We start from the raw sequence: 57671 nt of genomic DNA, 5'->3' as shown, positions 1-57671 counted from the left end.
TGGGCATGATCTCGTACGTCTGGCCCGCCCTCTTCGTCTGGCTGGGGGTGTCCGCCGCCGCCTCGACGGCGGTGCTCGCCGCCCGGGCGGTGCGCACCGTGCGGGACCGGTGCGTTACCCCGGAGGTAATGGGGGGCATCCCGGGGTCTCGATCAAGCACTCGCTCTCCCCATGGACAGGGAGCCACAGCGTTCGCCGAAGTCCGCCTGCGTCCGCTGGGTGTCGCCGCGCGTGGCTCCCAGTCTGGCTCCCCGAGCCGACAGGGAGCCACTCCTCGCCCTCAGGCGCACCACGCCCTCCGCCCGCCGGGGGGAGGGAACCGCCGGAGCACGACAGAGCACGCGGCTCCACCGGTCCGCCCACCCGGTCACTCAAAGTCGCAGCTCAGGACCAACTTCCTTCCAGTGACGCCCCATTGTCAGTGCTCCGTGACAGCCTGTCCTGCAATGAACGGCACTATCGGGAGGAATTCCGACTTGCAGACTGAGAAGGCGCTCAAGAACTGGCTCACGCCTGAGCAGTACGCCGCTGCGGTGGCGCCGGAGTCGGAGGTTCTGGCCTTGGCCGGCGCAGGCTCCGGAAAGTCCCGTGCGCTCGCGGGGAGGGTTGCACATCGCATCGCCACCGGATCTGCCCCTGAGTCGATCGTCGCGTTCACTTTCACGGAGAAGGCGGGAGAGCAGATCAAGACGCGCGTCGCGGCTGCTCTCCAGGAGTGTGGTCTGGACCCTCTCCTGGTCGGTGGCATGTACATCGGGACCATCCACGCATGGTGTCGCCGTGTTCTCGGCGACATGGACGCCCGGTACCGCCAGTTCGACGTCCTCGATGAGATGCAGTTCCGGATCTACCTGATCTCGCGGTACCCCAAGCTGGCGATCCACGCGGTACGCGACGCCCATCCCACGGCCAAGGGCACCCGCCGCGGATACTTCGAGGCGCTCAAGCAGATCAGCCGCGCGTGGCAGATGATGAACGACGAGCTGCTGGACCCGCAGCAGGTCGCCGGCGAGGATCCCGAACTCGCGGCCGTCCTGGAACGTCTACGGTCCAACATGGAGAACGACCACTTCATCGACTTCTCGCTGATGCAGCGACTCGTCGTGGAGGCCCTCGAATCTGGTGACCAGGGGGCGGTCCAGGCACTCGCCCCGCTTCGCCACGTCCTTGTGGACGAATACCAGGACGTGAACGTGGTCCAGGAGCGACTCATCGCGCTCATGCACGAGAACTCCGAGACCCTGTTCGTCGTGGGCGACGACGACCAGGCAATCTATGGATGGCGCGGCGCCGACGTGACGAACATCTTGGAGTTCGACAAGCGCTACCCCAACGCCTCCGTGCACAAGCTGCTCACCAACTTCCGTTCCACGTCCGCGGTCGTCGAGACGGCGGGAGACTTCGTTGCGGCAGAGGTAGGCGCGATGCGCCTGCCGAAGGTACTTCGGGCACATGCCAATCACAGCCCGCGGGAGTTTGCCGTCCAACAGTTTCCCAGCAGGCCGGAAGAAGCAGCCTTCGTCGCCGACCGCATCGAGAGCCTTCTCGGGACGGAGTACGAGGAGCCCGACGGCACCCGCAGAGGGCTCACCCCTGCGGACTTCGCCATCCTCATGCGCTCGACAAACACCGAGGAGCAGGACGGGACGAAGCGACACACTGCCTTCGTCGACGCACTTGCCGCCCGGAACATCGTCTACGACCTGGACTCGGGTGCACAGCTCTTCGATCGTGCTCAGCCGGCCGCTCTCCGCAACGCTTTCGAGTTGATGCGAGACGGCACCCCGGACCGGAGCCAGGTCGACCACCTGTTCCACGCCGAGCTCTCGAAGGCATTCCCTCTGGCTCAGCTTGAGCGGGTGAGGCGCGTTTTCTCCGACTGGGGGCGGCGCATCCACATGCCCATCGCTCCGGGTGTGCCCCGTCAGCGTCTCTTTCCGCAGAAGCTCCTGCACGACCTGCTGGAATCCCTCAACGTTGCCGCCAGCGGCTTCGACGACGGTGTCATGACGGACCTGGGAACATTCAGCCGCATCATGCAGGACGTGGAGTCGGTCTACGTCTCCATCGACAGCAAGTCCCGCTTCGGGGAGCTCCTCAACTTCCTGCAGAACGTGGCCGGCACCGGCTACGACACCGACGGGCAGATGATGACCCGGCCCGATGCCGTGTCCGTATCCACCGTCCACAAGGCCAAGGGGCTGGAGTTCCCGGTGGTCTTCGTCGTCGACGTTGAGGCCAATCGTTTTCCCGGCCGGCGGCACCGCTACGACGGCTGGATCCCCTCGACTCTGATCCAGCAGGCGCTGGACAACGGCTCGTACCAGACCGGAACCGCAGGTGAGGCGCGGCTCTTCTACACCGCGATCACCCGCGCCGAACGCTTCCTCTACGTCACCGGTTCCGCGCAGCTTCCTGGCGGCAAGCGGGCGGCGCAGGTTTCCCCCTTCGCGGCCCGCCTGGCGCATGCAGAGATCCGGCGTGACCTTCTGGAGTCCGGTGCGCCCCCGCTCGTGGCACCTCCCGCCGCCCAGCCTCGAAGGCGTGGCGATGAGTCGGTGCTGCCGACGACGTACTCCCAGATCCATACCTTCATGCGCTGTCCCCACGCCTACAAGCTCAGCGTGGTCAACGGCTTCTCGCCGCACATTCCGGAGCTCTTCGGGTTCGGGCGGGCGGTACACGCCGCAGTGGGCAAGCTGCACCAGGCGTACACCAACAGCAGTGCGCCCACGCCCGAGGAGGCCAGGTCCATCGCGGAGGACCTCTTTCACCTCAAGCATGTCTCGCCGAGCTCGGACCCTGTCAACAGGCCGGGCGCCTACGAACGCGCTCTGCAGAAGTCTTCGGACATCGTGGCTGACTACGCCAAGGACTACACCGAGGACTTCGAGACGAAGCGGCAGGTCGAGCTCCCCTTCGAGATCCCCGTCACGGGGGCCGTGATCTCCGGTGCCATCGACCTCCTACTCAGTGTCGACGACACTGACAAGATCCAGGACGCCAAGGTCGTCGACTTCAAGACCATGCAGGGCGGTCCGGACGCATTGAACAACCCGGACCTTCACTGGGAAGACCTCTCCCTCCAGGTGCAGCTGTACGGTCGCGGAGCCGACCTGGTTCACGGAGCCAACGCCCGCACGGGCGCGGTTCACCTCCTTAAGGACAGCCAGAGGATCGACGTACCGGTCGACCAGGACGCTGTCGACGCGGCGGTCGCTAACGTGGAGTGGGCGGTCAACCGCATCACTGAAGGCGACTTTCCTCAGCGCGCATCCGAGAGGAAGTGCGACGGCTGCGACTTCGCCCAGCTGTGCGCCCAGAAGGTAGAGGCCTTCGCCACCACGGAAGTGCCGCCGGAGCTCCACCTGCCAGGCGACACCGGAGGGAAGGTCTTCCGACACATCGCCGCGTTTTCGCAGACTGGAGCCGGATGCTGATGGAGTAGCAAGGAGAAGCAGTACGGGGCGTCACCACCGAGGTAGCCCCACAGGCAGCTGCCTATGCACCACCGCGAGCCCCAACCGTGATCGGTTGGGGGCTCGCGGTGGTGGGCGCGGACCGTTTCGAACCGCCGGTATCTGCTTTGTAAGTTCGCCTGCCCCCTTCGCCAACCTCACAGCCACGCTGGCAGCCAAAAGGCCGTCCTGGGCGTCGAAGGGGGCACACAACTGTTCAGGTGACCCATGTTGGCGTCGAAGACTACCGTTGCCTCAGCAACAAGCTTCCTCGCCGAACGATGGGTCGACCTGCTGCCGCTCGCGTCGAGCTGCTCGCCCTGCCGGTTGGGAGCGGGATGAACTGGCAAGTCAGGGACCAGAGTCTGGCAGGGGTTCTACGATCGTGAGGAGACTTGACTCCACTAACAGGACAGGACAGCTGTGGCAAAGGATGAGACGTCTGATGCTGTCGTGAGTGACTGGTGGCTACCCGATGATTCCACCTCCACCACACCCGGCACCTACACTCTTCTTGAGACTGGAGACGCCAAAGCCATTCTTCATCGCCCTCTAGGCGATCAGCATCCATTGGGTTTCCGTCCATCGATGCACCCTCTGGTGCATGGGAACGCCTTTGGTAAGTCTGTAACCCTCGTTGATGCGCGCCCAGGACGGTCCAGGACCAAGATGAGCGGCCAGGCGGAAATAGAGCTTCGTCCTCGTATGGCTATCGAAGGACTACTACTGTTCGAGGATGAACTTAAGGTGACGGAAGCCCGGGTTCAGATTCAAAATCAAGATGAGTGGCTGACTCCGCGATCTTTCCATGTCGCAAGGGATGCCCAGGGGTTGCCAAAGAATATTTCCATCTACCGGCTTGCTGAGCGTGTCGCATTGACCGGAGACGCATTGATTTCACTTGGCGATTTTTCTGTAACAAGGGGCGGGCTTTCCGATTTTTCGATAATTGCGCGCAGCGGGTTCCATCTCTACTTCGAGGAGCCGATATCGATCGACAAGCTCTTCGATGTGCACCTTCGCGGGTTGCAGGTTCTCATGACGCTGGTGACCGGCTCTAGGTGCGGCATCGAGAGCCTGCGGTTTACCAATGATAAGTGGAAAATAGATGGAGTCATCCCCCGATCGCCACGCTGGGTAGATGTCCGGGTGCGAGCTCCAGAATTGAAATCAACAAAGATTAATCCGGCAAAAATGCTCTTCCCGGCTTCGTCCCTGCGGTGGGAAGAGCAAGCACCTATGATCATGGATCTTTCGACTGAATGGGTCTACGCTATTGAACAGTGGGCACTCCTCCTTGACGGCAGATTCGTTTGGCCAGTTGCGCGATTCGCTACTGCCGCTTCCGCGGTTGAAGCCCTGGATCGGACGCTTAATCCTGATGAGCAATATGAGCCCGACCATGCACTAATTGAGAGGGTTTCGGAAGCCCTGAAAAAGTCATCGATCCCCGGGCGGGATCGAGTGAAGGTGAAGAGCGCCCTCAAGCGGCCGAGGGAGACATCGCTGGAACAGCGAATCAAGCGATTGGCGCTGTATGCGCCAGAGGCAATGAGGCAGATTGTCGATGAGCCTCAGTGGTACTCGCGGGTTGCTAGACTACGACACGTAGTGAGTCATGGATTGCAATCTTCAGAGGAATTCTCCAAGGATGTGCGCTCCGTTCAATGTGGTTCCGAGATCCTCATGCATCTACTTGAATGTGTCTTTCTTTCTCATCTCGGATTTGACGCTGAACAAATCGCCGAGATCAAAAGCGGCCATCCCGACACGACTTGGCGCAAGAGCGTGGTTCAGGAGTGCTTCAACCTTCTGCCAGAGGTGCCGGGTCAGGCCGCCGCGGCAAAGGAAGGCCCCTCTATGTCAACGGACGGTGAGCCACCCGTGGCACCTGCATGACGCCCCCTACGGTCGCACTACAACTCCGAGGTCGCCTCGTCTGGTGAGGTGGCGATGGCAAACGAGGGCTGCGGCTAGGCCCAGGAAGGCACTGTCGCGAGCATCGCTACGCTGATCACCAGTAAGTCACGGACCGGGGAGTGTGCATCAGGAATGGGACCCAAAACTCAGAGGGTCTATGAGACGATTCGATCCTGGATCGAATCGGGCCGATACGGCCCCGGCGACAAGTTGCCGTCCGAGCGGACGTTGAGTGCCGAGCTTGAGATCGGCCGCACCGCACTGCGTCAGGTTCTCGCGCGTCTGGTTAACGAGCGCCTCATTAAGGCCCATGATCGAAGCTCCTACAGGGTTCTCGGCAGCGAGAGTGCTCCGACACCAGCGGAAATGGAGCCCTGGAAAATCCACGGCTCCCGCCACGTCTACGAAAACCGTTGGGTCAATCTGGACCTAGTTGACGTAGAACCCCCCGGAGTGGAGCGCTTCGAGCATCATGTGGTGCGTCTGTTCCGCGTGGCCGTCACAGCCGTGCTCGACGAGCGGGACCGCGTGCTCATGCTGTGGCGGTACCGCTTCGTCCCTCAACAGTGGGGGTGGGAGCTGCCCGGAGGCATCGTGGATGCGGGCGAGGAGGCCGCTGCCACAGCCGCGCGCGAGACTGAGGAAGAGACGGGGTGGCGTCCCGGCCCCGTCGAACATGTCGTGAGCTACCAGCCAATGATCGGCATGGTCGACTCGCCGCACGATATCTTCGTGGCCCGTGGGGCCGAGAAGGTCGGTGAGCCCACGGACGCGGAGGAGGCCGGCGAGGTCGCCTGGATCCCCCTCAATGACATCCCGCGGCTCATGTCCGAGGGCAAGCTTATGGGGTCGGGCACGCTCGTGGCCCTGCTCCATATCCTGGCGTCTCGCACTAGAGGCGACCGGTAAGCAGTTCCACGCGACGGCGATACCGCACGGACCCCGTGCGGTTCGCCAGCAATCGAGCCTTTTGCAGGTGGGACCGCGCGTCGTCTAGCTCTCCCCGGGCCAGGTGTGCTTGCGTGAGATCGCAGTGCAGCCCGGATCTCGCGCGCACGAAGGACGCGTCCGCGCTGCCCAAGGAGGCGTACAGCTCATCCATCGCCGAGGCGTCTCCGAGCTTGGCAAGGACGTTCCCACGCCATCTCGCCAGGTGGTCCGTGTTGAGAAAGATGCTCAGCATGTCGGCATCACGCACCTCCCCGTCGTCGGGTAGCAGGGACATCGCTCGCTCAAGTGCCGCCTGTGCCTCCGACTCCTTTCCCGCCCCTGCCGCTGCGCACAGCTCGGCCTCAGCGGCCGCGAGCCACGCCCGAAGCCGCGGCGACTGGCGCTCGGGTTGGACACGCTGCGCGTCTCGCACCAGCTCGATCGCGAGCTGGGGTCGACCGGCGTCCGCGAGTACGTACGCCTGCTCCCCCATGGCGTGCGCAAGGTAGAGAGGGGATTCGGCGTCCTGGGCGGCTTTCTTGGCAAGCTCGTACCTCCGCCATGCCCTGTCCACGGCGCCGGCGTCCAGCGCCTGCCATGCCGCGAGGGTGGACGCTCCCGCGAGCGCTGTCGCGATGGGCCTCCGCATCCCTGGCAGTACCGCGAAGGTGAGCGCCTCCTCCATCGCCGCCAAGTGGCCGTTCATCTGGTCGACCAAGCCGGTCGCCCCCATCTGACGGTCCATCGTGCGGAGCAGCTCCGTCTGGGCCAGGAACGACGGGACCATGGACTCGCTCAGACTGCCCGCCGCATCGATCCGACTCAGCAAGTCCGCGTATCCGTCCGCTTGTTGCTCCTGCACCTCGGCCGCGCCGCGTAGTTCATCGTCCGTGACGCCCAGGAGCGGCCGGAGGATCGCGGCGTACCGGTCCGTGATGGGGCGCCGGCCGTTTTCCCACTCCGAGATGTAGGTCTTGAGGCTCGCCGCCGAGGCGATGTCGAGCAGCCGTTGCTCCGCGAACCGTCGCAACTCGTAGATCAATCGATCCTGTGACCACCCTCGCGCGGTCCTCACTGCCTTTAACCCCGTAGCCACGCTGCCTCCCGTAAAGCCCCAGGTGAAAGCTGGTTAACCCTCCTGAGGTTAACCCCAGTTGGCTACCGGGGCGCCCAACTTCGGCCGTTCTCTGGAGATGCACACCGACACGCAACCCGCAGGAGGGGTTGCATCTGGTGCGCACCAGATGTCAATCTGTTGGTGCGCACCAGATGGACCGCAAGGTCCGGCTCCGGTGTGCCCCAACTCAACAGCGTGATCCACCGCAGTACGACGGCCGCGACAGCTCCGGCCGGTGGCGAGTGGAGACCAGCCGACCGAGACCGGGCCCGCGTCACAACCGGGCCCCACACCCCATAGGGGGACACGCCATCGGCTCTAAGACCCGCGTGGCATCTGCCCTGATCACCCCCGAGAACCAGACCTCCTCGGGGCGAGGGGCACCTCGCGTATCGGAGGTCTGAGCAACACGTCCCATCCCACCGCCCGGGAGGGCGATGTGTACCAACGAATGCCACGGGCGCCGATCGTGCTGGACCGGCACGACGGTCACGCCCACCGCGTCACCTGACCTCCGCAGCCGCTCGGCTGCGGCCGGTTGCCTCCTCCGCCCGACCGGGTCCCACTGCGGGGCGCCGTACGGGCGGGGTTGAGGGGAGCCGGAGATTCCTGGTTCTGACGGCGAGAGGCCCCGGGTGGCTAGACCCGGGGCCTCGGTTCGGGCCGTCCCACCCGAGAGGAAGTACGACCCATGAACATGATCGTTGCTGGTCAGAGGATCGTTACGCAGACCGAGCTGATCGAGGCCGCGCTCGGCTTCGACGCCGAGCCGGTCGAGCCGCTGGAGTTCGACTCCGTCGCCGGCCAGGACGCGCTGCGCGACATCGTCGGCGTCCTGGAGGCGGAGGCCGCGACCGACCTCGACACCGAGGACATCGCGCACTACCGGGGCCTGCTCGGAGCCCGGGTTCTCTCCTTCCCCCGCCGCTCGGCCCTCGGCTTCGAGCGGAGCGCCGCGTGAACACCTTCGCCTACCGGCTCCTGCTGACCCTGTGCATCGCCGTCGAGGTCTGGGGCGCGGTCATCGACGTCCAGGACCTCACCCTCGTCGGAGCCATCGCCGCGCTCGGCGTGATCGGCGTCGACCGTCTCCTGCTGCGCGCCGACGAGGACGAGGAGTTCGCCGAGGCGGGTGAGGAGCGATGAAGACCCTCGCCCAGACCCTGCTGTTCGTGCTGACCGTCCTGGAGCTCGCGCTCGGCCTGCTGGCCGGGACGGTCGCGCTGCTGAGCCTGATCACCGAGACGATCGCCCGCGCGGTCGCCGGACTCGACGAGGCGTTCGCCCGCCGGTTCCGGCTGGACCGGGTCTCCCCGAAGCTCCGCCAGGAGCTCGCCGACGTCCTGTACGGAATCGCGACGCCCGCCGGAGGTACCCGATGAGCACGTACCGCGAGGAGAAGCGGCGCGACGAGCAGCTGCGCGCCGAGCAGGCCCGCGAGGACCGGCGCCTGGAGCTCCAGGCCCGGCAGGACCGCGAGGCCGCCCGGGCGGAGGAGAAGCGCAAGGACGCCGACGCGAAGCGCCGCCAGGAACAGGCCGACAAGAAGGCCCGCGCGGCCGAGCAGCAGGCGAAGAAGGCGGCCGCCGCCGCCAAGCGCGCGAAGGCGGTCCGCTGGCTCAAGACCAACCCCGCGACACTGTTCGTCGGCTTCGTGATGGTCGCCTCGATCGTGCCCGCGATCCTCTCCCAGATCGGCGCGCTGACCGGCGCCACGGTGAACGCGGGGATGGCCGGTCTGCTCGCCGCGATGCTGGAGGGCGGCGCCTGGGCGGTCACGTTCATGGGCAAGCAGGCCGAGGACGCGGGCCGCGAGCCGCGGAAGTACCGGATCGGCACCTGGGCCGTCGCCACCGTGGCGGCCGCGGTGAACTTCTGGCACGGCTGGGAGCAGTACGGCGAGCACCCGTGGGTCGCGTTCGTCCTCGGCGCGAGCTCGCTGTTCGCGATCTATATCTGGGACCTGAAGACCCACGGCTCCCATGGCAAGACCAAGGAGCAGAAGCAGGCGGAGAAGGCTCGTGCGAAGCACGTGGCTGCCCGCCGCAAGCATCACCCGGAGATCGTGGAGCAGGCGGTCAAGCTCCAGGCCGCCCTGCCGTACGGGGTCCTGGACGACGAGTCGGCGTTCGCCGCCGCGTGGCGGATCCGCACCGGCGCCGAGCCTGGTCTGTCGGCCGAGTTGTACGCCACCGCGACCAACGCCGTGCTGTCTCTCGGCGCGGCGTTCGAGCTCGGCGACAACGTACGCGACGAGCTGTTGGAGACCGGCTTCAAGGCCGCCCGGCTCAACCCGTTCGCCGAGTTGACCCAGGTGCCTGGATCCCAAGCGGGAATTGGGTCGAACACGGATGAACCGCCCGCCGAGAAGCCCCGCGAGAGCGGGCCCCGGGGACGGTCCGACGAGGAGCTGGACGCGCTCCTGCCGGACGCCCTGACGGCCGCCGCAGACCTCGTCGCCGAGGGCAAGCAGATCTCCGCGACCGGCCTGGCGAAGAAGCTCCAGATCCGCCGCGAGGACGCGCTCCGACTCCGTGACCGCGTCATCGAACAGCGCCGCCTGCACGTCGCCTGAACCACCCCATGTACGCGGGGCCCGGCCCTCGCCTGGCAGCACCGGCCGGGCCCCGCTACCTCACCAGGAGGCACCGCAAGCATGACCGAGAACCACGCCGAACCGCACACCCCCTCCACCCTGCCCACGTCGGCCGAGCCGACGATCGCGACCGTCACCTTCCTCCGCCCCACCGTCCCCGCTCCGGCCCCGGCGGACGACGACTGGTCGGACATGCCCGACGACAGCGACCCCGCCCCCGTTGTTCCGCCGATGCCGACCGTCGCGCCGGCCGTCGGCCCGGACGACCGGACGATCGTCCTCGACACCGCCCGCGTCATCCTGGAGAAGACCTCGACCCCGGTCGCCGGGACGGTCGTCGAGAAGACCGTCGACCTGGACGACTTCGACGACCGCCCGCTGATTCCCGCGTGGATGCACTCGGCCGAGGGCTGGGCCGCGTGGGCCGGGGTCTTCGCCCGGGCCCGCCGCCGGGACTTCCGGCGCTGGGTGCGCCGCCAGCCCACCCAGAAGGGTCACGTCCGCCAGTTCGGCCGCGGCGTCCGGCGCTCGCACGAGTGGGTCGTCGGCTTCGAGGGTGTCCGGGTGCAGTCCGCCGCCCACACCGCCCACGTCCTGACCCGCGAGGCCCGACTCGCCGCCCGCCACGCCCGCTTCACCCCGCGCATCCTCGGCTCCAAGAAGGAGCTGGCGATGAAGTCTGCGGAGAAGGCGACGAAGGCCGCCGAGGAAGCGGTGCTGCTGCACAAGAAGGCGAAGAAGGACCGCAACCGCGCCCGCAACCTCCGCGCCGGCGTCGTCTACGGGCCGCCGCTCACCGCGATCAGCAGCGGATACGCCATGGGTGGCGGTCTCGGCCTGGCCGCCGGTCTTCTGTCCACCTTCGCCGGTGGTGCATTCGTCGGGCGCAAGCCGTACGACGAGGAGGCCGACTGGACGAGCGACTGGCGTTCGCTCGGCGACGGTGACCGGATGACCGCCCCCATGCTCGACCAGTCCTTCCGCGCGGCGAAGGTCATCGGGGCCGAGGAGTCCCTCGGTGTCGTGCAGATGCCGATGCTCGACACCCGGGGCGCGTGGACGGCCGTGCTCGACCTGCCGCCCGGTGTCCCGGCGAAGAAGGCCATCCGCGCCACCGACGAGCTCGCCGCCGCGTTCGGGGTGGAAGAGGCGCAGGTGTCCGTCGCCAAGCGCGGTCGCGCCGGGCGGATCGAGCTCTACGTCTCGCGTGACCTGCCGTTCACCGACAAGGCTGCGCCGGGGCCGCTCCTCGCGCTAGAGTCGGCCGCGGACTTCTGGGGGCGCATCAGCATCGGCCCCGACGTCCGGGGGATCCACCAGTCCATCTCCGTGGTGGAGCGCTCCGGCCTGATCGGCGGCGAGCCGGGCGCGGGCAAGTCGGCCTCGGGCAACACGATCCTGCTCGCCGCCGCGCTCGACCCGCGGGTCATCCTCTGGCTCGCGGACGGCAAGGGCGGCGGCGACCTGGAGCCGTTCGAGCACCTCTGTGAGCGCTACGAGGGCGACGCCGATCCCGAAGCGTTCAACGCGATGCTTGATGAGCTCCTGGACGTCATGAAGGCCCGGTATGCGCTGCTGAAGAAGCTCGGCAAGCGCAAGGTCACCGAGGAGCTCGCCAACAAGTACCCCGAGCTGCGGCAGCTCCTGCTGTGGGTCGACGAGCTGATGCTCTACACGACCGACGACGAGTACGGGAAGAAGATCACCCGTAAGCTCCGCAACCTCGTCTCCCGTGGCCGGGCGGCCGGGATCATCACCTTCTGCGCCACCCAGAAGCCCGGCTCCGATGTCGTCGACACCTCGCTGCGCGACCTGCTCTCCATCCGGTGGGCGCTGCGCTGCACCACCCCCGAGGCCTCGGACACGATCCTCGGCAAGGGCGCCGCCGCGTCTGGCTACTCGGCGAAGACGATTCAGTCCGAGATGCGGGGCGCCGGCCTGCTGTGGGCGGAGGGCACCAACCCGACCATGGTCCGCGCCGACTACTACACCGACGAGCAGGTCGAAACGCTCCTGGCCCGTGCGACCGAGTGGCGCCGCAAGGCCGGGACGCTGCCCAACGGGCCGGTCCCGCTCGTCGACCAGCTCCGCGCCCAGGGCGATGACGACGCGCTGCTCCTGGCCGCCGTCCTCGACACCTTCGCCGCCCACGTCGACGAGGACGGTCCGGCCGAGTGGCTGCCCGGCCAGCTCCTCGTCGACGAGCTCAAGACCGCCGGCCACCCGGCCACCGCCGAGAAGCTCGGTGCCCTGATCGTGCGTACGGACGAGGAGAAGGCCAAGCGGCCGTGGGGCCCGAAGGGTTCGCGCGTCACCGGCTACCCGCTGGCCCGCGTCGAGGCCGCCGCCACCGGCCGATTCGGACTCACCGCCTGATCTAGACCCGGACACGACCCGGACGAGTGCCCGGATTGCCCGGAATACCCCCCGGCGGACCGGGCCCCGACCCGGACGCCGGACCCCCCGACCCGGACACCCGCGTCCGGGTCGGGCCCAGATCCGTCCGAGTCGCCCAACTCTCTGACCTGCGCAAACGCGGAGCCGTCCGGGCTCTGTCCGGGTCGCCGTCCTAGTCCATACCGGTACATAAGGAGTCAGGCACCGTGGCCGTCCAGACCCTCACCGCCCCCGCTGTCTCCGGCTCGGAGCTCGCCGATGAGGCGGCGCTCCTGGTCCGCGAGATCGAGCAGTACCTCCTCGCCCGCGTCCGCACGACCGCCCACCCGCTCGTCACCAAGACCACCGCCGAGCTCATCGCCGAAGCCCTCGGCGCCCCCGCCCCGGCGGCGACCGCGCCGGTCCTCACGGTCCCGGCCCGCGCGCTGCGGATCCTGCCCGACTGGGTGCTGAACTTCCCCCTCCTCCGGCAGCTCCACGGCGGCGGACGGCGGATCAGCGTCGCCGAGCACCTAGAGCTCACCGCCCTGGTCATCGAGCGCTACGGCTGGCACCGCGGCTCCCTGCGCTCGACCTCGGGACGCCGCTGCATCCTCGGCGCCCAGGCCGTGCTGTTCCGCCTCGGCTACGGCGACGAGACCACCGCCCGCACCGCCGCCCACCACCTCCAGACCGCTCTCGCCGCACGCGGGATCACCGAGCCCTATCACCGCTGGAACGACGCCACCGGCCGCACCCGCACCGAGGTGCTCGCCCTCGTCCGCACCGCCGCCACCCACGCGCGTCAGGCGGACCGCTCGTGACCGGCGGACTGCGGATCGGGTCGCTGTGCACCGGTTACGGAGGGCTGGACATGGCAGTCCGATCCGTCTTCGGCGGTTCGCTCGCCTGGGTCTCCGACGTCGACCCGGGCGCGTCCCGGATCCTGGCCCACCACCATCCCGAGGTGCCGAACCTGGGCGACCTCACCGCCGTCGACTGGGCCGACGTCGAGCCGGTCGACGTCCTGTGCGGCGGCTACCCCTGCCAGCCGTTCTCCCTCGCTGGCAAGCGGAAAGGAACCGCCGATGAGCGGCACATCTGGCCGTCGATCGCGCACGCCCTTCGCGTTCTACGACCGCGCGTCGCGGTCTTTGAGAACGTCGCAAATCACCTTCGACTTGGGTTTGCCGACGTCCTCGCCGACCTTGCCCGCCTCGGGTTCGATGCGGAGTGGTGCGTTGTACGCGCGTCGGAGGTCGGCGCTGCCCACGACCGCCGCCGCCTCTTCCTCCTCGCCCGGCCTGCCGACCCCGAGGGCCCGCGACTGTCGAGGGAAGGGCTTCGAGGACGCCTTGCCGAACGTGGTGGCGCTGCTGCCGACGCCGACCGCGTCGGAGGCGACCGGCCCGGGCCACGCGGGCCGGGGCGGGATGAACCTGCGGCACACGGTGACGCTCCTGCCCACACCGCGAGCGCCGGACGGGGAGAAGGGCGGCCCGAACCAGCGCGGCTCGAAGGGCGACCTGGCGCTCCCCTCGGCGGTAGTGCGGCTCCTGCCGACACCGACCGCGACGTACGCGAAGAGCAGCAGCGGCGCGAATCCGGCGTGGGGGCATGGGGAAACCTTGACGGACGCGGCTCGGAGCGTTGGGGCCGCTTCGCCCCCGCCGTCGCCCGCTGGGAAACCGTCCTCGGACGGCCCGCTCCCGGGGCAACTGACGCTCGACGTCGCCTGAGCCCCGCGTTCGTCGAATGGCTCATGGGTTTGCCCGCTGGCCACGTCACCGACGTCCCCGAACTGACCCGCACCCAGCAGCTCAAGGCCCTCGGAAACGGCGTCGTGCCCCAGCAGGCCGAAGCCGCCCTCCGAGCCCTGCTCGCCCGTACGGACCACTGACCGCACACGACCACCAGAAGGAGATCCGCCGTGGCCGTAACCGTCTCGCTCGTCGCCCTCTTCGGCCTCGTCCTGTACTTCCTCCTCCGCGCCGGAAACCTCGGCTACGGCAGCGCCCTCATCGCCGCCGGGTTCGGCTTCTTCCTCGCCTCCACCGGCGCCGCTACCCCCATCAACCAGCTCGCCCACAGCGTCATCGACGCCCTGTCCACCCTCTGAGGAGCCCACCGTGTTCGAGATCCGCGTCATCTGCGACCCCGACGACACCGACCGTGTCCTCGACACCCTCGGCAACGCCTTCACCACCTGCTCCGCCCACCGTGTGGCCACCCGCGACGGCGACCGCACCCGCGTCTACCTGTCCGCCGACCACCGCCCCGCCGTCACGCAGGAGTGGCCGACGCCGCAGCAGGCTTACGCCACCGCCCCGAGCATCATCCGGGAGATCGGCTGGGTCGCCCGCACCGCCGCCGACAGGCCGTTCGGCACCGAGACGAGCCGCGAGTTCTGGCTCCGCAAGGCCGCCCTCCTCGACCGCATCGCCCTCGGCGACGACAAGGCCCCGCCCATCAGCGACGCCACCGAGGACGCCGACCGGGCCGCCCGGCGGCTCATGGACTTCGACGACGCGGCCGTGATCTGCCACCCGCGCCACTACGTCCGCCAGCAGTACGCCCGCGAGACCACCGACCAGTAGCTACGCCGAGGGCGGCCCCCGTCTCGCCAAAGTCCGGGGCCGCCCTCGCCTGCCAGCACCTTCTACAGAACTGGAGACACCCAGCATGACCTATCGATCCCCGATTCGGCGAGCAGGCGGCCCCCCGCCGCCCCTGGCCGCCGCCCTCCAGGCCGCCGAGCGCGGCTGGCACGTCTTCCCGCTCCGCCCGGGCACGAAGCGGCCCGCCCTGCACGGCGAGAGCCGCTGCCCCCGCACCGGGGCATGCTCGGGCGGGCACGTGAAGTGGGAGGACCGGGCCACCACGGACCGCGACCGGATCGTCCGCGCCTGGGAGCAGGGCCCGTTCAACATCGGTCTGGCCACGGGCCCGTCGGGGCTCGTCGTCGTCGACCTCGACGTGCCCAAGGAGGAAGCCGCCAGCCCCAGCGGTGCGGAGGTGTTCGCGGCCCTCTGCGAGCGCGCCAGCCAGCCGCGTCCGGTGACCTTCCGAGCAGGAACCGCGTCCGGTGGCGAGCACCTCTACTTCGCCGCCCTGGACGGCGTCCGGCTCGGCAACTCCGCAGGATTTCTTGGGCAGTTGGTGGACACGCGCGCGTGGGGTGGGTACGTCGTCGCGCCCGGGAGCGTCACCCCTGGCGGGGTGTACGCGGTCCTGGACGACGTCCCGGTCCTTCCGCTGCCCTCCTGGCTCCTGGAGGCGCTTACGGCCCGTCAGGAGCCCGTACGGCCCCGTGGTGGCGTTCTGGCAGCCCCGGCGGTCAGTGGTAGTCGCGCGGCGCGTGCGGCGCTGGAGCGGGAGTGCCGCAACGTTCGGGCCGCCCCGGCGAAGCAGGCCAACAACACGCTCAACCGGTCCGCGTTCCTCGTGGGGCGCTTCGTCGCCTGGGGCGACCTCGACCGGCACGTGGTGGAGGAGGCATTCCAAGGGGCGGGGGAGTCGCGGGGACTCACTGCGGCCGAGTGCCGCGCCACGATCCGCAGCGCCCTGGACAGCTCCCTCCGCAAGGCCCGGCCCCGGGAGGCGGTATGAGCCCCCAGAATCCCTCCCCCTTGGAATGCCGTCCCACCACCACCCGGCCGGCCGTCGCCGGGCAGCCGGTAGCACGGCAGACCGTGGGCGCCCGAAAGGTCGTCGCCGAAGGCGTCCCTTCTGGTTTTGACCCGCACCCGGCCGACGGGCCGAGGGTCCTCGCGATGCTCCACATCGGCGCGCCCGGCGGCAACGCGGTGCCCACCGCGCACTCGTGGTGCTCCTGTGGCCGGGACCTGAAGGCCTTCGGCCATCAGCAGATCGCCCGCCTCGCCGACGACCACGCCCGACACCGCACCCAGTGCCCGCTGCTCGCCCAGGGAAAGGAAGCCGCATGAGTCCGCACGACCCCGAGCTGTGGGCCGGATTCGACGAGATGACCGCCGAGGACGTCGCCGGGCCCGTCTGGGACGAGCCGGTGCCGCTCAACCCGCGCGGGCAGCTCCCCGCCTTTCCCGTGGACGCGCTGCCCGACTGGCTCGGCGCGATGGCCGCCGAGGTCGCCGAGGAGACCCAGACCCCCGTCGACCTCGCCGGATGCCTGGCCCTCGCCGTCCTCGGCACCGCCGCCGGCGGACGCGTCATCGTCCACGTCCGAGGCCAGTGGCGCGAGCCGGTCAACCTCTACACCGCCGTCGCCCTGCCGCCGGGCAACCGCAAGAGTGCCGTGTTCTCCCTCATGACGCAGCCGCTCCTGGCCGCGGAGAAGGCCCTCGTCGAGCTGACCGCCCCGCAGCGGGCCGAGGCCGCCGCATCCGCCCGGATGACGAAGGCCGCCGCCGAGAAAGCCGCGGCGAAGGCCGCGAACGCAGAGGCCGACAAGCGGGCCGAGCTGACCGCCGAGGCCGTCTCGCTCTCCCAGGCGGCCGATCAGGCCGCCATCCCCGCCGAGCCGCAGCTCGTCGCCGACGACATCACCGCCGAGAGCCTGACCACCACTCTCGCCCAGCAGGACGGCCGCATCGGCATCCTGTCCCCCGAGGGCGAGATCTTCGAGATCATCGCCGGACGCTACTCCGGCGCCCCGAACATGGGGATCTTCCTCAAGGGACACGCCGGCGACATGGTCCGGGTCAACCGCATGGGCCGAGACGCCCAGCACATCGAACGCCCTGCCATCACCATGGGTCTGGCCGTGCAGCCCGAAGTCCTTGACTCCATCGGGCAGATCAAGGGCGCCGACGGCCGGGGCCTACTCGCCCGGTTCCTCTACTCCAAGCCCGAGTCCCTCGTCGGCCGCCGCAACCTCACCCCGGCTCTCCTGTCCGCCGACACGGCCGCTGCCTACGCCCAGCAGCTCGGGCACCTCGCCCTGACCCTCGCGGCCTGGACCGAGCCCGCCGAGCTCACCCTCACGCCCGAGGCCGACGCCGTCCTCCTCGCCTACCAGCGCGTTACCGAGTCCCGCCAGGACAAGGGCGGATCGCTGCGACCCATCATCAAGTGGTCCAGCAAGCGCGACGGGGCCGTCGCCCGCATCGCCGGGCTCCTCCACCTCGCCGCCCACCCCGCCGACGCGTGGACGCGGCCGATCGCCGCCGAGACCATGGCCGCCGCCACCCGGCTCGGGGACTACTTCACCACCCACGCCCTCGACGTGTTCGACGCCATGGGCGCCGACCCCGCCCAGGAGACCGCCCACACCCTCCTGACCCACCTGCGCGAGACCCGCACCACCACCTTCACCAAGCGCGAGCTGTTCCGGGGCCTCGCCCGCGGCGACTTCCCCGCCATGAGCGACCTCGACCCCGCGCTCGCCCTCCTGGAGGAACACGGCTGGGTCCGCCAGCAGCCCCCGCCGCCCCGCACCGGACGCGGCGGCCGGCCGCCCTCCCCCCGCTACGAGACCCACCCCCGCACCACCCCCGGCGCCTGAAAACCCCCCACCCCCCTGACAGAACTGACAGAACCTCCCGACCTAACCCCTGACCTGCGGAAACAGCCACTTTCGGAGCTCTGACAAAACCTCCGAAAACTCTGACAAAACCTCGACCCCGCCCAGCGGCCCTCGCTGACAGAACCCCCACCCGGAGGTTCTGTCAGAGTTTTTTGAGGTTTTGTCACGACGGTGGAAACAGCCAAACCCTCAGGTCAACGGCCGCATGGCGAGGTTCTGTCAGTTCTGTCAGCACTTTCCGGGGTTCTGGCACCCCGGACCGAGCTGAAGGAGCCCGATGGCAACCACCACGACGCCCGAGCCCGTCACCTCCACGCCGCTCCAACGGCGGCTGCACCCCGTTCCCGACGCCGCCTACATGCTCGGCTTCGAGCGCACCACCGCGTGGGAGGAGATCCGCCTCGGCCGCCTCCGGACCGTTCGCGTCGGCCGACGTCGGCTCGTACCCACGGAGTACATCGACGAGTACATCGAGATGCTGAAGCGCGAAGCCGAAGCCGCCTGACAACCCGACACCCCGGAGGCCGCGCCGTCAGGCGCGGCCTCCTCCGTTTCCGAGAGGCCCTCACACCTTGACCAACAGCGAACCCACACCGCGCAAGAAGGCGGCGAACGGTGAGGACTCGATCTACTGGGACAAGTCCAAGAACCGATACATCGGAGCCATCTCGCTCGGATACGAACCGAACGGGAATCGACGACGTCCGAAGGTATCAGGGAAGACGAAGACGGAAGTTCGAAGCAAGCTTCGCAAGCTCAGGAGCGAGCTGGAGAAGGGCGTCAAATCCTCTGCGAAGAACACCGTCGAAACCGTCGTGAACACCTGGCTCGACCGGGGGTTGCGCGGCCGGGACGAGGCCAGCGTCAAGACGTACCGAAGCTTGGCCAAGAACCACGTCATCCCTGACCTAGGGAAAGCCAGGGTTCAAGATCTCTCCTCCGACGAGGTCGACGAGTGGCTCACGGCGAAGTCCGAAGAGGTCTCCCACGAGACTCTGAAAAGGATCCGTTCCGTTCTCCGCCGGTCGATCGCTCTGGCTCAACGCGACGGGAAGGTGTCGCGAAACGTCGTCGAGTTCGTCGAACTGCCGCAGGGGAAGGAGGGCCGACCCAGCAAGTCCCTTTCCTTGGAAGAGGCGCACGCCGTCCTTCACACCAAGCAGGGAAGCTGGATTCACGCCTATGTAGTGCTGGCGTTGCTCGTGGGCGTCCGCACGGAGGAGGAACGGCCTCTCACCTGGTCGCATGTCCACATCGACACCGAGGGGGATGACCGCCCCTACGTCGACGTCTGGCGGTCGGTCAGGAAGAAGGGCGAGACGAAGACACGCAAGAGCAAGCGGTCGCTGACCATGCCGCATCATGCGGCTGTGGTTCTGACACGGCATCGCCAGACCCAGCAGGAAGAGTGCGACGCCAGCGGGATCGAGTGGTCCCAGGAGCGGCTCGTCTTCGGCCACCCCGACGGCACACAGCGGAGTTCGACGAACGTCCTGCGCGAGCTGCGGTCCCTGCTCAAGAGTGCCGGCCTTTCGACGCCGAAGGCCTGGACGACCCGAGAGCTCCGGACGAGTTTCGTCTCTCTCCTCTCGGATCACGGGACGCCGATCGAAGTCATTGCCAGACTGGTCGGCCACAGCGGAACCGCGACGACGGAGACGGTCTACCGCAAGCAGATCCGCCCCGTGATCACGGAGGGGGCGGAAGCCATGGACGAGATCTTCCGCCCCGATAGGGCGTAACTGGCCCGCCGTGGCTCCCTGCTTGGCTCCCCCACTGCCCTTCCAACCCCAACCAACGGCTGTGACCTGGGGGTTACGGCGCCCAGCAGTGAGCCACGGCGTTACCCCGGAGGTAATTGAGGGCCCCGTCGAGCCTGCCTACCGTTCAGGAGCGGTCGCGGCCCGCTGAACGAAGCGCATCCGCGACCGGCCGACTCCCGTGCGTACGAGAGGAACACGACGATGACGACCACCACGCGCTTCGACGGAACGACGGCCTCCGCGAGGACGGCCGGGACCGACGGCCTCGCCCGGCTGGCCCTCAAGCTGGACGCGGCGGTCACCGGCCTCAACGGCCTCGCCTACCTGGCCCTCGCCACGGTCCTGGACTCCTGGTTCGGCATCGCGACCTCGGTCCAGTACCCGGTCGGCGCCTTCCTGCTCCTCTTCGCCCTGGGCGTGCTCGCGGCCGGAACGCGCCGGCGGATCAGCCGCCCGGCCCTGACCGCGATCGCCGTGGCGAACCTGCTCTGGGTCGTCCTCAGCCTGACGGTCACGGTCTCCGGGGCCCTGAGCCCGACCGGACTCGGCACGGTCTGGCTCGTGCTCCAGGCCTTGACGGTCGGCGGCTTCGCCGGACTCCAGCTCCTCGGCCTCAAGCGGCTGTGACCCCTCGCCCCACGCGGAACTGCTCCCGCACGACCGGCGGGAGCAGTGGCCCGGCCCGGCGGGCCGACGGGAGTCAACGCCCTTGCAGTGACTTGACGTTGTCGCCGCACGCGGGGGTCGGGGTTCTGCCTGCGGGTATGTCGTGGGACCGGGGCGGATCCAACGGGAATCCAGCGGCGGTGAAGTGGTGGGGGCCAGCGACGGATTCGCGTTGGCCCGGTGCCGCGGGGAAGCGGGCTCAGTGCTCCGCACAGTTGATCGTTACGAGTTCACCCGCCGCGGAACATCCCCAGGCTGGTGGATAGGACCACGGCGCCAAGAGCTTCTTCGTCTGCTGGTGGCACACGGCCCTGTCCGCATCTGACCTGCGGGAAAGCGCCGAGTCGCGCACCGTGGAACTGAGTTGGTCCGCGCATGGTCCGGATCTTGGTGTGCGGTGCCGACGGGGAGCTTCCCGCCGCCCACCGCTTCATCTCCCCTGATGGAGTTGTGAAGGCCCGTGCCTGACCCGAAACCGCAGTGCCGCCGGCCTCCGGGCGGGTTGCTTCCGCGCAGGTCGTGCCCTTGCGCCTGGAGGCGGGGCGACTCAACCGTGATCTCGTAGCACCGCCGCTCCTTCGGGGGCGTGTCCTGCTCCCAGGGGCGGCGGTGGTCGAGTTGGAGCGTGGCGTGGCCGGGGCGCAGCGCCGTGAGCGTGAAGAGGATGTCGGCGGACGCCCCCGGCGGGCTGGCATGGAGTTCGCCGGCGGGCGGCCGGCCCTGGGCGACGGAGTCGGTGTCGCCGTCCAGCCGCCAGGTCCAGGTGAACCCGGCAGCGCCCAGGGCGGGGAGGCGGATCTCCCGGCGTTCACCCGGTGCCAGGGTGATGTCCGCGTCGGCCATCTGTCTCGTCCGTTCGCCAGGGGCGGTCCGCCGGGTTCAGGCGCGGCCGATCACCGGGCCCTCGTGCCAGCCGTCGCCGCCGCGCCAGTAGTGCTGGAGTTGGCCGTCGGCGCGCAGCACCACGACTTCCAGGTTGAAGCCGAAGCTGCCCTCGACGAGCCCGGTCACCGTGGCGACATCATGGCCGAAGACGGCACCGCAGGTCCAGACTCCCCTACCGCTGTGTCGCCACCAGTGCTGGAGCTGGCCGGAGCCGAGGGTACAGACGAGCTCCAGGTCGCCCTGTTTGCCGTAGGTGCTCTGGACGAGGGTCGCACCGGCGAAGGCGACGTTCGCTCCGAAGACCGGGCCCGGGTGCCGGCCTCCGGCGCGGAACCAGTGCTCCTCACGGATCAGCTACGCCGACGCCATCGCGGGTACTGGCATGATCCTGGCCGCCGCGACAGCGGCCGACCGGACTCGGCTGCTCATACGCGACGGCGACGCCCTCTCCGATTCCGTCGAAGTGCAATGTTCTGGGAGCAACAGCGCCTAGGGGCCGGCACTGACAGCCCGCGGACTCGACGCCCCGTACCGGAACTGTCTCCCCAGGGCACCGTCATCACCAGATCGAGCAACTACAGCCCGCAGGGCCTTACTTGCCGTCATCCGCGACGGCAGAGGGTAGCTGACTGGCCGCGTGAGCCGTGATTGTCTGAGCGGGCTGGTGACGGCGTCTGTGGTGTGCGAGCAGCCCACTACGCCCACGCCTGGCCCGGCGCGCGGTATGGCCCGAAGCTGAAGCCGCGGTGTCAGGCGTGCGTGCCCCGGTCACGCTTGCGAGGGCGGACCGGATGGTCTCCCGGGCTGATGCTCAGCCGGCCTTCGATCACGGCCAGCGCCACCTCGGCCAGTTTCAGCTGGTTCGATCGGGCGTGTGTGCGCATAAGTGCGAATGCTTCGTCCATTGTGAGCCGCAGCCGGCTCGCGAGAACGCCTTTTGCCTGTTCGATGATGATGCGGCTGGTCAGGGCCCGCTCCAGTTGTCCTGTCAGGATGCGGCTTTCCTTGAGCTCGCGTTGCCGGAGCAGTGCGAGGGCGGCGGCGTCGGCGAGCGACCTGCCGAGGGCTAGCGCGTCCGGCGGCAGCGGCGTACCGGAGGTGCGCAGGAGGACCAGCGCCCCCAAGGAGACGTCGCGCACCCGCAGGGGGAGCGCGGCGACACGGGTGAAGCCGAGTTCGTTGGCCAAGGGGGTGTAGATGGGCCAGCGCTGTCGGGCCCTCGCGTCGAGTGCGGTCTCCGTCAGGGAACCTTTGAGCCGACAGTCGTGGCCCGGCCCTTCCTCCGCCTCGACGCCCGCCGATTCCAAGCGGGCGATGCGTGGGTCGGACCCGGATGCACAGGGAGAGCCCGGGCCGTCCATGACGAGAACCGCTCCGGCCGCCTGGACGTCGAGCACTTGCGTACTGTGTTTCGCGAGAACCGTGAGGAAGACCGGGAGGTCGAAGGAGTCGTCCAGCACCTGGGCCAGTGCGACGAAGGCGTCGGCGAGTCGCTGATCCGACGGGGGCATGAGGGTTGCCTCTTAACTGATGTCGAGAGTGCCGGACACGATCCGCTGGGCCACGGACTCGAGTGGCTCACCGGTGGCGAAGGCGTGTGCCTTGATCATTGCGAGTGCGTCAGCGACCGAGAGGCGCCCGCATTCGGCGAGTGAGCCGGCCGCCTGGTGGACCACCGCGCGTACGTTGGCACCTCTTCCGAGCTCCGGGGCCAGGCCGGGGGCCAGCAGGATGGTGTCGGTGAGGGCTTCCGCGATCTCGGAGAAGCCCTCTACGCCAGTGGTGCCGGGGCACGGGTCGAAGACTGTCAGGGCGCCCAAGTGCCCGGACGGCGCCTTGAGCGGTACCGCGAACACCGTGGAGATGCCGAGTGCCGAGAGCCCCGTTCCGTATGCGGGCCAGCGCCGTTCCAATGTCGGACCCGACGCGGACACTAGGATTCCGTCGCGAGCGGCTTCCCGGGCCGGGCCGACGCCCAAGAGGTACTCCAGGTCCTGTGCGCTGCGGGCCGGCCGGTCAGAAGCCGCCACAGCGAGCTGGGTCAGGTCGGAGCCGACGAGAGTCAGCGCGGCGCTGCCGGTACCGCAGGCCTGGGCGACATCGCCCATGAACAACGGGGGAGCACCGCAGTCGGCCAGCCACTGTGTCAGGCGTCTGGCGAACGCCTGCTGCAGGCGGGCGGTGGTCAGGTGGCGCGCCTCGATTCGTCGGTGCATGGCGGCCATGGAAGCGTGGAACGTGCCCCCCGCCCCGTCCGCGAGGCTCTCGTGCCGTTCCGCGTAGCGCGCTTCCCGTGCTGCGCGTTCCTGGGCCAGGCCGGCGTGCCGCCAGGCGTCGCTTGCCCGTCGTCGGCTCTGCGACTTGGGATTCCCACTGTCGGCGGCCATGTACCCAGAGTAGGGCAGCCGTTCGTCATCCGGGGGTCTCTTGTCCGGCGTCTTCCATGAGGAGGACGACGCCGCCGTTGTGTCCGTCGAACGGCGAGCACACAACCGAGCAGCTGATGCTCCTGCCGATCCGGTTGACTGCTGCGAGTATGAGGGCCGAGGACTGTTCTCCAGAGGCGATGCACTGCTGGACGACCTCGCGGAGTGGCGTGGTGGGCAGGCCGAAGTCCAGTCCGAAGAAGTGTTCTCCGAGCACCTCCTCGCTGCGAAGCCCCCACAAGTCGGCGGCGCCCCTGTTCCAGCTCTTGACCTTCAGATCGGTGGAGAGCACCACCACCCCCGCCGCGATGCTACTCAGCACCCCTTCCAGGAACGCCCGGGCCTCGTCGAGGTCGGTGGAACGCATGCGCATCTCGTCGTTCATGGTCTCGAGCTCTTCATGCCCCGACTGGAGTTCCTCGTTGGTCGTCTCCAGCTCTTCGTTGGTCGACTGCAGTTCCTCGTTGGTGGTTTCCAACTCCTCGATGCTCGAATGGAGTTCTTCGTTGGTCGTCTCCAGCTCCTCGTTGGTCGACTGGAGTTCCTCGTAGGCCGTTTCCAAGTCGTCACGAACACGCTTGACTTCGGTCTTGAGCTGCACGGCCGACGTCACGTCGATGAATGTGATGCTGGTACCGACCGGCGGTCCGGGGCCGCCGGTGACCGGTTGGATGAGGATGTCGAAGTACTGCACCGCTTCGCCGAGATGACGCTCCACGCCGTTGACCCGCAGCATGCGACGTTCGTACGTCGCCTGGTCGATGAGGGAGCGCAGCTCGAAGGGCCGATAGGAGAGTTCCAGGTCCTGGAACGGGCGACCCACGTCCTGAGCGGTCAGTCCGAAGCGGCCGCGTGCCTGGCTGTTGATCGTGATGACGACGCCCTCGGCGTCAAGGGCGACACCGGCACTCGGCGCGGCATCGAGGATGAGGTCCCTGAGGTGGCCCGGGCTCGGGGCAGGAGCCGAGTCCGCACCGGTCACCGCCTTGGGCCGCGGCGCGGGAGCCATGGGATAGGGCAGGTGCCTGCCACCCGCCCGGCGCCTGAACAGCCGCTGTCGCACGCTGATCGGTTCAAAGCGTTCCGTGTCGTTCAGCAGCATCTCGGCTTTGCCCAGGAAGAGGCAGGCGTCCTCGCGCAGTGCGAAGTGGAACCGATCGACGATCTGGGCCTGTGCCTCGACGTTGAAGTACATCAGCGTGTTGCGGCAGACCAGCAGATCCAGCCGCGAGATCGGCGCGTCCCGGGTGATGTCGTGCCGTCCGAAGATGACCCGGCGGCGCAGGTCCGGGCGGAACACGAATTTGGCGCCGCGCGGCTCGAAGTACTTGTCGCGCAGCTCGGTCGACAAGGGCCCGAGGGCCTTCTCCGCATACAGCCCGGAACGCGCCTCCCGCAGGGCCTCTTCGTCGACGTCAGTGGCATAGATCTTGACGCGGCGCAGGCACTCCTTGAGACCGAGGGCCTCCGCGAACATGATGGCCAGCGAGAACGCTTCCTCCCCGCTGGAGCAGCCCGCGCTCCAGACCCTGATCTCACCCTCGGGTGCGGTGTCCGCGACGATGCCGGGGACGATCTCGCGCTGGAGGAAGGCCCAGGAGTCGGGGTCGCGGAACATCGACGTGACGTTGATGAGGATGGTGTTGAACAGGGTCCGGAACTCGTCCGCGTCGATCTCGAGCAGGTCGCGGTAGTCCGCGTGGCTGCCGACGTCGACGTCGGCCATGCGCTTGCGGATCCGGCGGCCGAGGGTGGAGCGCTTGTAGCCGGTGAAGTCGAAGCCGCGGGCGTCCCGGATGAACTCCAGAAGCTCCTCCAGCCCCGCGTCGTCCGTCGCTTTGGTGCTCGCCGCGTCGTCGCTGCTACCGGGTGTCTGGTTCATCACTGCCTCGTGGTTCCCATCAGTCCCTGGACGGCCCCGGCGATTTCCTCCAGGCTTAGCACGAGATCGACCGCCCCCGTGTCCACAGCGGCCTGCGGCATCCCGGAGAACTCCGCGGTCTCCGGGTCCTGGGCGATGGACGTGCCGCCGTGCTGCTTCACGTCCAGGACCCCCGCCGCGCCGTCGACACCGGTGCCGGTCAGTACGCAGGCGAGAGCCCGCGGACCGTACGCGGAGGAGACAGCCGCGAAGAGCAGGTCCGCCGACGGACGCACGAAGTGGACGGGCTCGCTCTCCGAGAGCCGCAGCAAACCTGTGGGCCCTACGAGCAGGTGCCGGTTCGGCGGTGCCACGTACACGGTGCCCGACTGGATTCGTTCATGATGCTCCGCCAGCTTGACGGGCAGTGCGGACGGACGGCTGAGCACCTCCGCGATGAGGGTGCGGTGCCTTTTGTCGAGGTGTTGCACGACGAGCACCGGCACCGGGAGGGCGGGGTCGAGAGCGCCGAGGAGGGTGCCGAGAGCACGGATGCCGCCCGCCGACGAGGCGATCGCCAGGACACCGAAGCGGGGGGCCCGCGCGTCTGCCGTCATGCGGTGACAGTAGCCGACATCTGGTCGAGGGGCAGGCCTGCTGAAGGCGTCCTGACCATAGGGCTCCGAACGGGGGTGGCCCCTCGCCCGACGGCGTTGCTGCGGCAGACGGACGGCCTGCCTTCGTGGCCTCTGCCCAGCACGACGGGGAGGACCGTTGCTCATGGACTTCGCTTTCTCTGGCCTTCTCCCACATCTGCGGCCGTGGCCTCGCGAGAGTCCGACGCCTTCCAGGGGAGGCGGAAAAATCCGTCAGCGTGAGCTGTCCGGTGACTCAAGGGGGCCCATCCGCCCGCCCGGTGGGAGCGGAGAGCGGTACGCGGTGGCAACGAGCTCTTCGCGATTGGGTGTCCAGTTCGGCCAGATCCGCCAACGCCCACCATGACAACGAAGGCCCTCGTCGAGCACGATCTGGTCTATCACCACGAGGCTGGTGATCATGTCCTCGGCGTGGCGGACCTCGCCCTCCGTCAGGTCCACGGCCTCCCGGGCGGTCGTGCTGCCCTTCACCTCGATGTGCGTCTCGGTACCGTCCCTGCACGCGGTGACATCCCAGGGACAGTGATCACCCACATCCTCGACCTCGTAGCCGAGGGACCGGTAGTGAGCGAGCACCAGGTTGACGGCGTGACGTTCGACGGCCCGCCGCCGTTCGGCGTCGCGTTGCCGACCGTACCCGGTGGACCTGGTGGGCTCGGGGGAGGCGAAGGACTGAGGAGCCGGCGTCTCTGGGGCGTGGGGTTCAGCGACCGCCGTTTGACGCAGCTCCGCCAGCTCTGGAAGAGCTTCGACCAGGGCGCGCGGGAGCTTGGTCAGGTAGCCCTGGGCTGCGCGAAGGGGCCGGGTGTCCGACAGCGCGAAGGGGAAGTACAGCGGCCCCCGAACTGCCTCGGTGAGGTGCATCCGCACGGCCCGGATGCGCTGTTCAACTGCCCGCAGGTGATCCTGTGTGAGCGGTTGCCCGAGCCGCCGGCACCCTCCGAGCGGCGCCTGCCAAGCCGGCACTGCGGTCGACGCGTCCCGCTGCCGACAGGGTGTATCCCGGCTCCGCCAGACGAACGTTGAGGCGAACGCCCTTCCTCGGACCTGGGAGTATCCGACGACTCCAGGCCCATGGTTCCTGTCCCAGTGCAGTACGAGATCACCGGGCCGGACCTCGCGGACGAGAGAGTATGACCAGTGTTCCTCGCCCCGGACGTTGCGCTGCGGCGCGAGGAGGTTCGCACCTATGTCTTGCCGGTTCGTGATCTCCAGCCAGTAGCGCTCGTTGGGGTCGTGCCGCCGCCACCGGTTCATGGACGTTGTTCCTCCCCTGGAGTTCGGACAAGGGTGAGCGGCGAAGCATGTCGTCCGGGTCAGCACGGCCGCTCCGAGGAGGAAGGGCCGATCTGAGCCCGCTGGATTCCGGCTCCGGTGACGTCACGACAGCTTCTCCATCCGTACCGTGGTGGCGGTGACCTGCAGAAGGACGGCCTTGGACAGATCACCACGAGGGCGACGCAGAGCATTCGTCCCTTTGTGCCTGGTCCGAATGGGGATATGCTGACGATCCAGACGTCCCGGACCCAGGCGCCTGCTGCCAGCCGATGGATGCACCTGGACGGCCCGAGTACGGTCGGCCGATGCGTCCCCGCGGCCGCCGGTCCGCGTGCGATCTCTGCAGGCCCGCGGCCACATTCAAGGATGCACGGCACTGCGCCCGGATTCCATGACCCTCTCCGAGGTATCGGGGCGGATACTCTGCCCCTCTTCGCTCGTGAAGGCAGACGATTTCCAGGCCCGGTCCATGCCGACCGCTTCCGGACGGAGGCACCATGCCCGCGTTTGCTTCGCCGACGGCCAGGCAACGTAGTTCCTACGACCTCCTCCTGATCTACGGGGGCATCGAACCCGGCGTCGACTCGGTGCCGAGTGCAGAACCTCCCCAGAGGCTCCGGCAGGCGTACCTGTGCTTGGAATGCGGACGCAGGAGCACTCGGTGATGACCACGCCGGAGGGGACACGCCCCGTGGAATCGAAACCCGTCGACGCCCAGATGGAAGCGCTTCTCGCACGTCGCCGCTCGGTGGTCGTCTGGTGCGATCGGCACCTCATGGCCATCCACGGCCTGTCCACCCTCATGACGGACGAGCCCGGCGTTGTCGATGCGGCACTGCGCGAGGTGCTTACCGACCCTGTCGATTCTCCAGTGGCCTTCGGCGAGGTGAGAGGTCCCGGGCCTGCTGTCCGGCCGCCCCGTCGCGCACCCGCACAGTCCGCTCCTGACTTCTCGTCTGCTGAGAGGGGCCGTTGTCCCGACAACGCTTCCTCCCCGCTGGACCGCGTCGAGCTGGCTCTCCACCTCATCGGGGACCGTACCTGCGGTGTCGTCTCCCAAGCTCTCGGCCTTCCCGAGCGGTCGATTGCCGCGCGCCTGCGATCTGGGCTGTGGGTGCTCTTCACCGCGTGCGACGGAGGCGACTCGCGGTGAGCCCGTCCCCGTCCACCGAAACAGGTCGACCCGCAGGCTCAGCTCAGGGCCTGACCGACCGGTCTTCATGCCGCGTGCGCCATCACGGCCGCGTGGCTGGTCTTGCCTCCGCGACTGGTGAGTACGGCCTCGGCGGCGACCATGCCGGGCAGGTCGTCCGGGGTGGTCTCGCGGCGTACGAGCACCACGCGGTCGCCTGTCGCGGCACGGCGTACGGCCTCCGCCGAGTCGAAGACGATCGCGCCGACGGCCGCACCGGGGGAGGCGGGGACGCCGTGCGCCAGTGGCTTCGTGTCCGTGTGGGCTTCGAAACGGGGGAACATCAGCCGGACGAGCTGCGGCCCGCTGACACGGGCCAGCGCCTCGTCCTCGCTGATCACCTTCTCGTCGACGAACACGTCGGCGATGCGGAACGCGGCCTCGGCGGTTGGCTTGCCGACCCGGGTCTGGAGCATCCAGAGCATGCCGCGCTCGACGGTGGACTCGATGACGCACAGGTCGCGGTACCGGCGCTCAAGGGCCCCCACGTGGTTGACGAGTTGCCGGTACGAGGCCGGGCCGAGGCGGTCGAGTTCGGCGAGCGGTATCGCGTTGCGGATGCCGACGACGACGTCCTCGCCCGGGCGTCGGCAAGGTAGTCGCCGTAGACGCCGCGGACGCCGGTCACCGGGTCGCGGGTGAAGGCGACTCCGGTCCCCGAGTCGGGGCCGAGGTTACCGAAGACCATGACCTGGATGTTGACGGCGGTGCCCAGATCGTCGGGGATGCGCTCGTGGCTGCGGTAGAGACGGGCACGCTCACTGTTCCAGGACCGGAAGACCGCCAGTATTGCCTGGTACAACTGCTCGACCGGGTCCTGCGGGAACTTCTCACCGGTCGCGTCCAGGATCACCGTCTTGAATTCCTCGACCAGTTGGGCAGGGTCTTCGGTGGTTCCGTGCCGGTCGAACAGTTCCGGAGCGATGCCCAGGACCGTACGGCCGTACATCTGGAGGAGACGCCGGTAGGAGTCCCATGCGGAGCGCTCGCGGCCGGTGGCCTCGGCGAGTCCCAGGACGGATTCGTCGCCGAGGCCGATGTCGAGGATCGTCTCCATCATCCCGGGCATCGAGAACTTGCTGCCCGAGCGCACGGACAGGAGCAGCGGGTTGTCCCGCCCTCCCAGCTCGCGGTCGACCCGGCGCTCCAACTCGGCCAGGGACTGGGCGACCTGGGCACCCAGCTCCTTGGGTTCCGCGCCGGTGGCCAGGTACTCCCGGCAGGCGCGGGTGGTGATGGTGAAGCCGGCGGGGACGGGCAGTCCCAGCCGGGTCATCTCCGCGAGGTTCGCCCCTTTGCCGCCGGGCATCTCCGCCATGTCACGGCTGCCCTCGACGAATGGGTACACGTACCGGTTCATCACTGTCAGCCTCCGGGCTTGTTCAGGCGTGCGGGACAACGGCGACGGGGCAGGGCGCGTGATGCAGCGCCGCCTGCGTGACGGGGCCGATGTGAGTGCCGAGGCGGGTCTCGCGCAACCGGCGTCCCATCACGACGAGGGACGCGCCGACCGAGGCCCTGATCAGCTCCGTCGCCGCGTTCCCCTGTATGACGAACTCCGCTGTGCAGACGTTGTGGAACTTCTCGCGCCAGGGGCGCAGTGCGGTGGCCACGGTCTGCTCGTGTCCGGCGAAGAGCTCCGGGCTGCTCAGGGGAACGAGGCTGTCCATCGTCGCGAAGTCCGGCGGTCGCCTGAACGTGTGGATCACGCGCAGCGAGGCGCCCCGGAGCCTGGCCGCTTCGAAGGCGAACTCGATCAGTTCGTCGCAGGGGCGGTCGGTGTCGAGACCGAGTACGACATCGCGGTACGGAATCTCGGGTACCTCATCCGGAGAGATACCGTCCGGTGCCGAGAAGTGCTCGGCGGCAATGCTCCAGCCCACCCTCACCAGCACCACGGAGCGGGGCGCCCTGGCCACGACCCGCTGGGACACCGATCCGGTCAGAAACCCCGTGGTGCCACCGAGTCCGCGGGAACCTAGGACCAGCAGCTCGGCCTGCTCGGCTTCGTCGAGAAGGGTCATGCCCGACGAGCCTGCCAACGCCTGGCCGGTGACCTGCAGTCCTGGGTGCGCGGCACGCACGCTGTCCGCGGTCCGGGCTGTCAGTTCCTCGGCCCAGATCTGCTGGGGCTCGTCCGCAAGCCCGTACGGGGCGGAACCTGGCCGCCGCTCGTGAGCGTGCACCAGACACAGCGCCGCGCCCCGGCGCACGGCCTCCCCGGCTGCCCAGTACGCGGCGGCCAGACTCTCCGGGGAGCCGTCGATCCCGCGGTGACGTGTCGGCGCATGATCCGTACCTCCAGGGGCATGCTCGTGAGTTCTGCTTCTCCTTTCAGCCTGGTGCCGGTGCTCGCCCCGGCGCAGAGGCCGGACGGGCCCTTCCCAGGGTCCCTTCGGCCCTGATGCTGTTCCCTCTCGCACCTCGTGGCGCGAGGGGCCCGTTCGGCACTGGTGCGTACGGTTTTGAAAGGTGAGGGTCGTCATCACAGGCGGCATGCGGTCCGTAGTCACCAGTGAACGAGGGGTCATCATGGCCGAAGCGCGTATTTTCACGGAGCAGAAACCGATCCGGGTCTTCCTGCTGGACGACCACGAGGTCGTGCGGCTCGGTCTCACCGACCTGCTGGACTCGGAGCCCGACATCTCGGTGGTCGGCGACGCGGGCAGCGTGGAGCAGGCGCTGGTGCGCGGGCCGGCGTTGCGCCCCGATGTGGCCGTTCTCGATGTTCGGCTGCCGGACGGTGACGGGATCAGTGTCTGCCGCGAGCTGCGCAGCCGGATGCCGGAGCTGGCCTGTCTGATGCTGACGTCGTTCGACGACGAGGAGGCACTGCTCGACGCGATCATGGCCGGTGCGGCGGGCTATGTGCTCAAGCAGCTCAGGGGCTCCGACCTGGTGGCGGCGGTCCGCACGGTTGCTTCCGGTCAGTCGCTGCTCGATCCGTCGACAACGGCCCGCCTGATGCATTCCCTGCGCGCGGGCCCTTCCGCAGGGCCGGCTCTCGCACCCGAACTCGAAGGTCTGTCACCCCGCGAACGGGACATTCTCGCGCTGATCGGGGAGGGGCTCACCAACCGCGAGATCGGCAAGAAGCTCTACCTGTCGGAGAAGACAGTGAAGAACCACATTTCCCGGCTGCTGGCCAAGCTCGGCGTCCAGCGCCGCGTCCAGGCGGCTGTTCTGGCCAGCCATCTCGAACAGCGAGGCCCCACCGGTCATTCGGCGTGATCGGTCCGCCCTGGTGCACCCGGCCGTCCGGGCCTGCCTCGGGGCCGGACGGATCGGCGATCAGATTCCGGCCGCAGCGCCGTCTGCACGCACGGGAACCCGCCACACCAACCGCGTGCCGCTGCCCTCGGGTCGGTTGCCGAGCGTCAGTGTTCCGCCGAGGGCGGCGGCCCGCTCTTCGATGTTCTTCAGGCCGCTGCGCCCGACGGTGTCCGGCACCCCGCAGCCGTCGTCCGTCACCGTGAGTACCAGGTTGCCCCGGGCGCACTGGAGCCGGACGTCCACGGCCTGGGCTCCGGAGTGGCGGACCGTGTTGCTGAGCGCTTCGCCGAGTACCGCGATCACATGGTCTGCGATGTCACCGGGGACGTCGGTCTCGATGAGCCCTTCGACGCGCAGCGCGGGCTGGAATCCCAGCGATGCGGCCGAGGTGCTGATCACCTCGGAGACCCGGCCGCGAAGGCCGTCGCTCTCACGTCCGCTCCCGCCGTGGGTGCGCAGTCCGAAGATCGTGGACCGGATGATCCTGATGGTGTCGTCCAGGTCGTCGACGGTCCGTGTCAGCCGCTCCGTGCCCTCGGGGTGTTCCATGAAGCGCTGTGTGCTCTGCAGGGTCATACCGGCGGCGAAAAGGCGCTGGATGGCCAGGTCGTGGAGGTCGCGGGCGATGCGGCCCCGGTCCTGGAGCAGGGTGATCTGTTCCGCGTCCCGCCTGCGTTCGGCCAGTTCCAGGGCCAGCGCCGCCTGGTCGGCGAAACCGAGCAGCGGCCCGGTGTCCACGTCGCCGAAGGGCATACCGCCCGGCACGCGCCCCAGTAGCAGTACGCCCCGGGGCTTCCCGCCGACGCCGAGCGGCACCGCGACCACGGGACCCAGCCCTGCCCAGTGGGCTTCGCCTTCGCCCGTGCGGGAGTCGTGCTGGATGTCGGCGCTGACCACCGGCACGGCCGAGCCGAGTGCCGCTCCGACGAAGCCGTGCCCCGTGGGCAGCACCAGGCCGCTGCGTGCCTCCCTGCCCAGTCCGACGGCCAGGGCCGGCTGCAGGGTCTCCTCGCCCGGTACGCGCTCCGCGATCAGTCCCATGTCGGCGGAGACGATCTTCCGGGCCTCGTCGACGATCAGCTCCATCACGTCCGCGCTCGGCGCACCGGTCAGGAGCATGCTGGTGACCGTTCCGCTGGCCCGCTGCCAGCGCTCGCGCAGCATGGTCTCCTCGTACAGCCGAGCGTTCTCGATGGCCACTCCGGCGGCCACCGCCAGGGTCGACAGGACGGACTCGTCCTCGGCGTCGAAGGCCCTGCCGCTGCGCTTCTCGGTGAGGTAGAGGTTTCCGAACACCTCGTCGCGCACCCGGATGGGCACGCCGAGGAAGGAGTGCATCGGCGGGTGGTGCGCCGGGAAGCCGGACGAGGCCGGATGATCCGACAGCTCCGCCAGCCGCAGCGGCTCCGGGTGGCGTATCAGCTCCCCGAGGAGTCCGTGTCCGCTGGGTGAAGCGCCGATTTCCGACTGCTCCGCTTCGTCGATGCCGACGGTCAGGAACTCGGACAAGGTCTGGTCGTCGCCGATGATGCCCAGTGCTCCGTACTCGGCGTCCACCAGGACCACCGCGGCTTCGACGATGCTGCGCAGCACGTGTGGCAGGTCGAGTTCCCGACCCACCGACAGGACGGCTTCCAGCAAGCTGTGCAGTCGGTCCCGGGTGCCCCGTACCGAGTCGATGCGCACCTGCAGCTCGCCCAGCAGTTCGTCGAGCCGCAGCTTGGGCACATGCTCCTCGTCACCGTCGCGTGCGTACCCGCCCATGAATTCCTCCGACCGACTCGACGAACAAAATGACTCCGACCAGTTCGAGTTCCCCCTTCTTCCGTCTTCACCGTGCGGCCGTGCTGCTCGGGAGCCTGCGGCAGCGCTGTCGTCCGGTCCGGAGCCCGACGGGCGTCCCGTCGGCGCGGACTGTTCCTCATGCGGTCCCTGGTCAGCGCAGCCGGCGCAGGCAGGGATCCTGAGGCTTGCGCGGCAGCAGGCGGACGCGCGCGTCGAGCACGGTGACTGCCTCAGGCACCGCGAGGACGGGGTTGAAGTCGGCTTCGGCGAGTTGCGGCAGGTCGCCCGCCATGCGAGACAGGCGCAGGAGCATCTGCTCCAGACCTTCGAGGTCGACGGGTCCGCCTCCGTGGGCGCCGAACAGGAGCGGCGCGCAGCGGGGGGCGGTGATCAGGTCGTGCACGTCGTGGTCGGTCAGGGGAGCGAGTCGGGCGGCCTGGTCTGCCAGGACCTCTGTTGCGGTCCCGCCGAGCCCGAACAGCACGAGCGGTCCGAAGACCTCGTCCTGGACGACTCCTGCGAAGAGTTCGGTGCCGCGAGCGGCCAGGGGCTGGAGGATCACGCCGGTCATGAGGCCGGCGAACCGGGTCTCGAGATCCCGGAAAGCGGCACGCACTTGGGAGTCGTTCTGGAGGCCGAGGTGGATCGCGTGCTGTTCGCTCTTGTGGAGCTGACCGGCCCAGTGGGCCTTCATGACCACTCGGCCGTCGGGGCCGCGCAGCCGTTCGGCTGCGAGGACCGCGTCGTCCTCCGTCTCCGCCCAGGACCAGGACAGTTGCGGGATGCCGTAGCACTGGAGGAGTTCGGCGCAGGTGTGCGGGTCGAGCCAGCCGCCGTCCGGATGGCTGGTGAGGAAGGTCTCGGCGATCGTGTGAGCGCGAGGTGTGTCGACCTCTGTGAGCTCCGGGATCGTGCCCGGCGCCCGGCTCAGCCCGGTCGCGCGGTGTACGGCATGGGCCAGCGCACGCGCTGCCGCAGCGGGCTCGGCGTACGAGGGGATCGCTCCACCCCCTGTGGCCGGCAGCAGCTTGACGGGCAGGTCCTGCTCCAGGCGTACGACGGCGAGGGGAAGCGCACGGCGTGCGGGGCCGTTGGTGAGGGCGCGCACGAGGCCGTCACCGGCTGCGGCCGGGACGGCCGGGGGGACGAGAGCCAGCAGAACGGCGTCGATGCCGGAGTGCTGCATGATCCGGTCGACGCAGGCCCCGAGCTGTTCCTCCGTGACGGCCGCGGTGACGTCGACGGGATTGCTCACGGAGGCCCCTTCGGGCAATACGGCATCGAGGTCGTCGACCACCGAGAACTTGAGTTGCGGCAGTGACAACCCCGCTTCCGCACAGGCGTCCGCGGCCAGGACGCCCGCGCTGACCGCATTGGTGACGACGGCCACGCGCGCCCCGCCCGGAAGCGGCTGGGTGTGCAGCAGGGCGGCCGCTTCGAGCAGTTCGCCCACCGAGCGGGTGGCGGTGATGCCCGCCTGGGTGAACAGGGCCTGGCGGGTCATGGTGGAGGCGGCGGCTGCCGCGGTGTGCGAGGCGGCGGCCCGGCGGCCGGCGTCGGTGCGGCCGGCGTCGACCGTCAGCACGGGCATGCGGCGGGAAACGCGCCGCGCGGTACGGGAGAAGGCCCGGGGGTTGCCGAAGGACTCCAGCTGCATGAGTGCGAGGTCGGTGCGGCCGTCGCACTCCCACCACTGGAGCATGTCGTTGCCGCTGACGTCGAACTTGTCGCCGAGGGAGGTGAAGGACGACACGCCGATGCCCAGGCGGGAGAGGCGGTCGAGCAGGGCGATGGCGACGCCGCCTGACTGGACGGCGACGCCTGCCGTGCCGGGGCGCGGACTGCCGGCTGCGAAGGTGGCGTCGAGGGAGAGCGCCGGGTCTGAGTTGGTGATGCCCAGGCAGTTGGGCCCGACGAGCCGCATGCCATGGGTGCGGCACGCGGCGACGAGCGCTTCCGCCTGCCGGCCGTCGAGGCCGGTTGTGACGACGAGCAGCGCCCGCACCCCCGCCTTGCCGCACTCCTCTGCGGCTCCGGGAAGGGCTGCCGCGGGCACCGCGAGGACCGCGAGGTCCGGGACCTTCGGCAGTGCGCCGACCGACGAGTAGGACGGCACGCCGAGGATCGAAGCGGAACGGGGATTCACCACGAAGAGCTGCCGGGTGAAGCCCCCCGCGTGCAGATGGCCCAGGAGGGCCCGCCCCACCGATCCGGGCCTGCGCCCTGCGCCCACCACGGCGATGGCGTTCGGCCGCAGCAGCGGTTCCAGACTGGCCACGTCGGCGTCCCGCCCGCGGAGTTCAACGGCAGGGAGACGGGTGTCGTCCTCCTCCAGTTGGATGACGCAGCGCACCTCTGAGCCTTCGAAGCGGCGTGCGGTGCGAAGGCCCAGATCGGCGAAGAGCCGAAGCACTTCCTGGTTCTCGGAAAGTGCGTCCGCCGTGAATGCGGTGATGCTGTCCGCGCGGGCGGCGGAGACCAGGTGTTCGACGAGGAGCGCGCCGACACCGTGGTGGTGCAGGCCGTCGGCCACGGCGATGGACATCTCGGCCGCAGAGGAGTCGTCGCCCGCCTCGTACTCGGCCAGGCCGATCACCTGGTTCTCCGCTTCGGCCAGCAGCGCCCGGCAGCCGGGGCGCGGCTGTGTGCAGGCCCGGTCGGCGGCCATCGACGCTGATGGTTCGCTCGCTGCGAAGAACCTCAGCCGCGGACTGTCCGTGGACATCTCTCCGTAGAGCTCTCGCAGTTGCTGGTGGTCGTTCGGCTGCACAGGACGTATGCACACGGAGGTGCCGTCCGGGAGCAGGGCGTGGGCCGGGGGCCGACTGCGTGTGCCATCCGTCATCTTGGGTCTCCTTCAAGCCTCTTGACACTTCGAGCATCCGGCGGGCCGGGCGGTTGTCGCATGGGCTGTCCGGGGGTGTGCCGGGGGCCGGTCGGCCCCCATGCCTGCTCCTCAGGTGCAACGGGACCGATACGGCGCCCGGAGCGTCGCGTGGTGCGAGTTCGCGGTGCAGGGGCCGCAGGTCCCCAGCGGGGGCCGATCGGCCCTTGCCGCACATTTCCGCGGTGGGTGCAGCCGGCCGTCGGTGCGGACGAACGGCCGCGTGGCCGGAGCTTGCCGCGCGAAGGATCGGCGGTGCCGAGGGACCTTCGGCCCATGGCGTGTACCTGTTGGCCCCTCGTCTGCGAGGTGCTTCGTCAGCAGGATGAATGGGCCCGGCACGCAGCCGTTGCCCACTGAAGGCGAGTACCGCAATGACCTCGGATCGCGAAACCAGCGCACTTGACCGAAAGCCCGTCGTCGTAGGAGTGAGCCGGTCCGAAGCAAGCAGGACCGGTGTCGCCTGGGCCGCGGAGGAAGCAGAGCTGCGCAACCTGCCTTTGCGCCTGGTGCACGCCCTTGAGTGGCCTCCTGGGGCGGAGCCGCATCCGCACGGGGCGCATCCTCAGCGCACCTGGAGCGGGCACTTCCGTGCAGCGGGGGAGATGCTGCTGCGTGAGGCGGCGGAACTCGTGCACAAGAACCATCCGACCCTGGAAATCGTGGCGCGCACTGTCGACGGACCGCGCGCCCGCGTGCTGGTCCGACAGGGGCCGGAAGCAAGTCTGTTGCTGGTGGGGGCCAAGCCGTTGAACATGGTGGAACAGGTGCTCTCGATCTCCCCGCTGGGTGTCACCCTGACCGCGCATGCGGGATGCCCGGTCGTGGTGGTGCGCGGGGCCCGGCCGACCGGTGCCGGTTCGCACGTGATCGTGGTCGGCGTCGACGGTTCGGCCAATGCCCAGGAAGCCTTGATGTTCGCCTTCGAAGAGGCGGCGCTGACCGGGGCACGCCTGAAGGCGGTGGTGGTGCGCCACCACCACTCCGGCCGCCTGGCGGGCGTCGAGGACGACGATGTCGAAAACCGGTCCCGGGCCGAGCTCGTGGACGCGACGGCCGGCTGTGCCGAGAAGTACCCCCAGGTGGAGATCGAGTACCAGGTGGAGTACGGGCACCCGGCGCGCGCTCTTGCACGTGCCGCTGTCCACGCCCGATGCCTGGTCGTCGGCTCACGGGGGCTCGGAGGCTTTCAGGGCATGGTGGTTGGCTCGGTCAGCCACGTGCTCCTGCACCAGGCCACCTGCCCCCTGATCGTGGTCCCCCCGCAGGGCGGCCCGGTCACGTACTGGCCCTCCGCATCCGGTGCGCGCCATGTGCCGCAGGGCGAACAGACCGACGTGCCGACATACCAGGAGTAGGAGCAATGCTACCGCCGTGCCCCCTGCGTACGGCGGTTCCCACCATTCCTGCGGAATCTGTGAGGGCCCGGGGTGCCGATTGCGGTCAGGCTCTCGCAGCGGACGCGGGCTTCGGGATCGCGATGATCGTCCGCTCTGAGGAGACATGCAGTGAAACCGCCGCAACCGCCCGCCGCCCCGGCGCCGGAAGCAGCCCGCGTGGCCGGGCTCACCTCCGAGGAGGCCGAGCGTCTTCTCCAACGGCACGGTCCCAACGAGCTGGGAGAGCAGCAGAAGACGGCGCTCCGCTCCCGGGTCTTCGCGCAGCTGCGGGATCCGCTGATCCTCGTACTGCTGGTCGCTGTGGCCCTGACCGTGGCCACCGGGGACTATGCCGATTCCGTGGTCATCGGGGTGGTCATCCTCTTCAACACCACGGTCGGTGTGGCGCAGGAGGTACGGGCGGACAACGCGGTCGCCGCGCTCTCCGCCATGACCGCGCCCACCACACGTGTCACCCGGGACGGTACGGAACGGCAGATCCCCTCCTCCGCGGTCGTTCCGGGTGATGCGCTCGTCCTGAGCGAGGGAGACGTCATCCCTGCGGACGCGACCCTCACCTACGCCGCCGCCCTGCTCGTGGACGAGTCCGCACTGACCGGCGAATCGGTGCCCGTGGACAAGGACGCCCACGGCACCGACCCGCAGACAGCCCAGTTGCAGGCCGGAACGGTCGTACTGAGGGGCAGAGCGGTCGCGACCGTCACCGCCACCGGTGCGCACAGCGCCCTGGGCAAGATCGCCGCCTCCCTTCACCCCCGGCAGCAACTCACCCCGCTGCAAAAGCGCTTGGCCGGACTCGGGCGCGTACTGGCCCTTGTCACGGTGGGGTTGTGCCTGCTCGTCCTGGCCCTCGGGCTCATCCGCGGGCAGTCGCTGGAAACCATGGCGGTCACGGCCATCAGCCTGGTCGTCGCTGCGGTGCCCGAATCGCTTCCGGCCGTCGTCACCCTCGGGCTGGCGCTCGGTGCCCGGCGGATGGCAGCGCGCAACGCCGTCGTACGCCGTCTCTCCGCCGTGGAGACGCTCGGCTCGGTGACCGTACTGGCCACCGACAAGACCGGCACCCTCACCGAAGGGCGCATGGTCCTGGAACGCGTGTGGACCCCGCGCGGCACCGTCACCGTCGGCGGCAGCGGATACGAACCGGTCGGTGCCTTCGAAGACCTCGGCCAACACGACGCCCGTGGCAGCGCCGAGGCGGCCAGGGAACTGCTTGTCGCGGCGATGCTCTGCAACGACGCATCGCTGGTCGCGCCGACGGCAGAGAAGACGCACTGGTCGGCGCTCGGAGACCCCACCGAAGCCGCCCTCCTGGCCGCCGCCGCGAAGGCGGGCTGCGCGCACGACGATCTCGTCCGTACGCACCCGCGTATCGGGGAAGTCCCCTTCGACAGCATCCGCAAGCGGATGCTGACCGTGCACAGCACCCCGGCAGGGAAGGTCAGGGTCTCCCTCAAGGGGGCGCCGGAGACGGTGCTCGACAGTGCGCTACTCGACGACAGCCCGGGGCTGCTGGAGCAGGCGCGCGAGGAAGCCGCCGAGCTGTCCGCGTTGGGCTACCGGGTGCTGGCTGTGGCCGGCGGCGAACTCGACGAGGCGCCCGATCCCCTTGAGGACGCGGAAGCAGGTCTGCGGCTGCTGGGCCTGACCGCCATCAGCGACCCGCCCAGGCCTGCCGCGGTCACCACCGTGGAAGTCTGCCGTCGTGCGGGGATCACACCCGTGCTCATCACCGGTGACCACCCGGCCACCGCCAAGGCGATCGCGGTCCGCGTAGGCATCCTCACCGGGAAGGAAGCCGCATCGGACCACTGCGTCGCCACCGGGGCGGAGCTGGCCGCCGGAAGCGTCGCCGACCTGACCGAGGTCAAGGTGTTCGCCCGGACGACCCCGCAGCAGAAGCTGGAGATCATCCAGGCGTGGCGGGACCGGGGCGAAGTCACCGCCATGACCGGTGACGGAGTCAACGACGGACCGGCCCTGAGGCAGTCCGACATCGGCGTGGCAATGGGCCAACGGGGCACCGAAGTGGCCCGGCAGGCCGCCGACCTCGTCCTCGCCGACGACGAACTGCCCTCGGTGATCTCGGCGGTGGAAGAGGGGCGCCGCGTCTACGCCAACATTCGGCGCTTCCTCCTCTACGCCCTGGCCGGCGGGGCGGCGGAGATCCTGGTCATGCTCGCCGGACCGCTGTTCGGCCTCGCCCTTCCCCTGCGTGCGGGGCAGATCCTGTGGATCAACCTGCTCACCCACGGCCTGACCGGCGTCGCCATGGGCGCCGAACCCGTTTCCGCGGACGCCATGCGGCAGCCGCCCAGGGCCCCTCAGCAGCACATCCTCGGCGACGGACTCTGGCAACGGGTTCTGCGCCTGTCGCTGCTGGTGACCGCGGCCAGTCTTGCCGCGAGTCTGTGGATACGGCACGAGGGCGGGCCCTGGCAGACCGTTCTCTTCCTCGCTCTGCTGGCCGCACAGCTCGGGGTGTCCCTCGGGCTCAGGGAGCGGCTGTTGACCCGTCACAACCTGTACCTGCCGGGAGCGGTCGCGGTAGCCGCGGGGCTGGGGGCGGCAGCGCTTTACGTACCGTTCCTGTCCGGCATCCTGGAGACCTCACCCCCCTCCGCGACCGGCTTGGGACTGGCGGCAGCCGCCGGCCTCGTCGGATTCGCAGCCGCGCGCGCCGAGACCCTGTGGGCCCGCAGCCACGGGAAGGGCCGAAACGTGGAGGCGTCCTGATGCCGACGGCGGCGGTTCACAGGTGCTTCGGGCCGGGCTCATCGCCTCCGAGGTCCAACCGGAACGGCGGATACGTGTCCGCCAGCAGCGCCGTGCATGCAGAGACGCGGATGATCCAGCGGTTGAGTCCGACGACCAGAGCGAACAGGCCCTTGGGGCAGCAGACCGCCAGGGCTTCGACGGGTTGGATACGGGGGCGCGGAACCGGGTGAAGACGTTCCGCCAGACGCATCGACCAGCGCTCAGCCTCAGGACGGCATGCGATTCGCATGCCGTAGGGCTCCTGCAAGGGATGCGGGTCGTGCGCTGATGTGACGTTGCGTGGGTGCGGCGCAGCCGGGGGCCGGGGCGGCGCGTCTCACGCTCGTCCTCTGCTGCGGACTTGCACAGCCGTTGACGCGTCCAGCGGGTGTGTACGAAGCACTTCCGGCAGGGAGAAGAGCCGATCGGCCCCTCGTTCTGTGCGGGGGGCGGTCCTAGGCTGAGGAACGAGGCACTGGCCCCGTCAGCCGCGCCGTTGTCCGACGTACCTGGCGGTTTCGTCTTGCCCACCGCCGATGAAGGGACTACGAGATGCCGAAGCCCGACTACGAATCGGCTGCCTGTCTCGGCTCGCAGGAACTGGCAGCGCTCGACGCGCACTGGCGGGCGGCGAACTACCTCGCGGTCGGACAGATCTATCTGATGTCCAACCCCCTGCTCACCGAGCCCCTGCGCCCCGAGCACATCAAGCCCCGGCTGCTGGGCCACTGGGGCACCTCGCCCGGCCTCAACCTCGTCCACACCCACCTCAACCGGGTGATCAAGGCCGCTGACAAGAACGCCCTGTGCATCTGGGGGCCCGGGCACGGAGGGCCCGCCGTCCTCGCCAACTCCTGGCTGGAGGGGACCTATTCGGAGACCTATCCCGATGTCGGCCGGGACGCGGAGGGCATGGCACGGCTGTTCCGCCAGTTCTCCTTCCCCGGCGGGGTGCCCAGCCACGTGGCACCCGAGACCCCCGGCTCGATCCACGAGGGCGGCGAACTCGGCTACGCGCTCTCGCACGCCTACGGTGCCGCCTTCGACAACCCGGAACTTCTCGTCGCGTGCGTCATCGGCGACGGTGAGGCCGAGACAGGGCCGCTGGCCGCGTCCTGGCACTCCAACAAGTTCCTCGATCCCGTGCACGACGGTGCGGTCCTGCCGATCCTGCACCTCAACGGCTACAAGATCGCCAACCCGACACTGCTCGCCAGGCTGCCCTCGTACGAACTCGACGACCTGCTCCGCGGGCTGGGACACGATCCCCTGCACGTCGAGGGCGACGACCCGCTCCAGGTGCACAGCGCCATGGCACACGCCATGGACACCGCGCTGGCCATGATCAACAACATCCAGCGCGCCGCCCGCGACGAAGGGGCCACCGAACGACGTCGTTGGCCCATGATCGTGCTGCGTACACCCAAGGGCTGGACCGGTCCCGCCGAGGTCGACGGTCTGCCGGTGGAGGGCACCTGGCGCGCACACCAGGTGCCGCTGTCGGGCGTGCGCGACAACCCCGAGCATCTGCACCAGTTGGAGCAGTGGATGCGCTCCTACCGGCCCGAGGAGCTGTTCGACGACCTGGGCAGGCCCCGCACGCAGGTCCTCGAAGGCGTGCCAGAGGGGACTCTTCGACTCGGCGCCGGCGCGCACGCGAACGGCGGGCTCCTCCTGCGCGCACTCCCGGTGCCGCCCCTGGAACAGTTCGCGGTGCAGGTCGACAAACCCGGCGCGACGATGCACGAGCCCACCCGGGTACTGGGCGACCTGCTGGAAGGGCTCATGGAGAACACCGCCGAGCGGCGCGACTTCCGTCTCGTCGGCCCGGACGAGACCGCCTCCAACCGGCTCGACTCCGTCTACGCGGCCACCGGAAAGGCATGGCAGGCACAGACCCTCCCGGCCGACGAACACCTCGACCGGCACGGTCGCGTCATGGAGATCCTCTCCGAACACACTTGCCAGGGCTGGCTGGAGGGCTACCTCCTCACCGGCAGGCACGGCCTCTTCTCCTGCTACGAAGCTTTCGCCCACATCGTCGACTCGATGGTCAACCAGCACATCAAGTGGCTGCGCACCACCCGCCGACTGCCGTGGCGCCGCCCCATCGCCTCCCTCAACTACCTCCTGACCTCGCACGTCTGGCGCCAGGACAGCAACGGTTTCTCCCACCAGGACCCCGGCTTCGTCGACCACGTACTCAACAAGTCACCCGAGGTCGTACGGGTCTACCTCCCGCCGGACACCAACACCCTGCTCTCCGTCGCCGACCACGTGCTGCGCTCGCGGGACTACGTCAACGTGGTCGTCGCGGGCAAGCAGCCCTGCTTCGACTGGCTGACCCTGGAGGAAGCCCGCAGCCACTGCGCGCGCGGCGCCGGCATCTGGGAATGGGCTGGTACGGAGAACCAGGAGCGTACCCCGGAGGTCGTACTGGCCTGCGCGGGCGACGTGCCCACACTGGAGGTGCTGGCAGCGGCGCAGTTGCTGCGCCGGAACCTGCCCGAGCTGGGCGTACGTGTGGTGAACGTCGTCGACCTGACCCGCCTCATGCCCGCTGCGGAACATCCGCACGGCATGCCCGACGCCGAGTACGACGCGCTGTTCACCCCCGACAAGCCGGTCGTCTTCGCGTACCACGGCTACCCCTGGCTCATCCACCGCCTCGCCTACCGCCGCACCGGCCACGCCCAGATGCACGTGCGCGGCTACAAGGAGGAGGGCACCACGACCACGCCCTTCGACATGGTGGTCCGCAACGACCTGGACCGCTACCGGCTCGCGATGGACGTCATCGACCGGGTCCCTGGACTGGCGGTACGTGCTGCCACGTTCAGGCAGGAGCTGGAAGACACCCGTATGCGGCATCACGGCTGGATCCGGGAGCACGGCACGGATCTTCCGGAGGTCGTCGACTGGTCCTGGACCGGCTGACCCCCGGCGCGCGCATACCGACGCGGGTCGGCCCGTCTGCGGGCCCGCGTCGGGGGAGCGCCGGGCCGGGCGCCGCCCCGGCGGCTGATCCGGTACGGCGCCTGCGGGGACCACGGGGGCGGAGTCGCTGTCCGGGGATCGTGAGGGGGCACCTTGAGCGGGGCGCCGTAGTGCTGGATCTCCGCAGGACCGCCCGACCGGAACGCAATAGGCCGCTTGGGGCGAGTGGGCCGAACAGCCGCGTGCGCCGCCGCCCACACACATCGTTTTCCCAGGGGTCAGTCGTGAGGTACGACCGCTACGGGGGCAGAAGCGTGATGCAGGACGGCGTGAGTGACCGCCCCGAGACGACGCAGCCCTGCCTCGTGCTTGCGACGCCCGACGACCACGAGGGCCGCGTGGTCGCTGTGGGACAGCAGGACCTCGGCGGCCGAGCCGATGTCCAACTGCTCGATGACCTTCACCTGCGGGTACTTGCCCCGCCATGGCATGAGGATGTCGGTCAGGATCTCCCCGTTGATCTGGGCCAGGCCGTCCGCTTCCTCGGCCAGGTACAACGCACCTGGACTCCATGCGAGGGCTGTCGGAACGCTCCAGGCGTGCACAACCCGTAGGGATGCTCCATGTTCGGCCGCGGCAGCGAAGGCGAACTCCAAGACCGGGGCGCCGACGTGTCCGAGTTCCTGGATGCCGACCACAACCTCGGGGATCTGCGCCGTCGCGGGGGCACGGGGTTCCCCGACCATGACGACAGGTCCTTCTGCCTCGCGCAGCACGCGCAGCGAGACGGACCCGACCAAGTAGCCGGTCAGCGTGCCGTAGCCGCGCGACCCGAGTACCAGCATCTCGGCGCGTGCGGCTTCGGCGAGAAGGGTGGGCACCGGGTCCTCGACGAGCAGCTCAGTGGTGACGTCCAGGTGCGGATGCTTCTTGGCCACGCGGGCCTGGGCCTCGTTGAGCACGTTGTGTGCCCAGCGTTCCTCCGCCGGGCGCTCTCCGACGTATGCCACGTCGGTGGACCGCCACACCCAGGCGTGCACCAGCCGTAAGCCGGCACTCCGGCGCGTCGCTTCCCCGGCCGCCCAGTCCGCTGCCGCCAGCGCGTGATCGGTTCCGTCGAGTCCTACGGTGATCGTGTGCGTCATGCCGCCTCCTGGCGCTGCCGCTGTGTATGGTGCCCAGCGGACGTACTGACGTGGTCACGTAAAGCCTGGCAAGGATGGAGCGGTTGGCGCTGGGGCCGACCGGGCCATGAACATTGGCCCAATGGGCCTCATCGAAGCTTTCCGGGAGGCGGGTGCAAGGCACGGTCCGGTACGGGCCGTGCGCGCGGTCCGTACGGGACCCCGGTCCGTCAACCCCCCACCGGCGCCGGCTCCCGGAGCGCACCCGTCTCGCCCGGCGTCGTCTCCTCGTCGGCCGTCTTCGTGGCGACCATGACCGCGAGCAGCCCGAGCCCGGCCCACAGGGTCAGGGTGAGGGGGGCCGCGCCCGCCCCCGCGCCGTCGAAGAAGGCGACGGACCGCAGGAAGGTGCCGCCCGCGCCGGGCGGCAGCAACTGGCCCAGGAATCCAGCGGGTTCCGGCAGCAGGTGCGGGGCGCTCGTCGCGCCGGAGAAGGGGTTGCCGACCAGCACCATCAGCAGGCCCCCGAGTGCCGGCCCGGCCCGGCCCAGCAGGGCGGCCAGGCCCGCGACGCCCGCGGCGACGGCCAGCACGGTCAGGGCGAGAGCGGACGCCACGGCCCACCAGTCGCCGGTGAGGACGCCGAGCCAGTCGTGGGCGAGAGCGGTTGCCACGACGCCGACCAGGACGGACGCGCCGGCCAGCACCAGGACACCGATCGCCCCGCGCAGCCGCAGCACGGTCACCAGGAGCCCGGCGGCCACTCCCGACAGGGTCAGCGGCAGGACGCTCGCTCCGAACGCGCTGCCCCGGGGGTCTTCCGGCGGTGCGGCCACGACGTCCGTCACGCGCGGCGCGGCTCCGGCCGGGGCCCGGGTGGCGGCCGCCTCCCTCAGCAACTGGGCCACCACCGGGCTCGCGGCGGACGCGGTCAGGACCTCCACGCCCTGCGGGGCGGCCACGAGCGCGCCATACACCTCCCGGTTCTCGATCGCGGAACGGGCCGACGCGGCATCGGGGTAACGGCGCAGCGCGAAGGCGCCCTCCTCCCGCGCGAAGTCCTTCTGGAGCCGCTCGACGGCGACGGTCGGCCCCGCGATGCCGAGGGGCAGGTCGCGCGGGGCGATCCGGGCCGCGGGCCAGGCGAACGCCCACAGGGCGAGGGCCGCCACGACGGGGGCCAGGAGCAGCACCGCGAGCGTGCGGCGGGATCGGGCGAGTGAGGTGGGCATGGGTGTCCTCGTTCCCGGGTGGTGGTCGGGTCAGGGAGCAGCACGGACGATCCAAAAAGAAGGATCGTTCGTTTTACGTGCCTCCCATGGTGACCCTTCCTGTTCGCTTGTCAAGAAGGAATGTTCGTTCTATGTTGTGCGCATGGCCCGCGTATCCCAGGAACACCTCGACGCACGCCGTCGGCAGATCCTCGACGGGGCAACGCGCTGCTTCGCCCGCTCGGGCTTCCACGCTGCGTCCATGCAGGACGTACTGCGCGAGATCGGCCTCTCGCCGGGCGCCGTCTACCGGTACTTCGGCAGCAAGGACGAGCTGATCACAGCCATCGCCGCGGAGGTGTTCGCGGACGTCCGCGCGGCCTTCGAGGCCGCCGCAGAGCAGAGCCCTCCACCACCGCCGGACGAACTGCTGGCCCAGGTCGTCGGCCAGGTTATCGAGGTCCGTGACGGCCTGCGCGTCGACGGGCGGGCGGCCTTTCCCGGCCTGGTCCTCCAGGTGTGGGCGGAGACCCTCCGGGACGAACGGCTGGCCGGGCTGCTCCAGCAGGGCTACGCCGACATGCGCGGGGCGTGGGCGCGCCTGGTGGGCGAATACCGCGCGGCCGGCCTGATGTCCGACGACGTACCGGCCGACCACGTGGCGCGCACCATGATCGCGGTGGCACAGGGATTCATCGCCCAGCAGGCTCTGTTCGGACCGGCCCCGACCGAGGTGGTACGGGACGGACTGCGCGCGCTGATGACGATGGGACGACGCCCGGTGGCGTGAGGAGAGCGGCGCGCTCGGGGGTGGCGGGGGCGCCGTGCGCGTTGTGCGCGTGGGGCGGCGGGGCGGCCGTGCGGGCGGTGCGCGTGGGGCGGCGGGGGCGGCCGTGTGCGTGGTGCGCGTCAGGACAGGTCGGCATTCGGCATCGAGCGCATGATCATGTCACGACGTTCCCGCCTGCCTGCTGCCGGCCGCGCAGCGGGCCCTCTCGCTGGAATCCCGCACGCCCGGCCGTCCGGCGGGACGCGGTGTTCCACGGCTCCCCAAGGAGCTGAGGGGGGATACTCAGCTCGCCGAGGGCCCGGAAGGCCACCGCGCGAAGGGCTTCCGCGGCGGCTCCCTGGCCGCGGGCCGAACCGGTCACCCAGTGGCTCGGCGACGCACAGCCCTCGTTCAGCTCCCTCACCCACAGGCCGCCCGTGCCGAGCGGGCGGCCGTCCGCCACGCGTACGACGACGAAGGGGCAGCCGCCGCCTCGGTCCCACTGCCGCCGCACAAAGGCTTCACCCGCCTCGGGGGAGCAGGCCGAGGGGACGGTCGTGATCAACGGGATGCACGGGTCGGCCGACGCCTTCCGGACGAGCGGCAGATCGCCGAGCTCCCAGGGGCGGAGCACATAACGGTCACCCGCGGTCAGGTGCGGGACTTCGAGCGGTGCTCCCCGGGGATCAACCATGATCCACTCCTGCGCAGCTCCCCGGAACGCGTTCCTCCTACTGTGCTCCGCCCGAGCGCGGGGGGAACGGCGTCAGGTCCCGGTCCCACTCCTCGGCCGCCCGCAGCAGTGCGTCCCGGTCCGTCTCGATCTCGATCGCGTACTGAGGGATCTCCGGACGCCCGCCCTGCGACCGGCGCGGAGGGGCGCCCTCCCGCGAGAGGTGGACGCGCAGCGCTCCCGAGCCGTCGTGCCACCGGACCTGGCTGAAGCCGAGAACCGGTTCGGTGAAGTCGAGGTCCGGGACGAGGTTGCCCTCGGAATCCGGCGCCGCGTCCGGCCTCCTCCCGTCGGCGACGGCCCGCAGCCAGGTGGACAGCTCACGCGCCTCGTCCACGACCAGACACGGGTCGGTGAAGGACCAGCCGCCCGTCGCCGTGCTGGCTTCGGCGCCGATGACGAGCCAGTTGTCGTCCCAGGGATCACCAGTGGCCACGGGGAACTGGTACCGCAGGGGACGCAGGGCGATACCGCTGCCGCCCGCTCGCTTGCCGAGTCGCATGACCGAAGAATGCCACCCTCCCCAGACGGCGCGAGGACCGGCGGCCTGCGGCCCGCCACCTCGGATTCCTCATCGGCCCGTACTCGCCCTCGGGCACCGACCGGGCGGCCTTCTCCCGGCGCTCCCACAACGGACCGCCCATGTGCCTGATCAGCACCTCGACGTCCCGCTGCTCCCCGGTACCGGCGAGCCGGAAGAGGAGCAGCCCGGCGCCGCGTCGGAGCGGTCCCGTCGACATGCCGTCCAGGCACGACGCACGCCGGTACGCCACCGGTCCGGCCGGAGTCCGCAGCGGGACGGGCGAGGCGGGGCGAGTGGGGCAGGGCGGGCCGGGGTGGTGAGCCGTCTGGCGTAGTACCGCATCCCCCGGACGCCGCACCCGGCACAGAGTGGACCCGATGCCCCGTCCGCGCCACACCCCCGGGAGAGACCATGACGCCCTGCCTCCACCACCGCCGTGACCTCGGCCTGCTCGCCCTGCGACTGGGCACCGGGGCGGCGCTCGCCGCGCACGGCTCGCAGAAGCTCTTCGGCTGGTTCGGCGGCGGCGGCATCAAGGGGACCGGTGCCGCCATGGAGTCCATGGGATTCACCCCGGGCAGACAGAGCGCGGTGGCCGCCGGTCTCGGCGAGGCGGGCGGCGGCGCGCTGCTCGCGCTCGGGCTCGCCACCCCGGCTGCGGGCGCGGCGGCTGCGGGAGCCATGGCGGGAGCGGTCGCCGTGCACGCGCCGGCCGGATTCTTTGCGCAGGCGGGCGGCTACGAGTATCCCGCCTTCCTCGGGTTCACCGCCGCGGCGATCGGGCTGGCGGGAGCGGGGCGGTTCTCGCTCGACCACGTCACCGGCCACCGCTTCGACCAGCCATGGACGGTGGCCGCGGCCTTCGTGGCCAGCGCGCTCGCCGCGACCGCGGTGGTCGGCAGACGGCAGAGGCGTGTCGCCGAGGAGGACGGGTCCGAGTCGCGCTGACGCCTCTGCTGCCTCTGGTGTCCTTGGCGTTCCTGAGGCGTCCTTGGTGTTCCTGACGCCTTGAGGGACCTTGGTCGTACCCGGTCTGCGGCCGCTCGGTCCCGCGGTCGGTCGGCCGCGCCCGGTCCGTGGTCGCTCGGCTCCGTGGCCGGTCGGCCGTACGGCCGCTGGGTTTCGGCGGCCTCTGCGCCCCGGGTGCCCGTGGCCCTCGGTGGACCGGCGGTACCGTGATCTGTCCTCCGCCGTGACCGGTAGCTGTGTTTTGGTCCCAAGCGCCGTCTTTCACCCCCTGGTTGATGCGTACCCGCGTGTGTTTCGATGCGCGCCTGTGGTCGGAGCGATGCCAGGGAGACGAGTTGCGCATGGACCGAAGAGGATTCCTCAAGGGTGCGGCCGCCCTCTCCACCGCCGGGCTGGCGGCCTACGCCGGTGCGACGCCGGCGAGCGCCGCGCCACGGCCCGGCGGGACGCTCGTTCCCGGGCCCCGCGCACCCCGGACCCGCGTTCTCGGAACGCCGGACTGGATGGCCGGGCTCGACTCGGCCCGGCCCCTGCGCACCCTCACCGTGCCCGGCACGCACGATTCCGGAGCCCGTTTCGGGGGCCCGTGGGTGGAGTGCCAGAACACCACCGTCGCCGAGCAGTTGACCTCGGGAATTCGTTTCCTGGACATCCGGTGCAGGGCCTTCGACGGGTCGTTCTCGATCCACCACGGCGCGTTCTACCAGCGCCTCAACTTCGACGACGTACTGACTGCCTGCCGTGACTTCCTCGCCGCGCACCCCTCGGAGACGGTGCTGATGCGGGTGAAGCAGGAGTACTCGGAAGTCTCCGACGCGCAGTTCGGCGCACTCTTCGCGGACTACCTCGACCGCCGGGGCTGGCGTTCGCTGTTCCTGATCGCGGACGCGCTGCCCTCGCTGGGGCAGGCGCGCGGCCGGGTCGTCCTGCTCGCCGACAACGGAGGGCTGCCGGGCGGAATCCGCTGGGGCGACTCCTCGGTCTTCGACATCCAGGACGACTACCAGGCCGAGCCGTTCGCCAAGTACCCGCAGATCGAAGCCCAGTTCAGGAAGGCGGTCGCGCAGCCCGGCAAGCAGTACATCAACTTCGTCAGCACCGCCGCCGGCCTGCCCCCGCGCTGGAACTCCGACCGCCTGAACCCCAAGGTGCACGCCCTGTTGGACAGTGCGGGGCCCGACGGCTGGCGGGGCCTCGGCATCGTCGTACTGGACTTCCCCCGGACGAGGACGGGCCTGGTGGAGTCGCTGATCCGGCACAACTGAGCGGCCGGTGGGCCGGCACGGCCGGGCGACCGGCAATCCGGCGCGATCCGGCGCGTCCCGTCATGCGGTGCGCGTGGCGCGTGCGGTGCGCCCACCCGACGACCAGTCACGTCCCTCCGGCCGAGGTGAAACGTGACCGAGGTGCGACGTGACCAAGGTGAACCGAGGTGCGACGTGAACAAGGTGAAACGAGGAGAAGCCATGGAGACCGCCGATCGCTTCCGCACGGCCGTGGAGAAGCGCGACCTCGCCGCGCTGGAGGAGCTGTTCACCGAGGACGTCCGGCTGTACAGCCCGGTGAAGTTCACCCCCTTCGAGGGCAGGCCGATGGTGCTGGGGCTGTTCGGGGTCCTGCTGCGCACCTTCGAGGACTTCCGTTACGTCGGCCGGCTCGACGGCACGGCCGAGACGACCGGCACCGGAGAGGAGGCGCCGTCCGACATCCTGATCTTCCGGGCGACGATCCAGGGCAAGCAGATCCACGGGATCGACCTGTTGCAGTTCGACGAGGCAGGGCTGATCAAGGAGTTCACGGTGATGGTGCGCCCGCAGTCCGCGGTGCACGCCCTGGGTGAGGCGGTACTCGCGGGCCTGGTCGCCGACGGGCTGGTGTCCTGAGGGACGGGGCCCGGGGAGTCGGCGTGGCGCGTCCCCCGGAGGCGGGAACCGGAAGGGGGACCTGGACGTGTGATCCGGTCGCGTGACGTGGAGGCGTGACCCGGCCGCGTGACCTGGAGCCGTGCCACCGACAGTGTGCGCCCGGTCGGTGCGGGGCGTCCGGAGATCGGGCGCCCCGCACCGCACTGGGTTCGTGCGTTGAATGCCTTGCACCAGTGGGAGCGCTCCCACTGTGCTGGCGTCCGCGTCGCGGGGTCAAGAAGGGTGAAGAGTCGAAGATATTCGACAGAGCAACTTGGCGAGCACGTCTGTTACTTGACGTCGCTTGCCGCTACGGTTCTGCCTCACCAGTGGGAGCGGTCCCCTTCGCTAGGTGCTCTGTCAGGAGCACCTCAGTTGTCAGGAGTCGCTCATGCATCACCCCGTGCATCCCCGCGCCACCTCTTCCGCCTCTTCCGGCTCCGCCGCCTCGGCGCGGAGACCGCTCAGGCCCTCCTCCGTCTCCTCCCTCGGCCGTACGGGCCTGGCGGCGGCCTGCGCGCTGCTCATGGCCGCCGGTGTCACCGCCGTGGCGTCCGGCCCCGCCGGTGCCGCCGCAGCCGGCTGCACCGTCGACTACAAGATCCAGAGCCAGTGGAACGGCGGCTTCGGCGCGAACGTCACCGTCACCAACACCGGTGATCCGGTGACCGGTTGGACGCTGGAATGGGTCTACGCCGGCAACCAGAAGGTCACCCAGGGCTGGAACGCGACCGTCACCCAGACCGGCGCGGCCGTCACCGCCAAGAACGTCTCGTACAACGGGAACCTGGGCAACGGCGGTTCCGCCTCCTTCGGCTTCAACGGCAGCAGCAGCGGTGAGAACGCCGTGCCCACCGCCTTCAGGCTCAACGGCGTGACCTGCAATGGCGGCACCGGCCCGGGCCCCGACCCCACGGATCCGCCCGGCGACCGGGTCGACAACCCGTACACCGGGGCCAAGGTCTACGTGAACCCGGAGTGGTCCGCCAAGGCGGCCGCCGAACCGGGCGGCGCGGCAGTCGCCAAGCAGCCGACCGCCGTCTGGCTGGACCGCATCGCCGCCGTCCAGGGCAGCGGCACCTCCATGGGCCTGCGCGCCCACCTGGACGAGGCACTGAAGCAGAAGGGCAGCGGAGAGCTCGCCGTCCAGCTCGTCATCTACAACCTGCCGGGCCGCGACTGCGCCGCGCTCGCCTCCAACGGGGAGCTCGGCCCCACCGAGATCGGCCGGTACAAGAGCGAGTACATCGACCCGATCGCGGCGATCCTCGCCGACCCCAAGTACGCCGGGCTGCGGATCGTCACCGCGGTGGAGATCGACTCCCTGCCCAACCTCGTCACCAACGTCACCCCCCGCCCCACCGCCACCCCCGCCTGCGACGTGATGAAGGCGAACGGCAACTACCAGAAGGGCGTCGGGTACGCGCTGAACAAGCTGGGCGACGTCCCCAACGTCTACAACTACGTCGACGCGGGCCACCACGGCTGGCTCGGCTGGGACGACAACTTCACGGCCTCCGCCGAGATGTTCAAGCAGGCCGCCACCACCGAGGGCGCCACCCTCGCCGACGTGCACGGCTTCGTCGTCAACACCGCCAACTACAGCGCTCTCAAGGAAGACCATTTCACCCTCGACGACAGCGTGAACGGGACCTCCGTGCGCCAGTCGAAGTGGGTGGACTGGAACCGCTACACCGACGAGCTGAGCTACGCGCAGGCCATGCGCGCCAAGCTGGTCGCCCTCGGCTTCGACTCCGGTCTCGGCATGCTCATCGACACCTCCCGCAACGGCTGGGGCGGTACGGCAAGGCCCGCCGGACCGGGGCCGCGCACGACCGTCGACGCCTATGTGAACGGCGGACGGTACGACCGGCGCATCCACCTCGGCAACTGGTGCAACCAGTCCGGGGCCGGCCTCGGCGAGCGTCCGACGACGGCGCCCGCCGCCGGGATCGACGCCTACGTGTGGGTCAAGCCGCCGGGCGAGTCGGACGGCTCCAGCAAGCTCATCCCGAACCCCGACAACAAGGGCTTCGACCGGATGTGCGACCCGACGTACACCGGCAACCCGCGCAACGGGAACAGCATGTCCGGCGCGCTGCCGGACGCACCGGTCTCCGGTGCCTGGTTCTCCGCGCAGTTCCAGGAGCTGCTGAAGAACGCCCACCCGGCGCTCTGACGGTGAGCCGCGCACAACGGTAGTCGCAGGAGTGCGGGGCGCGGTCCCTCTTCCGGGGTGCACACCGGGAAAGGGGCCCGCTCCCGCGCCCGCTGCCGAAGGCCCCGGGGCCACCGGCTCGTCCGGTCGGAGGCCCCGGGCGTCGGCACCGGTGCGCTTCCGGCCGGAGACCGTGCCGGCCCAAGACCGGTGAACTCGCCGATGCCCGCGCCGCGCGGCCGCCGCGAGAGTGTCCCCTGTCAGTGAAGAACAGCGGCACCCACGCGGCGCCCGGAGCCGACTGGACGACGTGCCCCGATCCCCGGCCCGGCGTGATGCCGTCACGACGAGAGGACCCCCCCGTGCAGCAGCTCCTTCCCTCCGGCGACACCGCCCCGCGCCACCGCCGCCACCAGCTGACCCGCTCCCGTACCCTCCAGGGCGCGTGCGCCGGCGCGTTCGCCGCCGCGGCGCTGCTGGCCGCTTCGCTCCCCGGCGCGCAGGCCGCCCCGCTTCCCGCGGCGCGGGTCGCGGAGAACCCCTACGAGCGGGGTCCGGCGCCGACGCAGTCGAGCATCGAGGCGAGCCGGGGCTCGTTCGCCACCTCCGAGACGTCCGTCTCCCGGCTGAGCGTCAGCGGGTTCGGCGGCGGCACCATCTACTACCCGACGTCCACCGCGCAGGGCACCTTCGGCGCGGTCGCCGTCTCACCGGGCTTCACCGCCACCCAGTCCTCCATCGCCTGGCTCGGTCCGCGGCTCGCCTCGCAGGGGTTCGTCGTCTTCACCATCGACACCAACACCACCTCCGACCAGCCCGCCAGCCGGGGGCGTCAACTCCTGGCCGCACTGGACTACTTGACCAAGCAGAGTGCGGTGCGCGGCCGGATCGACGCCTCCCGGCTGGGCGTGATGGGCCACTCCATGGGTGGCGGCGGCTCCCTGGAGGCCGCGAAGAGCCGTACCTCGCTCAAGGCGGCGATCCCGCTGACCGGCTGGAACACCGACAAGACGTGGCCCGAACTGCGCACGCCCACCCTGGTCGTCGGTGCGGACGGGGACACCATCGCGCCCGTGGCGTCGCACTCGGAGCCGTTCTACGGTTCACTGCCCGGCTCGCTGGACAAGGCGTACCTGGAGCTGCGGGGCGCCTCGCACTTCACGCCGAACACCTCCAACACCACGATCGCCAAGTACAGCATTTCGTGGCTGAAGAGGTTCATCGACGACGACACCCGCTACGAGCAGTTCCTGTGCCCGCTGCCGCAGCCGAGCCCGACGATCGCCGAGTACCGGGGGAACTGCCCGCACACCTCGTGACGGGCGGGCGGTGAGGGGCCGCGCGGCCCGGCTCCCCACCGCCCGGCGGGGGCGCGGCTTGTGCCCCCGCACAGCCGTGACGGGTCCGCGTTGGGACGCCGCCCCGAACCCGGCCGGACAGGCGGACGGGAGTCTTCCGCAGTTGTTTACGCGGAAGTAACGTGACGGCGTGACCTCCTCCACGACCGTGCGCACCCCGCTGCGACTGTACGGACGCGGCAGTGAACTCGCAGCATTGGAAGCCCTGTTGGGCCGACTGTGGACTGGGCGCGGCGGCGCGCTCGTCGTGGCCGCCCCGCCCGGGCAGGGGCGTACGGCACTCCTGCGCCAGGCCGCCGCCCGCCATTCCGCCCGCTGCCCGGACGCGGTCCTGGACGTCACGGCCGCCCCCGCCGAACAGCGGCTGCCCCACAGCGGGCTGCACGCGCTGCTGTGCTCCGCGCCCGGGCCGCTTCCCCTGCCGCCCGAACAGGTGCTGCGCTCCGGCTCCGTGCCCGCCGCGCTGCCGGGCCTGCTGCGTGAACTCGCCCGATACCGGCCCCTGTTGGTCTGTGTGGACGACGCCCACCGCTGGGACGGCGCATCGCGCGCGGCGCTCGCCTTCGCGGCCCGGCGGCTCGGGGCGGACAGCGGGGTCGCCGTGCTGATCAGCACGGCCGACGAGACGGAGTTCGCCGGGCTGCCGGTGCTGCGCCCCGGCCCTCTCGACGACGACGCGGCCTCGGCCGTCCTGGACAGGTTCACCTGGGGAGCGGACCACGTGGAACCGGCGGTACGGGGCGAGTTGGTGCGGGAGGCCGCAGGCAACCCGAGCCTGCTCGCCGGTCTCCTCGCCCGCCTCACCCCGGGACAGCTGGCGGGCCGCACCCCGCTCTCGTATCCGCTGCCCGGCGCCGAGAGCGTCCTCCAGGCGCACGCCGCCCTGCTGGACGGGCTGTCGCCGCAGACCTGGACGGTGCTCCTGCTGGCCGCCGCCGCGGCGGAGCACGAACCGGACGGCATCGGATCGGACGCGGCGCTCGTCCTGCGCGCGGGAGTTCGCGCCGGGCTCGACGCCGACCTGGTGGAACGGGTGCTCCTCGACCCCGCGGCGACCGCGCGGGCGCTCCAGCACACGGGAGAACGGGTGCACTTCCGTCACCCACTGCTGCGTCGGGCGGTCCTGCACAGGGCGCTCCCGACGCACCGCCGGGCAGCACACGACATGCTCGCGGACCTGCTGGCGGGAGCCGGGGCGCCGTCCCTGCCGGAACTCGTCCAGCGGGCCTGCGCGGCCCCCGGACACGACGAAGCGCTCGCGCGGCAGTTGGCGGCGGGTGCCGTCGCCCCGGTGCCGCACGCCGGACGCGCGTCCGTGCTCGCCCGCGCCGCGACCCTCACCGTCGACGGCACCCGGCGTGGCGCACGCTTCGCCGCGGCCGCCGAACAGGCCCGGCTCGCCGGCGACGCGGACCGGGCCCGCGCACTGCTGGCACGCGTGCACGGACCCGGCCCGGCCTCCGGGCCCGGCGGGGCTTCCGCGCCCGGCCCGGCCCCCGTCCCTGACCCGGCCCCCGCGCACCACCGCGCCTCCGCGCACGGCCCGGCGCAGTGCGTGCGCGGACTGCTCCTGCTGCGGGACGGCCCGGTCGCCGACGCCCGCGAAGCCCTCCTGACCGCAGCCGCACTGCTCCTCCCGCACGATCCGCCGAGCGCCCTGGAGGCCCTGCTCGGCGCGGCCGAGGCGGCCTGGGCGGCGGGGGACGCCCCCGCCTACCTCGACGCCATGCGGCGTGTTCCGCCCACCGCGGCCGATCCGGCGCTCGCGCGCCACCGGGCGGGCATGTGCGCGGTCCTCGGCGGGCGCACCGCCGAGGGGCACGCGCTGCTGCGCCGCAACCTCGACACGGCCCGGAGCGACGGAGCCCCCGCGGAACTCCTGCGCGCCGTCGTCGCGGCACTCGTCCTCGGCGAGGTCGACACGGCTTGCCGGACGGGTGCCCGTGCGCTCGCCGCCGTACGGTCGACGGGTCCCGACGTACTGCTGCCGAAGGCCCTGGAGCACCTGGCCCACGCCGAGTTGCGGGCCGGACGGCACGCCCGGGCGCGGGCCCACGCGACGGAGGGGCTGCAGGCCGCCCGCCGTACGGGACAGCCCAACACCGCCGCCCACCTGCACGCCGTGCTCGCGCTCGTCGCCTCGGTGGAGGGCGACGCCGCCGCCTGTACCGCGCACGGCGACGCCGCCCTGGCCGGGGCCGGCCCGCACGGCCTCCTCCAGGCGGCCACCCTCGCCACCTGGGCACGTGCCCGGACCGAACTGTCCCGCGGCCGGCCCGCCGACGCGGCCGCCCGGCTCGCCCCGCTGGTACGCCCCGGCCCACGGCGGGGTCACTTCGCCACCCGGATGCTCGCCGTGCCGTGCTACGTCGAGGCGGCCGTGCTCCGCGGCCGCGCGGACGCCGGTCCGGGCGGCGCCCGCCCCGCACCGGCGGACGGCGTGGCCGAGGCCGTGGCGGAGTTCGCCCTGTGGGCCGACCGCAGCGCCGACCCGCAGGCCCCCGCCCAACTCGCTCGCTGCCGCGCCCTGTTGGCTCCCCCGGACGAGGCGGCCGCCCGGTACGAGGAGGCACTCGCCCACCACGACCGTGCGGGCGGCGACTTCGAACGGGCCCGCACCCAACTGCTCTACGGCCAGTGGCTGCGCCGGCGCCGCCGCACCCGGGAGGCCCGAGGCCCGCTGCGGGACGCCCTGGTCTCCTTCGAACGCTGCGCCGCCCGGACCTGGGCGGAACGCGCGGGCGGCGAACTGCGCGCCGCCGGCGAAGCGGTCGACGCCGGGCCGGCCGCACAGGAGACACCGCTCGCCGCACTGACCCCGCAGCAGCACCGGATCGCCCGGTACGTGGCCGAGGGCGCCACCAACCGCGAAGTGGCGGTCCGTCTCTCGGTGAGCCCGCGGACGGTGGACCACCACCTGCGCAACGTGTTCGCCGCACTGGGCGTGCGCTCGCGCATGGAACTCGCGCGGTTGCTCGGCCGTTGAGGGCGGGGGCAGGGGCGACGGGGCCCGAGCGCGAGGAGAGGGAAACCCCCCGCGGGTCCGGGTGTTGGCCCCAGTGCGTGCGGCGGGCCGGACACGGCAGGGTCGGGTCATGAACATTTCCCGGTTACGCGCGAGATCAGCGAAGTCCGGTGCGCTCGCCCTGGTGTGCGCCGCAGCGGCCCTGACGGCGACGGGTTCCGGCGACGGCCCGGCGCCCTCCCCGCCCGCCGCGCCGGCCGCCCACCAGCACCCGGCCGCCCACCAGCCCCC

At 70.1% G+C, this 57671-nt stretch carries 47 protein-coding genes and 2 pseudogenes (2 of these 49 only partly in view); 31 read left to right on the top strand and 18 right to left on the bottom strand.

Annotated features, from left to right (window positions below; all coding sequences use genetic code 11):
* The 3 genes from ACZ56L_RS11130 to ACZ56L_RS11120 all read left to right on the top strand — a co-directional run.
* A protein-coding gene (locus tag ACZ56L_RS11130) for a serine hydrolase (RefSeq protein WP_471063291.1) crosses the window boundary here: on the top strand, window positions 1-3440 show its 3' portion. It extends 1390 nt beyond the left edge of the window; the window shows 3440 of its 4830 coding nt (coding positions 1391-4830); its start codon lies off the left edge, out of view; its stop codon occupies window positions 3438-3440.
* A 471-nt stretch (window positions 3441-3911) separates the two neighbouring features.
* Window positions 3912-5357, top strand: coding sequence for an ApeA N-terminal domain 1-containing protein (locus tag ACZ56L_RS11125; protein WP_471063289.1), 1446 nt, complete (start codon window positions 3912-3914; stop codon window positions 5355-5357).
* A 153-nt stretch (window positions 5358-5510) separates the two neighbouring features.
* Window positions 5511-6287, top strand: coding sequence for a GntR family transcriptional regulator (locus ACZ56L_RS11120; protein WP_471063287.1), 777 nt, complete (start codon window positions 5511-5513; stop codon window positions 6285-6287).
* Here ACZ56L_RS11120 and ACZ56L_RS11115 read toward each other — a convergent pair.
* Window positions 6271-7347, bottom strand: coding sequence for an XRE family transcriptional regulator (locus ACZ56L_RS11115; protein ID WP_471063825.1), 1077 nt, complete (start codon window positions 7345-7347; stop codon window positions 6271-6273). The genes ACZ56L_RS11120 and ACZ56L_RS11115 overlap by 17 nt on opposite strands.
* Before the next feature lie 769 nt (window positions 7348-8116).
* Between ACZ56L_RS11115 and ACZ56L_RS11110 the strand changes: the two genes are divergently transcribed.
* The 7 genes and pseudogenes from ACZ56L_RS11110 to ACZ56L_RS11080 form a co-directional block, all read left to right on the top strand.
* Entirely contained in the window at window positions 8117-8386 is a 270-nt protein-coding gene (locus ACZ56L_RS11110) for a hypothetical protein (RefSeq protein ID WP_471063285.1), read from the top strand.
* Complete coding sequence (locus ACZ56L_RS11105) at window positions 8383-8571, top strand: hypothetical protein (protein WP_471063283.1); 189 nt, start codon at window positions 8383-8385, stop codon at window positions 8569-8571. The genes ACZ56L_RS11110 and ACZ56L_RS11105 overlap by 4 nt, the downstream gene beginning before the upstream one ends.
* A complete protein-coding gene (locus ACZ56L_RS11100) occupies window positions 8568-8807 on the top strand; it encodes a hypothetical protein (RefSeq protein WP_471063281.1) in 240 nt (79 codons plus the stop codon). The genes ACZ56L_RS11105 and ACZ56L_RS11100 overlap by 4 nt, the downstream gene beginning before the upstream one ends.
* On the top strand, window positions 8804-10000 hold the full coding sequence (locus ACZ56L_RS11095) for a DUF2637 domain-containing protein (protein ID WP_471063279.1): 1197 nt from the start codon (window positions 8804-8806) through the stop codon (window positions 9998-10000). Before ACZ56L_RS11100 ends, ACZ56L_RS11095 begins: the two co-directional genes overlap by 4 nt.
* An 81-nt stretch (window positions 10001-10081) precedes the next feature.
* Window positions 10082-12397 carry an FtsK/SpoIIIE domain-containing protein gene (locus ACZ56L_RS11090; RefSeq protein WP_471063277.1) on the top strand — a complete coding sequence of 772 codons (2316 nt, stop codon included), beginning with the start codon at window positions 10082-10084 and terminating at the stop codon, window positions 12395-12397.
* Window positions 12398-12624: 227 nt separating this feature from the next.
* Window positions 12625-13221, top strand: coding sequence for a DUF6197 family protein (locus tag ACZ56L_RS11085; protein WP_471063275.1), 597 nt, complete (start codon window positions 12625-12627; stop codon window positions 13219-13221).
* Between the two features lie 50 nt (window positions 13222-13271).
* Window positions 13272-13637, top strand: a pseudogene (locus tag ACZ56L_RS11080) (DNA cytosine methyltransferase); the annotation flags it as partial.
* Here ACZ56L_RS11080 and ACZ56L_RS11075 read toward each other — a convergent pair.
* The gene (locus tag ACZ56L_RS11075; RefSeq protein ID WP_471063867.1) at window positions 13530-13847 is read right to left on the bottom strand and encodes a hypothetical protein; all 318 of its coding nucleotides are present in this window, start codon (window positions 13845-13847) and stop codon (window positions 13530-13532) included. The pseudogene ACZ56L_RS11080 and the gene ACZ56L_RS11075 overlap by 108 nt on opposite strands.
* A 312-nt stretch (window positions 13848-14159) precedes the next feature.
* Here ACZ56L_RS11075 and ACZ56L_RS11070 point away from each other — a divergent pair, with 312 nt between their 5' ends.
* The 9 genes from ACZ56L_RS11070 (at window position 14160) to ACZ56L_RS11030 (ending at window position 20293) form a co-directional block, all read left to right on the top strand.
* Entirely contained in the window at window positions 14160-14297 is a 138-nt protein-coding gene (locus tag ACZ56L_RS11070; protein ID WP_471063865.1) for a hypothetical protein, read from the top strand.
* 30 nt (window positions 14298-14327) lie between these two features.
* Complete coding sequence (locus tag ACZ56L_RS11065) at window positions 14328-14516, top strand: hypothetical protein (RefSeq protein WP_471063273.1); 189 nt, start codon at window positions 14328-14330, stop codon at window positions 14514-14516.
* Window positions 14517-14526: 10 nt separating this feature from the next.
* Window positions 14527-14994, top strand: a complete 468-nt coding sequence (locus tag ACZ56L_RS11060; RefSeq protein WP_471063271.1) for a hypothetical protein — start codon at window positions 14527-14529, stop codon at window positions 14992-14994.
* 85 nt (window positions 14995-15079) lie between these two features.
* Complete coding sequence (locus ACZ56L_RS11055; protein WP_471063269.1) at window positions 15080-16006, top strand: bifunctional DNA primase/polymerase; 927 nt, start codon at window positions 15080-15082, stop codon at window positions 16004-16006.
* On the top strand, window positions 16003-16344 hold the full coding sequence (locus tag ACZ56L_RS11050) for a hypothetical protein (RefSeq protein ID WP_471063268.1): 342 nt from the start codon (window positions 16003-16005) through the stop codon (window positions 16342-16344). Before ACZ56L_RS11055 ends, ACZ56L_RS11050 begins: the two co-directional genes overlap by 4 nt.
* Window positions 16341-17882 carry a YfjI family protein gene (locus ACZ56L_RS11045; protein ID WP_471063266.1) on the top strand — a complete coding sequence of 514 codons (1542 nt, stop codon included), beginning with the start codon at window positions 16341-16343 and terminating at the stop codon, window positions 17880-17882. The genes ACZ56L_RS11050 and ACZ56L_RS11045 overlap by 4 nt, the downstream gene beginning before the upstream one ends.
* Window positions 17883-18180: 298 nt before the next feature.
* Window positions 18181-18408: a helix-turn-helix domain-containing protein gene (locus ACZ56L_RS11040; protein WP_471063264.1), complete on the top strand. Its 228-nt coding sequence runs from the start codon at window positions 18181-18183 to the stop codon at window positions 18406-18408.
* A gap of 67 nt (window positions 18409-18475) precedes the next feature.
* Window positions 18476-19645, top strand: coding sequence for a site-specific integrase (locus ACZ56L_RS11035; RefSeq protein WP_471063262.1), 1170 nt, complete (start codon window positions 18476-18478; stop codon window positions 19643-19645).
* 222 nt (window positions 19646-19867) lie between these two features.
* Complete coding sequence (locus tag ACZ56L_RS11030; RefSeq protein WP_345227879.1) at window positions 19868-20293, top strand: hypothetical protein; 426 nt, start codon at window positions 19868-19870, stop codon at window positions 20291-20293.
* A 261-nt stretch (window positions 20294-20554) separates the two neighbouring features.
* Here ACZ56L_RS11030 and ACZ56L_RS11025 read toward each other — a convergent pair whose 3' ends face one another.
* The 9 genes and pseudogenes from ACZ56L_RS11025 to ACZ56L_RS10985 all read right to left on the bottom strand — a co-directional run bounded on the left by ACZ56L_RS11025 (window position 20555) and on the right by ACZ56L_RS10985 (window position 30843).
* Window positions 20555-21175 carry a protease inhibitor I42 family protein gene (locus ACZ56L_RS11025; RefSeq protein ID WP_471063260.1) on the bottom strand — a complete coding sequence of 207 codons (621 nt, stop codon included), beginning with the start codon at window positions 21173-21175 and terminating at the stop codon, window positions 20555-20557.
* Between the two features lie 36 nt (window positions 21176-21211).
* Window positions 21212-21343, bottom strand: coding sequence for a hypothetical protein (locus tag ACZ56L_RS11020; RefSeq protein ID WP_471063258.1), 132 nt, complete (start codon window positions 21341-21343; stop codon window positions 21212-21214).
* A gap of 623 nt (window positions 21344-21966) precedes the next feature.
* A complete protein-coding gene (locus ACZ56L_RS11015; protein WP_471063256.1) occupies window positions 21967-22728 on the bottom strand; it encodes an ANTAR domain-containing response regulator in 762 nt (253 codons plus the stop codon).
* A gap of 12 nt (window positions 22729-22740) precedes the next feature.
* Window positions 22741-23604, bottom strand: coding sequence for an ANTAR domain-containing protein (locus ACZ56L_RS11010; RefSeq protein ID WP_471063254.1), 864 nt, complete (start codon window positions 23602-23604; stop codon window positions 22741-22743).
* 25 nt (window positions 23605-23629) lie between these two features.
* The gene (locus ACZ56L_RS11005; RefSeq protein ID WP_471063252.1) at window positions 23630-25525 is read right to left on the bottom strand and encodes a CheR family methyltransferase; all 1896 of its coding nucleotides are present in this window, start codon (window positions 25523-25525) and stop codon (window positions 23630-23632) included.
* Window positions 25525-26121 (bottom strand): chemotaxis protein CheB, encoded by a 597-nt coding sequence (locus ACZ56L_RS11000; RefSeq protein WP_471063250.1) that lies wholly within the window; start codon window positions 26119-26121, stop codon window positions 25525-25527. The genes ACZ56L_RS11005 and ACZ56L_RS11000 overlap by 1 nt, the downstream gene beginning before the upstream one ends.
* Window positions 26122-26373: 252 nt before the next feature.
* Window positions 26374-27417 carry a protein NO VEIN domain-containing protein gene (locus ACZ56L_RS10995; protein ID WP_471063248.1) on the bottom strand — a complete coding sequence of 348 codons (1044 nt, stop codon included), beginning with the start codon at window positions 27415-27417 and terminating at the stop codon, window positions 26374-26376.
* Window positions 27418-28668: 1251 nt separating this feature from the next.
* Window positions 28669-29990, bottom strand: a pseudogene (locus ACZ56L_RS10990) (PEP/pyruvate-binding domain-containing protein); the annotation flags it as partial.
* A gap of 22 nt (window positions 29991-30012) precedes the next feature.
* Window positions 30013-30843: a universal stress protein gene (locus ACZ56L_RS10985; protein ID WP_471063246.1), complete on the bottom strand. Its 831-nt coding sequence runs from the start codon at window positions 30841-30843 to the stop codon at window positions 30013-30015.
* Window positions 30844-31162: 319 nt separating this feature from the next.
* Between ACZ56L_RS10985 and ACZ56L_RS10980 the strand changes: the two genes are divergently transcribed.
* Window positions 31163-31861, top strand: coding sequence for a response regulator (locus tag ACZ56L_RS10980; RefSeq protein ID WP_471063244.1), 699 nt, complete (start codon window positions 31163-31165; stop codon window positions 31859-31861).
* Window positions 31862-31921: 60 nt separating this feature from the next.
* On the opposite strand, the gene ACZ56L_RS10975 is transcribed toward ACZ56L_RS10980, so the two are convergent.
* Together ACZ56L_RS10975 and ACZ56L_RS10970 are read right to left on the bottom strand one after the other, a co-directional pair.
* Window positions 31922-33667, bottom strand: a complete 1746-nt coding sequence (locus ACZ56L_RS10975; protein WP_471063242.1) for a sensor histidine kinase — start codon at window positions 33665-33667, stop codon at window positions 31922-31924.
* 172 nt (window positions 33668-33839) lie between these two features.
* Entirely contained in the window at window positions 33840-36533 is a 2694-nt protein-coding gene (locus ACZ56L_RS10970) for a bifunctional acetate--CoA ligase family protein/GNAT family N-acetyltransferase (RefSeq protein WP_471063240.1), read from the bottom strand.
* A 368-nt stretch (window positions 36534-36901) separates the two neighbouring features.
* On the opposite strand from ACZ56L_RS10970, the gene ACZ56L_RS10965 reads away from it, so the two are divergent.
* Window positions 36902-37930 (top strand): universal stress protein, encoded by a 1029-nt coding sequence (locus tag ACZ56L_RS10965; protein WP_471063238.1) that lies wholly within the window; start codon window positions 36902-36904, stop codon window positions 37928-37930.
* Between the two features lie 150 nt (window positions 37931-38080).
* The gene (locus ACZ56L_RS10960) at window positions 38081-40708 is read left to right on the top strand and encodes a cation-translocating P-type ATPase (protein WP_471063236.1); all 2628 of its coding nucleotides are present in this window, start codon (window positions 38081-38083) and stop codon (window positions 40706-40708) included.
* Window positions 40709-40724: 16 nt separating this feature from the next.
* On the opposite strand, the gene ACZ56L_RS10955 is transcribed toward ACZ56L_RS10960, so the two are convergent.
* Window positions 40725-40979, bottom strand: a complete 255-nt coding sequence (locus ACZ56L_RS10955; protein ID WP_471063234.1) for a hypothetical protein — start codon at window positions 40977-40979, stop codon at window positions 40725-40727.
* A 302-nt stretch (window positions 40980-41281) separates the two neighbouring features.
* On the opposite strand from ACZ56L_RS10955, the gene ACZ56L_RS10950 reads away from it, so the two are divergent.
* Window positions 41282-43666 carry a phosphoketolase family protein gene (locus ACZ56L_RS10950; RefSeq protein WP_471063232.1) on the top strand — a complete coding sequence of 795 codons (2385 nt, stop codon included), beginning with the start codon at window positions 41282-41284 and terminating at the stop codon, window positions 43664-43666.
* A gap of 278 nt (window positions 43667-43944) precedes the next feature.
* Here the strand turns inward: ACZ56L_RS10950 and ACZ56L_RS10945 are convergent, their stop codons facing one another.
* Window positions 43945-44811 carry a universal stress protein gene (locus ACZ56L_RS10945; RefSeq protein WP_471063230.1) on the bottom strand — a complete coding sequence of 289 codons (867 nt, stop codon included), beginning with the start codon at window positions 44809-44811 and terminating at the stop codon, window positions 43945-43947.
* Window positions 44812-45020: 209 nt separating this feature from the next.
* Window positions 45021-46022, bottom strand: coding sequence for an ABC transporter permease (locus tag ACZ56L_RS10940; protein ID WP_471063228.1), 1002 nt, complete (start codon window positions 46020-46022; stop codon window positions 45021-45023).
* Window positions 46023-46164: 142 nt separating this feature from the next.
* Here ACZ56L_RS10940 and ACZ56L_RS10935 point away from each other — a divergent pair, with 142 nt between their 5' ends.
* Entirely contained in the window at window positions 46165-46791 is a 627-nt protein-coding gene (locus tag ACZ56L_RS10935; RefSeq protein ID WP_471063226.1) for a TetR/AcrR family transcriptional regulator, read from the top strand.
* Window positions 46792-46945: 154 nt separating this feature from the next.
* Here ACZ56L_RS10935 and ACZ56L_RS10930 read toward each other — a convergent pair whose 3' ends face one another.
* Window positions 46946-47464: a GNAT family N-acetyltransferase gene (locus ACZ56L_RS10930; protein ID WP_471063224.1), complete on the bottom strand. Its 519-nt coding sequence runs from the start codon at window positions 47462-47464 to the stop codon at window positions 46946-46948.
* 37 nt (window positions 47465-47501) lie between these two features.
* Entirely contained in the window at window positions 47502-48005 is a 504-nt protein-coding gene (locus ACZ56L_RS10925) for a WapI family immunity protein (protein WP_471063222.1), read from the bottom strand.
* A gap of 432 nt (window positions 48006-48437) precedes the next feature.
* On the opposite strand from ACZ56L_RS10925, the gene ACZ56L_RS10920 reads away from it, so the two are divergent.
* The 7 genes from ACZ56L_RS10920 to ACZ56L_RS10890 form a co-directional block, all read left to right on the top strand.
* On the top strand, window positions 48438-48974 hold the full coding sequence (locus ACZ56L_RS10920) for a DoxX family membrane protein (RefSeq protein WP_471063220.1): 537 nt from the start codon (window positions 48438-48440) through the stop codon (window positions 48972-48974).
* 362 nt (window positions 48975-49336) lie between these two features.
* Window positions 49337-50260, top strand: a complete 924-nt coding sequence (locus ACZ56L_RS10915; RefSeq protein ID WP_345227887.1) for a phosphatidylinositol-specific phospholipase C — start codon at window positions 49337-49339, stop codon at window positions 50258-50260.
* Between the two features lie 201 nt (window positions 50261-50461).
* Window positions 50462-50878: a nuclear transport factor 2 family protein gene (locus ACZ56L_RS10910; protein WP_345227889.1), complete on the top strand. Its 417-nt coding sequence runs from the start codon at window positions 50462-50464 to the stop codon at window positions 50876-50878.
* A 547-nt stretch (window positions 50879-51425) separates the two neighbouring features.
* Window positions 51426-53078, top strand: a complete 1653-nt coding sequence (locus tag ACZ56L_RS10905; RefSeq protein ID WP_471063823.1) for a glycoside hydrolase family 6 protein — start codon at window positions 51426-51428, stop codon at window positions 53076-53078.
* 341 nt (window positions 53079-53419) lie between these two features.
* The gene (bdeA, locus tag ACZ56L_RS10900; RefSeq protein WP_471063218.1) at window positions 53420-54376 is read left to right on the top strand and encodes a bis(hydroxyethyl) terephthalate hydrolase; all 957 of its coding nucleotides are present in this window, start codon (window positions 53420-53422) and stop codon (window positions 54374-54376) included.
* 169 nt (window positions 54377-54545) lie between these two features.
* Window positions 54546-57401, top strand: a complete 2856-nt coding sequence (locus ACZ56L_RS10895; RefSeq protein ID WP_471063216.1) for a helix-turn-helix transcriptional regulator — start codon at window positions 54546-54548, stop codon at window positions 57399-57401.
* A gap of 109 nt (window positions 57402-57510) precedes the next feature.
* Window positions 57511-57671, top strand: the 5' portion of a protein-coding gene (locus ACZ56L_RS10890; protein WP_471063214.1) for a hypothetical protein. 1102 nt of this gene lie beyond the right edge of the window; only the first 161 of its 1263 coding nucleotides appear in the window; it begins with the start codon at window positions 57511-57513; its stop codon lies off the right edge, out of view.

Source organism: Streptomyces sp. NPDC039736, assembly GCF_055596485.1.
This window is presented reverse-complemented; position numbering and strand designations above follow the sequence as displayed.

Bases quoted from the DNA above. Each gene is read 5' to 3' on its own strand.
- ACZ56L_RS11120 (WP_471063287.1), top strand. From the start codon at position 5,511: ATGGGACCCAAAACTCAGAGGGTCTATGAGACGATTCGATCCTGGATC.
- ACZ56L_RS11110 (WP_471063285.1), top strand. From the start codon at position 8,117: ATGAACATGATCGTTGCTGGTCAGAGGATCGTTACGCAGACCGAGCTG.
- ACZ56L_RS11100 (WP_471063281.1), top strand. From the start codon at position 8,568: ATGAAGACCCTCGCCCAGACCCTGCTGTTCGTGCTGACCGTCCTGGAG.
- ACZ56L_RS11095 (WP_471063279.1), top strand. From the start codon at position 8,804: ATGAGCACGTACCGCGAGGAGAAGCGGCGCGACGAGCAGCTGCGCGCC.
- ACZ56L_RS11090 (WP_471063277.1), top strand. From the start codon at position 10,082: ATGACCGAGAACCACGCCGAACCGCACACCCCCTCCACCCTGCCCACG.
- ACZ56L_RS11070 (WP_471063865.1), top strand. From the start codon at position 14,160: ATGGGTTTGCCCGCTGGCCACGTCACCGACGTCCCCGAACTGACCCGC.
- ACZ56L_RS11055 (WP_471063269.1), top strand. From the start codon at position 15,080: ATGACCTATCGATCCCCGATTCGGCGAGCAGGCGGCCCCCCGCCGCCC.
- ACZ56L_RS11050 (WP_471063268.1), top strand. From the start codon at position 16,003: ATGAGCCCCCAGAATCCCTCCCCCTTGGAATGCCGTCCCACCACCACC.
- ACZ56L_RS11045 (WP_471063266.1), top strand. From the start codon at position 16,341: ATGAGTCCGCACGACCCCGAGCTGTGGGCCGGATTCGACGAGATGACC.
- ACZ56L_RS11040 (WP_471063264.1), top strand. From the start codon at position 18,181: ATGGCAACCACCACGACGCCCGAGCCCGTCACCTCCACGCCGCTCCAA.
- ACZ56L_RS11030 (WP_345227879.1), top strand. From the start codon at position 19,868: ATGACGACCACCACGCGCTTCGACGGAACGACGGCCTCCGCGAGGACG.
- ACZ56L_RS11025 (WP_471063260.1), bottom strand. From the start codon at position 21,175: ATGGCCGACGCGGACATCACCCTGGCACCGGGTGAACGCCGGGAGATC.
- ACZ56L_RS11015 (WP_471063256.1), bottom strand. From the start codon at position 22,728: ATGCCCCCGTCGGATCAGCGACTCGCCGACGCCTTCGTCGCACTGGCC.
- ACZ56L_RS11010 (WP_471063254.1), bottom strand. From the start codon at position 23,604: ATGGCCGCCGACAGTGGGAATCCCAAGTCGCAGAGCCGACGACGGGCA.
- ACZ56L_RS11005 (WP_471063252.1), bottom strand. From the start codon at position 25,525: ATGAACCAGACACCCGGTAGCAGCGACGACGCGGCGAGCACCAAAGCG.
- ACZ56L_RS11000 (WP_471063250.1), bottom strand. From the start codon at position 26,121: ATGACGGCAGACGCGCGGGCCCCCCGCTTCGGTGTCCTGGCGATCGCC.
- ACZ56L_RS10995 (WP_471063248.1), bottom strand. From the start codon at position 27,417: ATGAACCGGTGGCGGCGGCACGACCCCAACGAGCGCTACTGGCTGGAG.
- ACZ56L_RS10980 (WP_471063244.1), top strand. From the start codon at position 31,163: ATGGCCGAAGCGCGTATTTTCACGGAGCAGAAACCGATCCGGGTCTTC.
- ACZ56L_RS10975 (WP_471063242.1), bottom strand. From the start codon at position 33,667: ATGGGCGGGTACGCACGCGACGGTGACGAGGAGCATGTGCCCAAGCTG.
- ACZ56L_RS10970 (WP_471063240.1), bottom strand. From the start codon at position 36,533: ATGACGGATGGCACACGCAGTCGGCCCCCGGCCCACGCCCTGCTCCCG.
- ACZ56L_RS10965 (WP_471063238.1), top strand. From the start codon at position 36,902: ATGGGCCCGGCACGCAGCCGTTGCCCACTGAAGGCGAGTACCGCAATG.
- ACZ56L_RS10955 (WP_471063234.1), bottom strand. From the start codon at position 40,979: ATGCGAATCGCATGCCGTCCTGAGGCTGAGCGCTGGTCGATGCGTCTG.
- ACZ56L_RS10950 (WP_471063232.1), top strand. From the start codon at position 41,282: ATGCCGAAGCCCGACTACGAATCGGCTGCCTGTCTCGGCTCGCAGGAA.
- ACZ56L_RS10945 (WP_471063230.1), bottom strand. From the start codon at position 44,811: ATGACGCACACGATCACCGTAGGACTCGACGGAACCGATCACGCGCTG.
- ACZ56L_RS10940 (WP_471063228.1), bottom strand. From the start codon at position 46,022: ATGCCCACCTCACTCGCCCGATCCCGCCGCACGCTCGCGGTGCTGCTC.
- ACZ56L_RS10935 (WP_471063226.1), top strand. From the start codon at position 46,165: ATGGCCCGCGTATCCCAGGAACACCTCGACGCACGCCGTCGGCAGATC.
- ACZ56L_RS10930 (WP_471063224.1), bottom strand. From the start codon at position 47,464: ATGGTTGATCCCCGGGGAGCACCGCTCGAAGTCCCGCACCTGACCGCG.
- ACZ56L_RS10925 (WP_471063222.1), bottom strand. From the start codon at position 48,005: ATGCGACTCGGCAAGCGAGCGGGCGGCAGCGGTATCGCCCTGCGTCCC.
- ACZ56L_RS10920 (WP_471063220.1), top strand. From the start codon at position 48,438: ATGACGCCCTGCCTCCACCACCGCCGTGACCTCGGCCTGCTCGCCCTG.
- ACZ56L_RS10915 (WP_345227887.1), top strand. From the start codon at position 49,337: ATGGACCGAAGAGGATTCCTCAAGGGTGCGGCCGCCCTCTCCACCGCC.
- ACZ56L_RS10910 (WP_345227889.1), top strand. From the start codon at position 50,462: ATGGAGACCGCCGATCGCTTCCGCACGGCCGTGGAGAAGCGCGACCTC.
- ACZ56L_RS10905 (WP_471063823.1), top strand. From the start codon at position 51,426: ATGGCCGCCGGTGTCACCGCCGTGGCGTCCGGCCCCGCCGGTGCCGCC.